Source organism: Aliiroseovarius zhejiangensis (assembly GCF_014656375.1).
GTDB lineage: Bacteria > Pseudomonadota > Alphaproteobacteria > Rhodobacterales > Rhodobacteraceae > Aliiroseovarius > Aliiroseovarius zhejiangensis.
This window is the reverse complement of record NZ_BNCH01000005.1, coordinates 1-57,671: the sequence shown is the minus strand read 5'-3', so window position 1 is coordinate 57,671 and position 57,671 is coordinate 1. Positions and strand designations below refer to the sequence as shown.

At 59.3% G+C, this 57,671-nt stretch carries 49 protein-coding genes, 1 tRNA gene, 1 pseudogene and 1 riboswitch (1 of these 52 running past the window's edge); of the genes and pseudogenes, 26 read left to right on the top strand and 25 right to left on the bottom strand.

Translation table 11 applies throughout. From position 1 onward, the window contains the following. The 6 genes in view from IE188_RS11865 to dxs are tightly spaced (at most 58 nt apart) and all read left to right on the top strand, a layout consistent with a single transcriptional unit that may run on beyond the window. Window positions 1-372: the 3' portion of a MarR family winged helix-turn-helix transcriptional regulator gene (locus IE188_RS11865; protein WP_191286722.1), read on the top strand. The gene continues 135 nt to the left of window position 1, outside the view; the window shows 372 of its 507 coding nt (coding positions 136-507); its start codon lies off the left edge, out of view; it ends in the stop codon at window positions 370-372. Beyond that, window positions 365-1,066 carry a response regulator gene (locus IE188_RS11860; RefSeq protein ID WP_191286721.1) on the top strand — a complete coding sequence of 234 codons (702 nt, stop codon included), beginning with the start codon at window positions 365-367 and terminating at the stop codon, window positions 1,064-1,066. Before IE188_RS11865 ends, IE188_RS11860 begins: the two co-directional genes overlap by 8 nt. 58 nt (window positions 1,067-1,124) lie before the next feature. Then, the gene (locus IE188_RS11855) at window positions 1,125-2,060 is read left to right on the top strand and encodes a histone deacetylase family protein (protein ID WP_191286720.1); all 936 of its coding nucleotides are present in this window, start codon (window positions 1,125-1,127) and stop codon (window positions 2,058-2,060) included. After that, window positions 2,057-2,299: an exodeoxyribonuclease VII small subunit gene (locus IE188_RS11850; RefSeq protein WP_191286719.1), complete on the top strand. Its 243-nt coding sequence runs from the start codon at window positions 2,057-2,059 to the stop codon at window positions 2,297-2,299. Before IE188_RS11855 ends, IE188_RS11850 begins: the two co-directional genes overlap by 4 nt. After that, window positions 2,300-3,154 (top strand): polyprenyl synthetase family protein, encoded by an 855-nt coding sequence (locus IE188_RS11845; RefSeq protein ID WP_191286718.1) that lies wholly within the window; start codon window positions 2,300-2,302, stop codon window positions 3,152-3,154. A 14-nt stretch (window positions 3,155-3,168) separates the two neighbouring features. Further along, window positions 3,169-5,097 (top strand): 1-deoxy-D-xylulose-5-phosphate synthase, encoded by a 1,929-nt coding sequence (gene dxs, locus IE188_RS11840; protein ID WP_191286717.1) that lies wholly within the window; start codon window positions 3,169-3,171, stop codon window positions 5,095-5,097. Here the strand turns inward: dxs and IE188_RS11835 are convergent. Next, entirely contained in the window at window positions 5,094-5,927 is an 834-nt protein-coding gene (locus IE188_RS11835) for an SDR family oxidoreductase (protein ID WP_191286716.1), read from the bottom strand. The two genes, dxs and IE188_RS11835, sit on opposite strands and share 4 nt — an antisense overlap. A gap of 95 nt (window positions 5,928-6,022) precedes the next feature. Here IE188_RS11835 and ade point away from each other — a divergent pair, with 95 nt between their 5' ends. From ade to IE188_RS11815, 4 genes are all read left to right on the top strand, one after another. Continuing rightward, window positions 6,023-7,828, top strand: a complete 1,806-nt coding sequence (gene ade, locus IE188_RS11830; protein ID WP_191286715.1) for an adenine deaminase — start codon at window positions 6,023-6,025, stop codon at window positions 7,826-7,828. Continuing rightward, complete coding sequence (locus tag IE188_RS11825) at window positions 7,828-9,312, top strand: AMP nucleosidase (protein WP_191286714.1); 1,485 nt, start codon at window positions 7,828-7,830, stop codon at window positions 9,310-9,312. The genes ade and IE188_RS11825 overlap by 1 nt, the downstream gene beginning before the upstream one ends. A 138-nt stretch (window positions 9,313-9,450) precedes the next feature. Continuing rightward, window positions 9,451-9,738 (top strand): HU family DNA-binding protein, encoded by a 288-nt coding sequence (locus IE188_RS11820; protein ID WP_191286713.1) that lies wholly within the window; start codon window positions 9,451-9,453, stop codon window positions 9,736-9,738. 84 nt (window positions 9,739-9,822) lie between these two features. After that, window positions 9,823-10,698, top strand: coding sequence for a DMT family transporter (locus tag IE188_RS11815; protein ID WP_191286712.1), 876 nt, complete (start codon window positions 9,823-9,825; stop codon window positions 10,696-10,698). A gap of 73 nt (window positions 10,699-10,771) precedes the next feature. Here the strand turns inward: IE188_RS11815 and aroC are convergent, their stop codons facing one another. Beyond that, the gene (gene aroC, locus IE188_RS11810; protein ID WP_191286711.1) at window positions 10,772-11,878 is read right to left on the bottom strand and encodes a chorismate synthase; all 1,107 of its coding nucleotides are present in this window, start codon (window positions 11,876-11,878) and stop codon (window positions 10,772-10,774) included. A gap of 63 nt (window positions 11,879-11,941) precedes the next feature. Further along, window positions 11,942-12,898, bottom strand: coding sequence for a DMT family transporter (locus tag IE188_RS11805; RefSeq protein WP_191286710.1), 957 nt, complete (start codon window positions 12,896-12,898; stop codon window positions 11,942-11,944). Window positions 12,899-12,995: 97 nt separating this feature from the next. Beyond that, window positions 12,996-13,101, top strand: a riboswitch (TPP riboswitch). Between the two features lie 36 nt (window positions 13,102-13,137). On the opposite strand from IE188_RS11805, the gene thiB reads away from it, so the two are divergent. From thiB to IE188_RS11790, 3 genes are read left to right on the top strand one after another with little or no spacing between them, the layout of a single operon-like run. Beyond that, a complete protein-coding gene (gene thiB, locus IE188_RS11800) occupies window positions 13,138-14,133 on the top strand; it encodes a thiamine ABC transporter substrate binding subunit (protein ID WP_191286709.1) in 996 nt (331 codons plus the stop codon). 3 nt (window positions 14,134-14,136) lie between these two features. After that, on the top strand, window positions 14,137-15,702 hold the full coding sequence (locus IE188_RS11795) for a thiamine/thiamine pyrophosphate ABC transporter permease ThiP (protein ID WP_191286708.1): 1,566 nt from the start codon (window positions 14,137-14,139) through the stop codon (window positions 15,700-15,702). Beyond that, window positions 15,689-16,381, top strand: coding sequence for a thiamine ABC transporter ATP-binding protein (locus tag IE188_RS11790; RefSeq protein ID WP_191286707.1), 693 nt, complete (start codon window positions 15,689-15,691; stop codon window positions 16,379-16,381). Before IE188_RS11795 ends, IE188_RS11790 begins: the two co-directional genes overlap by 14 nt. Before the next feature lie 67 nt (window positions 16,382-16,448). On the opposite strand, the gene IE188_RS11785 is transcribed toward IE188_RS11790, so the two are convergent. From IE188_RS11785 to dapF, 7 genes are all read right to left on the bottom strand, one after another. Further along, window positions 16,449-17,246, bottom strand: a complete 798-nt coding sequence (locus IE188_RS11785; protein ID WP_191286706.1) for a cytochrome c1 — start codon at window positions 17,244-17,246, stop codon at window positions 16,449-16,451. A gap of 17 nt (window positions 17,247-17,263) precedes the next feature. Further along, window positions 17,264-18,577, bottom strand: coding sequence for a cytochrome b (gene petB, locus IE188_RS11780; RefSeq protein ID WP_191286705.1), 1,314 nt, complete (start codon window positions 18,575-18,577; stop codon window positions 17,264-17,266). 11 nt (window positions 18,578-18,588) lie between these two features. Then, window positions 18,589-19,152, bottom strand: coding sequence for a ubiquinol-cytochrome c reductase iron-sulfur subunit (gene petA / locus IE188_RS11775; protein ID WP_191286704.1), 564 nt, complete (start codon window positions 19,150-19,152; stop codon window positions 18,589-18,591). 215 nt (window positions 19,153-19,367) lie between these two features. Continuing rightward, complete coding sequence (locus IE188_RS11770; RefSeq protein WP_191286703.1) at window positions 19,368-19,970, bottom strand: glutathione S-transferase; 603 nt, start codon at window positions 19,968-19,970, stop codon at window positions 19,368-19,370. A 3-nt stretch (window positions 19,971-19,973) separates the two neighbouring features. Further along, on the bottom strand, window positions 19,974-20,252 hold the full coding sequence (locus tag IE188_RS11765; RefSeq protein ID WP_191286702.1) for a hypothetical protein: 279 nt from the start codon (window positions 20,250-20,252) through the stop codon (window positions 19,974-19,976). Between the two features lie 85 nt (window positions 20,253-20,337). Further along, a complete protein-coding gene (mtaB, locus tag IE188_RS11760; RefSeq protein ID WP_191286701.1) occupies window positions 20,338-21,600 on the bottom strand; it encodes a tRNA (N(6)-L-threonylcarbamoyladenosine(37)-C(2))-methylthiotransferase MtaB in 1,263 nt (420 codons plus the stop codon). 1 nt (window position 21,601) lies between these two features. Then, on the bottom strand, window positions 21,602-22,438 hold the full coding sequence (gene dapF / locus IE188_RS11755; RefSeq protein WP_191286700.1) for a diaminopimelate epimerase: 837 nt from the start codon (window positions 22,436-22,438) through the stop codon (window positions 21,602-21,604). A 110-nt stretch (window positions 22,439-22,548) separates the two neighbouring features. On the opposite strand from dapF, the gene IE188_RS11750 reads away from it, so the two are divergent. Further along, a tRNA-Lys gene (locus IE188_RS11750) sits at window positions 22,549-22,624 on the top strand. Between the two features lie 447 nt (window positions 22,625-23,071). After that, window positions 23,072-23,353 (top strand): hypothetical protein, encoded by a 282-nt coding sequence (locus tag IE188_RS11745; RefSeq protein ID WP_191286699.1) that lies wholly within the window; start codon window positions 23,072-23,074, stop codon window positions 23,351-23,353. 1,061 nt (window positions 23,354-24,414) lie between these two features. Here the strand turns inward: IE188_RS11745 and IE188_RS11740 are convergent. From IE188_RS11740 to IE188_RS16895, 4 genes and pseudogenes are all read right to left on the bottom strand, one after another. Further along, a complete protein-coding gene (locus IE188_RS11740) occupies window positions 24,415-25,074 on the bottom strand; it encodes an arylamine N-acetyltransferase family protein (protein WP_191286698.1) in 660 nt (219 codons plus the stop codon). 95 nt (window positions 25,075-25,169) lie between these two features. Next, complete coding sequence (locus tag IE188_RS11735) at window positions 25,170-26,702, bottom strand: asparagine synthetase B family protein (protein WP_191286697.1); 1,533 nt, start codon at window positions 26,700-26,702, stop codon at window positions 25,170-25,172. A 1-nt stretch (window position 26,703) separates the two neighbouring features. Next, the gene (locus IE188_RS11730) at window positions 26,704-28,776 is read right to left on the bottom strand and encodes an NADAR domain-containing protein (RefSeq protein WP_229836769.1); all 2,073 of its coding nucleotides are present in this window, start codon (window positions 28,774-28,776) and stop codon (window positions 26,704-26,706) included. Between the two features lie 534 nt (window positions 28,777-29,310). Next, window positions 29,311-29,865: pseudogene (locus tag IE188_RS16895) on the bottom strand (glycosyltransferase family 2 protein); the annotation flags it as partial. 211 nt (window positions 29,866-30,076) lie between these two features. On the opposite strand from IE188_RS16895, the gene IE188_RS11725 reads away from it, so the two are divergent. Beyond that, a complete protein-coding gene (locus IE188_RS11725) occupies window positions 30,077-32,812 on the top strand; it encodes a glycosyltransferase (RefSeq protein ID WP_191286695.1) in 2,736 nt (911 codons plus the stop codon). 101 nt (window positions 32,813-32,913) lie between these two features. On the opposite strand, the gene IE188_RS11720 is transcribed toward IE188_RS11725, so the two are convergent. From IE188_RS11720 to IE188_RS11685, 8 genes are all read right to left on the bottom strand, one after another. Then, window positions 32,914-34,860: a toll/interleukin-1 receptor domain-containing protein gene (locus IE188_RS11720; protein ID WP_191286694.1), complete on the bottom strand. Its 1,947-nt coding sequence runs from the start codon at window positions 34,858-34,860 to the stop codon at window positions 32,914-32,916. A 288-nt stretch (window positions 34,861-35,148) separates the two neighbouring features. Then, entirely contained in the window at window positions 35,149-38,025 is a 2,877-nt protein-coding gene (locus tag IE188_RS11715; RefSeq protein ID WP_191286693.1) for a type I restriction endonuclease subunit R, read from the bottom strand. 20 nt (window positions 38,026-38,045) lie between these two features. Then, entirely contained in the window at window positions 38,046-39,209 is a 1,164-nt protein-coding gene (locus IE188_RS11710; RefSeq protein ID WP_191286692.1) for a restriction endonuclease subunit S, read from the bottom strand. Between the two features lie 8 nt (window positions 39,210-39,217). Next, window positions 39,218-40,792, bottom strand: coding sequence for a type I restriction-modification system subunit M (locus IE188_RS11705; protein WP_191286691.1), 1,575 nt, complete (start codon window positions 40,790-40,792; stop codon window positions 39,218-39,220). Next, window positions 40,764-40,937: a hypothetical protein gene (locus IE188_RS11700; RefSeq protein WP_191286690.1), complete on the bottom strand. Its 174-nt coding sequence runs from the start codon at window positions 40,935-40,937 to the stop codon at window positions 40,764-40,766. Before IE188_RS11700 ends, IE188_RS11705 begins: the two co-directional genes overlap by 29 nt. An 8-nt stretch (window positions 40,938-40,945) precedes the next feature. After that, window positions 40,946-41,749 carry a metallophosphoesterase gene (locus IE188_RS11695; protein ID WP_191286689.1) on the bottom strand — a complete coding sequence of 268 codons (804 nt, stop codon included), beginning with the start codon at window positions 41,747-41,749 and terminating at the stop codon, window positions 40,946-40,948. Between the two features lie 9 nt (window positions 41,750-41,758). After that, window positions 41,759-41,977, bottom strand: a complete 219-nt coding sequence (locus IE188_RS11690; RefSeq protein WP_191286688.1) for a hypothetical protein — start codon at window positions 41,975-41,977, stop codon at window positions 41,759-41,761. After that, the gene (locus IE188_RS11685; protein ID WP_191286687.1) at window positions 41,974-42,807 is read right to left on the bottom strand and encodes a hypothetical protein; all 834 of its coding nucleotides are present in this window, start codon (window positions 42,805-42,807) and stop codon (window positions 41,974-41,976) included. The genes IE188_RS11690 and IE188_RS11685 overlap by 4 nt, the downstream gene beginning before the upstream one ends. A gap of 55 nt (window positions 42,808-42,862) precedes the next feature. On the opposite strand from IE188_RS11685, the gene IE188_RS11680 reads away from it, so the two are divergent. Further along, the gene (locus tag IE188_RS11680; protein ID WP_229836765.1) at window positions 42,863-43,147 is read left to right on the top strand and encodes a helix-turn-helix domain-containing protein; all 285 of its coding nucleotides are present in this window, start codon (window positions 42,863-42,865) and stop codon (window positions 43,145-43,147) included. 149 nt (window positions 43,148-43,296) lie between these two features. On the opposite strand, the gene IE188_RS11675 is transcribed toward IE188_RS11680, so the two are convergent. Both IE188_RS11675 and IE188_RS11670 read right to left on the bottom strand, forming a co-directional pair. After that, window positions 43,297-44,439 (bottom strand): SAVED domain-containing protein, encoded by a 1,143-nt coding sequence (locus IE188_RS11675; protein WP_191286686.1) that lies wholly within the window; start codon window positions 44,437-44,439, stop codon window positions 43,297-43,299. A gap of 16 nt (window positions 44,440-44,455) precedes the next feature. Further along, window positions 44,456-45,997, bottom strand: coding sequence for a nucleotidyltransferase (locus tag IE188_RS11670; RefSeq protein ID WP_191286685.1), 1,542 nt, complete (start codon window positions 45,995-45,997; stop codon window positions 44,456-44,458). Between the two features lie 135 nt (window positions 45,998-46,132). On the opposite strand from IE188_RS11670, the gene IE188_RS11665 reads away from it, so the two are divergent. The 9 genes from IE188_RS11665 to IE188_RS11625 all read left to right on the top strand — a co-directional run bounded on the left by IE188_RS11665 (window position 46,133) and on the right by IE188_RS11625 (window position 56,864). Beyond that, window positions 46,133-47,233: a helix-turn-helix domain-containing protein gene (locus tag IE188_RS11665; RefSeq protein ID WP_191286684.1), complete on the top strand. Its 1,101-nt coding sequence runs from the start codon at window positions 46,133-46,135 to the stop codon at window positions 47,231-47,233. Next, complete coding sequence (locus tag IE188_RS11660) at window positions 47,214-47,732, top strand: PIN domain-containing protein (protein WP_191286683.1); 519 nt, start codon at window positions 47,214-47,216, stop codon at window positions 47,730-47,732. The genes IE188_RS11665 and IE188_RS11660 overlap by 20 nt, the downstream gene beginning before the upstream one ends. A 321-nt stretch (window positions 47,733-48,053) precedes the next feature. Continuing rightward, the gene (locus IE188_RS11655; protein WP_191286682.1) at window positions 48,054-49,268 is read left to right on the top strand and encodes an AAA family ATPase; all 1,215 of its coding nucleotides are present in this window, start codon (window positions 48,054-48,056) and stop codon (window positions 49,266-49,268) included. Window positions 49,269-49,602: 334 nt separating this feature from the next. Continuing rightward, window positions 49,603-49,851 carry a helix-turn-helix domain-containing protein gene (locus tag IE188_RS16890; protein ID WP_191286681.1) on the top strand — a complete coding sequence of 83 codons (249 nt, stop codon included), beginning with the start codon at window positions 49,603-49,605 and terminating at the stop codon, window positions 49,849-49,851. 177 nt (window positions 49,852-50,028) lie between these two features. Then, the gene (locus tag IE188_RS11645) at window positions 50,029-50,784 is read left to right on the top strand and encodes a TnsA endonuclease N-terminal domain-containing protein (protein WP_191286680.1); all 756 of its coding nucleotides are present in this window, start codon (window positions 50,029-50,031) and stop codon (window positions 50,782-50,784) included. Then, window positions 50,781-52,898: a Mu transposase C-terminal domain-containing protein gene (locus IE188_RS11640; protein WP_191286679.1), complete on the top strand. Its 2,118-nt coding sequence runs from the start codon at window positions 50,781-50,783 to the stop codon at window positions 52,896-52,898. The genes IE188_RS11645 and IE188_RS11640 overlap by 4 nt, the downstream gene beginning before the upstream one ends. Further along, on the top strand, window positions 52,895-53,896 hold the full coding sequence (locus IE188_RS11635; protein WP_229836764.1) for a TniB family NTP-binding protein: 1,002 nt from the start codon (window positions 52,895-52,897) through the stop codon (window positions 53,894-53,896). The genes IE188_RS11640 and IE188_RS11635 overlap by 4 nt, the downstream gene beginning before the upstream one ends. Further along, on the top strand, window positions 53,893-55,743 hold the full coding sequence (locus IE188_RS11630) for a TniQ family protein (protein ID WP_191286678.1): 1,851 nt from the start codon (window positions 53,893-53,895) through the stop codon (window positions 55,741-55,743). Before IE188_RS11635 ends, IE188_RS11630 begins: the two co-directional genes overlap by 4 nt. Window positions 55,744-55,847: 104 nt before the next feature. Continuing rightward, the gene (locus IE188_RS11625; protein WP_191286677.1) at window positions 55,848-56,864 is read left to right on the top strand and encodes a hypothetical protein; all 1,017 of its coding nucleotides are present in this window, start codon (window positions 55,848-55,850) and stop codon (window positions 56,862-56,864) included. Between the two features lie 179 nt (window positions 56,865-57,043). Here the strand turns inward: IE188_RS11625 and IE188_RS11620 are convergent, their stop codons facing one another. After that, entirely contained in the window at window positions 57,044-57,586 is a 543-nt protein-coding gene (locus IE188_RS11620) for a tyrosine-type recombinase/integrase (RefSeq protein WP_407648239.1), read from the bottom strand. Window positions 57,587-57,671: the final 85 nt, after the last annotated feature.

Sequence of the window (57,671 nt, the reverse complement as noted above, 5' to 3'; positions counted from 1 at the left end):
CGTCTGGGGCGGGCGCATCACCGGGCGTTGCATTTCATCAGCCGCGCGCCGGGCACCACCGTGAACAACCTGTTGTCCATTCTGGGCGTGACCAAGCAATCGCTGAACCGTGTGTTGCGCACCCTGATCGACGACGGGCTTGTCGAAAGCCGCGTGGGCACCCGCGACAAGCGCGAACGGCACTTGTTCCTGACCGAAAGCGGCGCGGCGCTGGAGCAAGAGCTGTCCACCGCGCAACGCGAGCGGATGCGGCAGGCCTATCGCGAAGCCGGACCAGAGGCCGTCCAGGGGTTTCGCACCGTGCTTGAGGCGATGATGGACCCGGAACTGCGCCATCATTTCAACAGAACCAGGGATGATGGCGATGAGTGATATGACCGAAGCCCATCTGCTGATCGTGGATGACGATGAACGCATTCGCCGTTTGTTGCAGAAATACCTGATCCGGCAGGGCTTCTGGGTCAGCGCCGCGCGGGACGCGAGCCACGCGAGACGCTTGCTGGAAGGGCTGGATTTCGACCTGATCGTGATGGATGTGATGATGCCGGGCGAAGACGGGATCAGCCTGACCCGATCCCTGCGCGAAAACCTGACGACGCCGATCCTGCTTCTGACCGCCAAGGGCGACACCGGGGACCGGATCAAGGGGTTGGAAGCCGGTGCGGATGATTATCTGGCGAAACCGTTCGAGCCGAAAGAGCTTTTGCTCAGGATCAATGCGATCCTGCGTCGCGTGCCGGTTGTCTCGGATGAGGTCATGCCAAAGGTTCTGAACCTGGGCGACAAGCATTATGACACCGAACGGGGCGAGCTTTGGTGCGGCGATGACCTTGTGCGCCTGACGGCGACCGAATCGCAGTTGATGCGCATCTTCTCGGCGACGCCCGGTGATGCGGTCAGCCGCGCGTCTCTTGTGGAGCAGCTTGGCCGCGATCAGGGGCAGGCACAGGAACGCGCTGTGGATGTGCAGATTACCAGGTTGCGGCGCAAGTTGGAGGTTGACCCCAAACAGCCCCGTTATCTGCAAACGGTGCGCGGTGCAGGGTATATGCTGGCACCGGATTGATTGTCGCGGCGGTGCGCATTGCCTTGTTGATCGGGGCGGATTGTCCTAGCGTCGCGCCATGACAACACTGCTTTACACGCACCCCGTGTGCCACGAACACGTGACGCCGCCGGGCCACCCTGAACAGGTCGCGCGGCTTGAGGCGATCGAACGGTCCCTGTCGTCGCCCGAATTTGCGGCGTTGGACCGTCGTCGTGCGCCGATGGGCACCCTGGATCATGTGCGCCTTGGGCATTCGCGGCGATATTTTGAGAAGCTCGATGATGCCGCACCGGTCGAAGGCTGGACGCAACTGGATGGTGACACGTTCATGGCACCCGGATCGCTGGAGGCTGCGTTTCGGGCAATCGGGGCGAATGTGGCTGCAATAGACACTGTTATGGCTGGCAAAGCGCAGAATGCTTTCGTCGCCTGTCGCCCGCCGGGGCACCATGCCGAAAAGGCAAACCCGATGGGGTTTTGCTTGTTTTCCACCGTCGCGATTGCCGCGCGCTATGCGGCAGAACATCATGGGCTTGACCGGATTGCGGTGCTTGATTTCGACGTGCATCACGGCAATGGCACGCAGGACGTGTTGTGGCATGAATCGCGGGTGCGGTTCGTGTCGTCGCACCAGATGCCGCTTTACCCCGGCTCGGGCGGCCTGCATCAGAAGGGGGCGTTCGGACAGATCATCAATATTCCGTTGGAAGAAGCAACGGGCGGTGAGGTGATGCAAGAAGCGTGGGAAAAGGTATTTTCCGGTGTGTTAGAGCCTTATGAACCGCAACTGGTGCTGGTGTCCGCGGGCTTCGACGCGCATCGGCGCGACCCGTTGGCGGGGCTGCAATGGGAAACCGAGGATTTTGCCTGGATGGCGCATCGGATCTGCGATCTGGCGGACAAATGCTGCGAAGGCCGGGTGGTATCGTCGCTTGAGGGCGGCTATGATCTTCAGGCCCTTGGCGACAGCGTCGGGGCCTATGTTAACGTGATGATGGAGCGAGGGGCATGAGCGACAAACCCGTAGGCGAAATGAGTTTCGAAGAGGCCATGCGCGCGCTGGAAGCCGTGGTCGGCCAGTTGGAGCGTGGCGATGTCGCGCTGGAAGACTCGATCAAGCTTTATGAACGCGGCGCCGAGCTGAAAGCACGGTGCGAGAAGAAGCTGAAGGAAGCCGAAGAAAAGGTGGCCGCTATCACGCTGGACCCCAACGGAACGCCGACGGGCGCAACGCCGGTCGAAGGTCTGTAAATGTTTCAGCAAAGGCTGACGGAAACCAGCGGACTGGCGCGGGCTTGTCTGCACGATGCGATTCGGAATGACGGCGTGTTGGCTGAGGCGATGCGCTATGCCACGGCTGGCGGCAAAGGGTTGCGCGGGTTTCTGGTGATGGAGAGCGCACGGCTGCACGGTGTGAGCGATCAAAGATCCGTCCGGCCCGCCGCCGCGATCGAGGCAGTTCACGCCTATTCGTTGGTGCATGATGATCTGCCGTGCATGGATGATGATGACCTGCGTCGCGGGCTGCCGACCGTTCACAGGAAATGGGACGAAGCAACAGCAGTGTTGGTCGGGGATGCTTTGCAGACCCTTGCGTTCGAGCTGCTGACACATGACGCCGTGGGCGATGCGCGAGTTGAATTGATTGCGACCCTTGCGCGCGCCGCCGGGCAGGCGGGAATGGTTCATGGTCAGGCGTTGGACATTGCTGCGGAAACCGCGCCGATACCGCTGAATATTGACGAAATCATCGCGTTGCAGGCCGGAAAAACCGGTGCGCTGATCCGCTGGTCGGCCGAAGCGGGGGCGCTGATGGCAAGTGCCGACCCCGCGCCAATGCGTGACTATGCCACCGCAATGGGTCTGGCCTTTCAGATCGCCGATGACATTCTGGATGTCGAAGGGAATGCCCAGACAGTTGGCAAGGCGGTTGGCAAAGATGCCGATGCCGGCAAGGCGACGTTCGTATCCTTGCTGGGGCTGAATGCGGCGAAAACCCGCGCAGCCGAACTTGTGGAACAAGCCTGTGACGCGTTGGCCCCCTATGGTCAGGATGCCGAAACCTTGCGGGAGGCCGCCCGTTTCGTTATCCAGCGCGACAGATAGGCAGCGGGGCGCAGATGGCCGACACACCCGAGACACCCATTCTTGATCGCATATCGGTTCCGGCCGACATGAAATCCCTGTCCGACCGCGAGCTTGTGGCGCTGGCCAAAGACGTGCGGGCCGAGACGATTTCGGCGGTCTCCGAGACCGGCGGGCATCTGGGCGCGGGGTTGGGCGTGGTTGAACTGACCGTCGCGCTGCACGCGGTCTTTGATACGCCGCGTGACCGGATCATCTGGGACGTGGGCCATCAATGCTATCCTCACAAGATCCTGACGGGTCGCCGCGACCGCATCCGCACCCTGCGGTGCGAGGGCGGGTTGTCCGGCTTCACCAAACGGTCGGAAAGCCCGTTTGATCCGTTCGGGGCGGGGCACAGCTCGACCTCGATCTCGGCGGCGCTGGGCTTTGCGGTGGCGCGTGATCTGGGCGGTGCGCCGGAGCACGGCATCGGCGACGCGATTGCCGTCATTGGCGACGGGTCTATGTCGGCAGGCATGGCGTTCGAGGCGATGAACAACGCGGGTCATCTGGGTCGCCGTCTGTTCGTGATTCTGAACGACAACGAAATGTCCATCGCACCGCCGGTGGGTGCGATGTCCAGTTACCTGAGCCGCCTCTATGCAGGCGAGCCGTTTCAGGAATTGAAAGCCGCCGCCAAGGGCGCCGTCAGCCTGTTGCCGGAACCCTTCCAAGAAGGTGCGCGCCGGGCCAAGGAAATGGTCAAGTCGATGACCGTCGGCGGCACGTTGTTCGAAGAGCTGGGATTTTCCTATGTCGGCCCGATTGATGGCCATGACATGGAAAGCCTGTTGTCGATCCTGCGCACGGTGCATGACCGCGCCACCGGTCCGATGCTGATCCATGTGATCACCAAGAAGGGCAAGGGATACGCCCCCGCCGAAGCCGCACGCGATCGTGGTCACGCGACGGCCAGGTTCGACGTGTCCAGCGGCAAGCAGCACAAGGCGCCGTCAAATGCGCCCAGCTATACCTCGGTCTTTGGCAAGACGCTGGTTGATCTGGCGGGCAAGGATGACAAGGTGTGCGCCGTAACGGCGGCGATGCCGGACGGCACCGGGCTGAACCTGATGGCCGAACGCTATCCGTCGCGGTGCTTTGACGTAGGGATTGCCGAACAGCATGGCGTGACCTTCTCAGCAGCATTGGCAGCAGGCGGGATGAAACCTTTCTGCGCGATGTATTCGACTTTCCTTCAGCGTGGCTATGATCAGGTTGTGCATGACGTGGCGGTGCAACGCCTTCCCGTGCGCTTTGCCATCGACCGCGCCGGGCTTGTGGGGGCGGATGGCGCCACCCATGCGGGTAGTTTTGACATCGCTTTCCTGTCCAACCTGCCCGGAATGGTGGTGATGGCAGCGGCAGACGAAGCAGAGTTGATGCACATGGTCGCAACCGCCCATGCGATCAACGACGGACCATGCGCCTTCCGTTATCCGCGCGGCGAAGGTGTGGGCGTTGACCTTCCCGAACAGGGCGAGGTGTTGGAGATCGGAAAGGGCCGCATGATCCGCGACGGGTCGCGCGTGGCGATCCTGTCCTTCGGCACGCGACTGGCCGAGGTCGAGAAAGCCGCCGAGGCCCTGACCGCCCGCGGGATCAGCCCGACGATCGCCGACGCGCGCTTTGCCAAGCCGCTGGATCGTGATCTGATCCTGAAGCTGGCCGCCGACCACGAGGCGCTAATCACCATCGAGGAAGGCGCGATTGGCGGGTTCGGCAGTCATGTTGCGCAGCTTTTGGCCGATGAGGGCGTGTTTGACACGGGTCTGAAATTCCGGTCGATGGTTCTGCCCGACACGTTCATCGACCACGCCTCGCCTGCGCGGATGTATGAAGAGGCCGGTCTGTCCGCCAAACACATCGAAGCCAAGGTGCTGGACGTGCTGGGCATCGCGCAAATCGGCGAAAAGCGGGCCTAAGCCTCGGCTTTCAGCAGCGCCGCCAATCCGTCCTGATAGGTCGGATAAAGCAGCTTCACCCCCAACTCGTCCTTGATCCGGTCATTTCGCACCCGCTTGCTTTCGGCATAGAAGCTGCGGGCCATGGGGGTCATTTCGGCCGTCTCAAAATCATCGGCAGGGGGGTGGGGCAGGCCCAACAGGTCGGCGGCGTGGGCCAGAACATCTTCGGGCGGGGCGGCATTGTCGTCACAGACATTGTAGATGCGACCGGGGTTCGGATGGGCAATGGACGCCGCCAGCACCTGCGCGATGTCATCGACATGAATGCGCGAAAACACCTGGTTCTTCTTGATGATCCGCCGCGCCGTGCCGCGCCGCACCTTGGCAAATGGGCCACGACCGGGGCCATAGATGCCAGCCAGCCGGAAGATATGCAGGGGCAATCCGGTCTCGGTGGCAAGCTCTTGCCATGCCGCTTCTGCTTCGACCCGCTGCTGACCGCGTTTTGTGGATGGAGCAAGGGGCGTTTCTTCGTCCACCCATCCCCCGTCATGGTCGCCATAAACGCCGGTGGTGGACAGATAGCCCGCCCACTGAAGCTGCGGTGCAGTGCGGGCAATATCGTCTCTAACCTGCCTTAAAACGGGGTCTCCGTCTGCGTCAGGTCCGGCAGAAATCAGAAGATGCGTGGCGCGTGACAACGGCCCGGTAATGTCGTGCCCCGGCCACTGGATCACGTCGGCGCCCGCCTCGCGCGAGGTGCCGATGATGGTGAATTCGTCTTGCAGCAACCGTGCCAGTGCGCGGGCGGAATAGCCGAACCCGAAGATGAAAAGTGTCTTGTCCATGCGCGCAGTATCGCCGTGCGGTCGGGATTGAAAAGCGCAAATGTCAAAGCGTTTTTGGGGGTTGCGCTAACATCGGAATTTAGAACAATGGCTCAATGGAAAACCCAAGTTTCAAATCATGGTCCGACAGTGCGCCTCGACTTGTTGCGGTGGCAGCAGGACGCGAACCCGCCGATCTGGTGATCCGGGGCGGGCGTGTGGTGAATGTGCACACGCGCGAGGTTCTGGATGGCTGGCAGGTTGCGATTGCCGATGGGCGCTTTGCCTATGTCGGCCCAGATGCCGCGCATTGCATCGGTGATGCGACCAAGGTGATCGAGGCGGATGGTCAATACCTGATCCCCGGCCTGTGTGACGCGCATATGCACATCGAAAGCGGCATGCTGACACCGGCCGAATTTGCCCGCGCCGTGATCCCGCATGGCACCACCACCATGTTCACGGATCCGCACGAGATCGCGAATGTGCTGGGGCTGGAAGGTGTGAAACTGATGCATGACGAGGCGCTGTTGCAGCCCGTCAATATCTTCACCCAAATGCCCTCCTGCGCGCCGTCTGCGCCTGGATTAGAGACGACCGGCTATGAAATCACGCCTGATGACGTGGCCGAAGCGATGGAGTGGCCGGGCATCATCGGGCTGGGCGAGATGATGAATTTCCCCGGCGTGGTAAATGGCGACGCCAAGATGCTGGCCGAGATTGCAGCGACACAAAAGGCGGGCAAAACCGTGGGCGGGCATTACGCCAGCCCCGACCTTGGCCCGGCTTTCCATGCCTATGCGGCGGGTGGCCCGGAGGATGATCACGAAGGCACGTGCGAGGCAGACGCCATTGCGCGTGTGCGGCAGGGGATGCGGTCGATGATGCGATTGGGCTCGGCCTGGTATGACGTTGAAACGCAGATCACGGCGGTCACGGAAAAGGGACTAGACCCGCGCAACTTCATCCTTTGCACCGATGATTGCCATTCCGGCACCCTGGTCAATGACGGCCATATGAACCGCGTGGTGCGCCATGCGATTTCCTGTGGATGCGACCCGCTGATCGCACTGCAAATGGCAACGATCAACACCGCGACCCATTTCGGGCTGGAGCGTGAATTAGGCTCTATTACACCCGGACGGCGGGCGGATGTGATCCTGACAGACAACCTGACCACTCTGCCGATCAACCGCGTGATCGCGCGCGGTGTGACGCTGGCCGAGGGCGGAGAGGTCACGGTCGATTGCCCGCATCTGGACTGGCCCGAATATGCGCGCAAGACCGTGCATCTGGGCCGTGTTCTGGACGCCGTGGATTTCGAGATCGCCGCCCCCGAAGGGGCAAATTCTGTCCGCGCCAAGGTGATTGGCGTGGTCGAGAACCAGGCCCCCACCAAAGCGCTGACCCGCGACCTTGGCGTGGTGGATGGCTTGGTGGAAATCGACGAAGCGCAGGATGTGTGCCAGATCGCGCTGGTCGAACGTCACCGCGCGACGGGTGAGGTTGTTAACGGGCTGGTGTCGGGCTTCGGGTATACCGGGCGGATGGCCATCGCCTCGACCGTGGCTCATGACAGTCACCACATGATCGTCGTCGGCACCAGCCGCGAGGATATGGCGCTGGCCGCCAATCGTCTGGGCGAGGTTGGTGGCGGTATCACCGTGTTCAAGGACGGTGAAGAACTGGCGCTGGTTGAGCTTCCGGTCGCGGGGCTGATGTCGGATGCCCCCGCGCGTGAAGTGGCTGCGAAGGCCGATGCCATGGTGGCCGCGATGGCACAATGTGGCTGCACCTTGAACAACGCCTATATGCAGCACTCGCTTCTGGCGCTTGTTGTCATTCCCGAGTTACGTATCTCTGATCTGGGACTTGTGGATGTCACCCAGTTTGAACTGACCAACCTGATCGAGGAGCCTTGATGCCTTCCAACGGAAACGCCATTCCCGTGATCACCCCGCCAGAGCAAGCGCATGAAACCTTCACCGACGCCAGGGCGACGGTGCAACGGTTGAAAGAGCTGTATGCTCAAGCCTGCGCCTTTTTGTGTGAAACATTCGAACAGTCGGTCTCCGGTGACCAGCCTGATATGCGGTATCGCGCCTTTTATCCCGAGATCAGTCTGACCACCACCAGCCATGCCCAGATCGACACACGGCTCAGTTTCGGCCATGTTCCCGCGCCGGGCACCTACAGCACAACGATCACGCGGCCGGATCTGTTCGAGAATTACCTGATCCAGCAGGTGTCTCTGCTTTTGGAGCATCACGGCGTGCCGGTTCAGGTCGGTTGGTCAAACACGCCGATACCGGTGCATTTCGCCGTCGCCAATGACCCGAACATCACTGTTCCGCAAGAAGGCGCGATGCGCTTTCCCCTGCGCGATGTCTTTGACGTGCCGGACCTGTCCAGCACCAATGACGACATCGTCAACGGTGTGGCCCAACCGGGCGAAGACAACGCATCCCCGCTGGCCCCGTTCACCGCGCAGAGGGTGGATTATTCGCTGGCACGCCTGTCGCATTACACGGCCACCAAACCCGAAGATTTCCAGAACCACGTGCTGTTCACCAACTATCAGTTCTACGTCGAGGAATTCGAAGCTTATGCCCGCCAGATGCTGGCCGATCCCGACAGCGGATACACCGCGTTTGTCGGGCCGGGCTATCACACGATAACCGCCCTCGATCAGGAACTGCCGGTTCCTGAAAAACTGCCGCAGATGCCGTCTTATCACCTGAAACGCGCCGATGGGGCGGGGATCACGCTGGTGAATATCGGGGTCGGGCCGTCCAACGCCAAAACCGCGACCGATCACATCGCCGTGCTGCGCCCTCATGCGTGGCTGATGGTGGGTCATTGCGCCGGACTGCGCAACAGCCAGCGTCTGGGGGATTTCGTGCTGGCCCATGCCTATCTGCGCGAGGACAAGGTGCTGGATGACGACCTGCCGATCTGGGTTCCGATCCCACCCCTTGCGGAAATCCAGATTGCACTGGAACAAGCCGTCGCACAGGTGACCGAGCTGGAAGGCTATGAGCTCAAACGCATCATGCGCACCGGCACGGTCGCCTCGCTTGACAACCGGAACTGGGAGTTGCGTGACCAATCCGGCCCGGTGCAGCGGCTCAGCCAGTCGCGCGCCATCGCTCTGGACATGGAAAGCGCCACCATCGCCGCCAACGGATTTCGGTTTCGCGTTCCCTATGGCACGCTTCTATGCGTGTCCGACAAACCCCTGCACGGAGAGCTGAAACTGCCCGGCATGGCGTCCGATTTCTATAAGTCACAGGTGGCACGACATCTGCTGATCGGTATCCAGGCGATGGAAACCCTGCGCGAGATGCCGATCGAACGAATCCACAGCCGGAAACTCAGAAGTTTCGAAGAGACGGCTTTCCTTTAGGGCAACTTGGGTAAAAACAGGGAAAAACCGCGTTTTATTGGGGAAATTGGCACAACAAATCGTTGTGTCCCCCCGCTACATACAGTTAAATGCGCCCGATGAAGCCCAATAAATGGGTAAATGTGAGGAGTGTATTATATGTCGAAACCTATGACGAAGACCCAGCTGGTCGCTGCACTGGCCGAAGAAATGGGCTCGGACAAGAAATCGGCGTCGAGCGCGCTGGACGGTATCATCAACATCATCACCAAGGAAGTGTCCAACGGCGGTGCCGTGACCCTGCCCGGTGTTGGTAAGATCTATTGCCGCGAACGTCCGGCCCGCATGGTGCGCAACCCCGCCACCGGCGAGCAGATCCACAAAGACGCGGACAAGGTCGTGAAAATGACCATCGCAAAGGCTCTGAAAGACAGCGTGAACGGCTGATTTGGCGCCTTCGGGGCTTGTCCCCGCACAGGAATTCGGAAAGGGTCGCCCAAGTGGCGGCCCTTTTCTATTGCCGGAGGTAACATGGATCTGCGCGCGATCTTTATGGGGCTGGCCTTTGCCCTGATGTGGAGCTCGGCTTTCACCTCCGCCCGTATCATCGTGGCGGACGCGCCGCCGCTCTATTCCCTGGCGCTCAGGTTTCTGATTTCCGGCCTGCTGGGCGTGTTCATTGCCCGTGTGCTGGGCCAAAGTTGGAAGCTCACCCGCAACCAATGGCGCGCGGTGATCATCTTCGGCGTTTGCCAAAACGCGCTGTATCTGGGTCTGAATTTCGTGGCGATGCAGTGGATCGAGGCCAGCCTGGCCTCGATCATCGCGTCGACCATGCCATTGATGGTTGCGTTGGCGGGCTGGCTGTTCATGGGCGACCGAATGCGCCCTTTGGCGCTGCTTGGCCTGCTGGCGGGCATCGTGGGGGTCGCGGTAATCATGGGGTCGCGGCTGTCGGGCGGTGTCGATGTGGTTGGCGTCATCCTGTGCTTTGTCGGAGCAGGTGCTTTGACGGCGGCAACCCTTGCTGTGCGCACGGCGTCCTCGGGTGGCAACCTGATGATGATCGTCGGGCTACAGATGTTTGTGGGTTCCGCCGTGTTGGCGGTGGTCGCCGTCTTTCTGGAAAGCCCCGGCTTTGAGCCCAGCCTGCGCCTTGGCCTTGCCTTCAGCTACACGGTGCTGGTGCCCGGCCTTTTGGCCACCTGGGTCTGGTTCGCGCTGGTCAGACGCATTGGCGCGGTCAAGGCGGCCACCTTCCACTTCCTCAACCCGTTCTTCGGCGTCGCCATCGCGTGGCTCTTACTGGGCGAGGCGCTGACGGTGATGGATTTCATCGGCGTCGCCATCATCACCTTCGGCATCCTTGCCGTGCAACTGTCCAAGCAAACGCCCACCCGGCCCTGAAAACCCCCGCTTCTTCTGGCCAGAAATATCCCCGCCGGAGGCCTCAAATCTGCCGGGCACCGCCCGGCGCCCTTCAACCGATCTTGCCGCGCACCCCTTCGCCCATCTGGGCGCGGTGCAGCATGACGTGATCAAGGATGACACAGGCCGCCATCGCCTCGCCCACGGGCACGGCGCGGATGCCCACACAGGGATCATGACGGCCCTTGGTGACCACCTCAATGGGGTCGCCCGATTTGGTGATCGACTGGCGCGGTGTCAGGATGGAACTTGTCGGCTTCACCGCGAAGCGCACAACAATGTCCTGCCCGCTGGAAATCCCACCCAGTATACCGCCCGCGTGGTTCGAAGCGAACACCGGGCCATCATCGCCCATCGAGATTTCATCCGCGTTCTCGGTGCCTTTCAGGCCTGCAGCCGCCATGCCTTCACCAATCTCGACGCCCTTCACGGCGTTGATCGACATCATCGCAGCGGCCAGGTCAGTGTCTAACTTGGCGTAAATCGGGGCGCCCAGACCGGCAGGCGCGCCGCGCACGACGACCTCGACCGCCGCGCCGACGCTGTCATGTTCCTTGGTGCGCAGATGATGCAGGTAATCTTCCCACTCCTTGACGGCGCTATTGTCCGGCAGCCAGAACGGGTTTTGGTCAATCGCGTTCCAGTCAAACTTGTCGCGGTCCAGATGAAGCGCGCCCATCTGGGTCATGTAACCCTTGATCTGAAGTCCCGGCAGCAGCGCCTTCAGCGCCTCGCGCGCCACGCCGCCAGCGGCCACCCGCGCCGCTGTTTCACGCGCCGACGATCGCCCCCCGCCGCGCGGATCGCGGATGCCATATTTCTGCCAATAGGTGATGTCGGCATGACCCGGGCGAAAGGTCTTTTCGATCTCACCGTAATCCTTCGACCGCTGATCGGTGTTTTCGATCATCAACTGGATCGGCGTGCCGGTCGTCTTGCCCTCATACACGCCAGACAGGATGCGGACCTGATCGGGTTCATTGCGCTGGGTGGTGTGCTTGTTCTGACCCGGGCGGCGCTTGTCCAGCCAGACCTGTATCATTTCAGGTTCCAGTGGCACACCGGGGGGGCAACCATCGACCGTTGCACCCAAGGCAGGCCCATGGCTTTCGCCCCATGTGGTGACGCGGAAAATATGGCCGAAACTGTTCATCGACATGCGCAAGCTCCTTCGTTGTCAGGGTGATAGCGAAGGCGCGGGCGAAAGGAAAGCGCGTCGATCTCACTCCGGGTCACGCCGGTGTTTTGGCTGCGGGCTGGGGCCGGTGTCGTAACGCGGGTTCGGATCGCGCAGAAGTGGGCGGCGGATCGAGACGGAGGGGCGGCTTTCGCGCCAGACGATGAAAATACCTGAGGCAATGATCACCGATGCCCCGACGCCGACCCAGGTGTCCGGCAGTTCTCCGAAGAACAGCACACCAAACAGGGTGGCCCAGAGGATCTGGCTGTATTGGCTGGGGGCCACGACTGCGGCGGGTGCGATGCGATAGGCAGCGATGATCATCACCTGTGCCAACACTGACAACACGCCCACGCTGGCAACCAACCCCAGCTCGGTCACGGCCATGGGTTGATAGACAAAGGGCAGCATCACGGCCATGAACAGAATCGAGGACAGCATCGGATAGAGGATCATCACCGCCGTGCGTTCTTCGCCGCCGATCTTGCGCATGATGACGGATCCAAGGCTGGAACCGAACGCCGCGATCAATCCGCAGACATGCCCGAACGAGATCGCGGTAACGCCGGGTCTGAGCACGATCAGAACGCCGATCAATCCGACGATCACCGCCGCCCATCGCTGGGCGCGCACAGGTTCGCCCAGCAGGATGGCCGACATGGCGGTGATCAGAAGGGGCGTCGCGAAAAGCAGTGCATAGACCTCGGCCAGCGGCAGCACGGTAAAGGCGTAAAAGGCGGTCGACATCGCGATGACCGACGTGGCGGATCTGAGCAGGATCAGCCACGGGTGATGCGGGCGGAAGTTGTCGACCTGGCGGTCGGCCAACATCAGCACCGACATCGGCACGAAGGCAAACAGCATCGCGAAGAAGATGATCTGGAACACAGAGAAGTTCACCCCCAGCGCCTTGATGATCGCATCATGGGTCGCAAAGATGGCAAAGGCTGCAAAGGCAAAACCCAGCCCCCTGACGGGCGATTGTGAGACGTCCGACATGTTCGGCTCCGATATGGTGGGTGTTAGCGGTCACATTGCCGATTGCCGCCCTTACGTCAAGGGGGGCTTGCCAAGTTGGGCCAAACCCGTCAGGTATGGCGTCACCTCGGGGGGCCGGAGCGAACCGGCTGAGATGCAGATCATGCGGACCCGTTGAACCTGAACCGGCTAGAACCGGCGGAGGGAAGGTAATTTGGATGCCCCAAATGCCACTCCGTCCGGCGCATTTGGAGGATGCCATGAAACAGACCCTTTCATTTGTCGCAGGACTTGCACTGACGGCCACGGCAGCGACCGTGGCGACGGCGGAAACGCCCGTGCTTCAAGTCTATGCCCCCGATTACTTCGCGTCCGAATGGGGCCCGGGCCCCGGGATCGAGCAGGGGTTTGAGGCGCAGTGCAGTTGCGACCTGCAATTCATCACCGGCGACGTGCTGCCGCGCATCCTGCTGGAGGGCGAGCGGACGGAAGCCGATGTGGTCATTGGCCTGAACACCGATGTCACCGCACGGGCGCGGGCGACCGGCCTGTTTGCGCCCCATGGGCAGGATGTCAGCGGTCTGACCATGCCCGTTGACTGGACCGATGATGTGTTCCTGCCGTTCAACTATGGCTACACCGCGTTCATCTATGACAACACCAAGATGGAAACCCCGCCCGCCAGTTTCGAGGCGCTGCTGGACATGCCGGATGATGTGAAAATCGTTCTGCAAGACCCGCGCAGTTCGATCTCCGGTCTGGCCCTGCTTCTGTGGGTCAAGGCGATCTATGGCGATGACGCGCCGCAGGCGTGGGAGCGGCTGGCCCCGAAGGTCCTGACCGTGACGCAAGGGTGGTCGGAAAGCTATGGCATGTTCACGGATGGCGAAGCGGACATGGTGCTGTCCTACACCACCTCGCCCGCCTATCACATCATCGCCGAAGACGACATGACCAAGTCGGCGGCGATCTTCGAGGAAGGTCATTACCTGTTCGTCGAACTGGCGGCGAAGCTGAAAACCACCGATCAGCCAGAGCTGGCAAGCGCCTTCATGGACTATGTGCTGAGCGAAGAGTTCCAGAAGGCGATCCCGACCGCGAACTGGTCTTACCCGTCGAAGCTGGATGAGTCGCTTCTGCCCGAGAAGTTCGAGCTGCTGGGTGTGCCCGGCAAGGCCATCTTTTTCCCCGAGGACGAAGCCGAAGCCCTGCGCAAGCCTGCGCTGGACGAATGGCTTGCGGCGTTCTCGAAATAAATGATGCGGTCGGGCCGGACAGATCGCCCCATCTGGGTGTCGCACTGGCCCGGCCTTCTGGCTGTCCTGTTGCTGGTCGTGCTGGTGTTCGGCACGCTTGTCGCCGTCATTCTCAGGGCCGATGGCGGGCGCGGTCTTGGTCCGTCGGATTGGGCCGCGATCCGGTTCACGTTGTGGCAGGCGGCGCTGTCGGCAGGGGTCAGTGTGGTGCTGGCCATACCCGTGGCGCGCGCCTTGGCCCGCCGCTCGTTTCCGGGGCGTCGATTGCTCGTTACCTTGCTGGGCGCCCCCTTCATTCTGCCGATCATCGTCGCCGTGCTGGGCCTGATTGCTGTCTTTGGACGCAACGGCATCATCAGCGCGGCGCTGGGCGTGATGGGGGGCGAGCCGATCTCGATTTACGGCTATCACGGGGTCATTCTGGCCCATGTGTTCTTCAACCTGCCGCTGGCAACGCGCCTGATCCTGCAAGGCTGGCTGTCGATCCCGGCCGAACGCTTCCGCCTGGCTGCATCGCTTGGCATGGGTCCCCGCGACATTGCGCGCACATTGGAGCGCCCGATGCTGCGCGAGGTGATCCCCGGCGCGTTTCTGGTGATTTTCCTGATCTGTCTGACCTCCTTCGCCGTGGCACTGGCGCTGGGTGGGGGGCCGCGGGCGACCACGGTCGAACTGGCCATCTATGAGGCATTCAAGTTCGATTTCGACCTTGGCCGCGCGGCGCTGCTGGCGTTGATACAGTTCGCGATGGGGGCGGGGGCAGCCCTGATCGCGTTCCGGGTCGCCATTCCGGGCGACATGGGGGCGGGTCTTGATCGCGCGGTGCAGCGGTGGGACGATACGCGGGCGCAGCGCGTCATGGATGTGGTGGCCGTGACCTTGGCCAGCCTTTTTCTGCTGCTGCCCCTGACCATGGTCATCGTCGATGGGGCGCCGGGGCTTCTGACCTTGCCCGCATCCGTATTTCAGGCGGCGGCTCGGTCCCTTATGGTGGCTTTCGGATCGGCCCTGCTGACCCTGGCACTTGCTTTGCCGATCGCGGCGCTCGTCGTGCAGCGCGGCGCGTGGCTGGTCGAAGGGTTGGGCTATCTGACCATTGCGGCCTCGCCTCTGGTGGTGGGAACGGGGCTGTTCCTGATCCTGTTTCCTTTCGTGAAACCATCGGATCTTGCTTTGCCGGTCACGGCGGTGGTGAACGCGGCGATGAGCCTGCCTTTCACCCTACGCGCGCTTGTGCCGGCGCTGAGGCAGATCGAAAAGGATTACGGCAGGCTGGCAGACGGGCTGGGCCTGCACGGGCTAACGCGGGTGCGATTGTTATGGTTGCCACGATTGCGACGCCCACTCGGGTTTGCGCTTGGGTTGGCGGCGGCGCTGTCGATGGGTGACCTTGGCGTCATCGCGATGTTCGCCGCGCCCGATGGGGTGACATTGCCCTTGCAGCTTTATCGCCTGATGGGGGCCTATCGGATGGATGACGCGGCAGCGGCGGCGGTGCTGCTGCTGGGCCTGTCGCTGTGCCTGTTCTGGATCTTTGACCGAGGGGGTCGCGTGAATGCTGACGATTGAAAACGCGCGCGTTGACATGGGGGATTTTACCCTGAGCGCCGATCTGCATGTGAACCGGGGCGAGCGGGTGGCGGTTCTGGGGCCATCCGGGGCGGGGAAGTCCACCTTGCTGGCCATGATCGCCGGCTTCCAGCCGCTGAGCGACGGGGTGATCCGTTGGCAAGGGACGGTGATGCCCAACGATCCCGCGGATCGACCCATCAGCATGGTGTTTCAGGACAACAACCTGTTTCCGCACCTGACCGTGGCGCAGAATGTCGGGTTGGGATTGCGGCCCGATTTGCGGCTGACGGCCGAGGATACCTCGCGGGTCGGGGCGGCCTTGGCGCGGGTCGGGCTTGGCGGGAAGGAAGGGCGCAAGCCCGCGCAACTGTCGGGTGGGCAGATTGCACGGGTCGCCTTGGCGCGGGTGCTTTTGCGGGATCGACCGTTGCTGCTTCTGGATGAACCGTTCGGGGCGCTTGGACCGGCCTTGCGCGCCGAGATGTTGGAACTCGTGGGCGAGTTGGCCGCCGAGACCAAGGCGACATTCTTGATGGTCAGCCACAACCCCGAAGATGCCCGGTTGATGTCGGACGAAGTTATTCTGGTCGAAGGGGGGACCGCCCACGCGCCGGTGCCGACACCGGAGATCTTCGCGAATCCGCCAGACGCTCTGCGGGATTATCTTGGCGGCTAGATGGGGCGGCCGAACTAAAGAAAAAGGGCGCCAAGGGGCGCCCTTTTCTGTTCATTGGTCGATCTGATTACAGATCAAGCTGCTTGCCCTTGTGCGGTGCCCAGAGCTTCTTGTTTGTCAGATACAGAAGCGAGGTCAGCAGCACCAGAAGCAGGACCGACACGAAGCCAGCCTGTTTGCGGGCCATCATCTTCGGTTCTGCGGTCCACATCAGGAAGGCGGCAACATCTTCGGCCATGTGATGGGCCGAGTTGTTGTGACCGTCATCATAGTCGACCAGACCGTCTTCCAACTGCGGAGGCATCGACACCCAGCCGCCCGGAAAGGCGGTGTTGCCATAAAGGACGCTGCCCGCAACCTCGTCTTCTTCACCATTGAAGCCCAGCAGGAAGCTGGCGATGTATTCCGCACCACCCATGCCGCGGAACAGCTGGTTCAGACCGGTGCCCGCAGGGCCATGAAACCCTGCGCGGGCCTTGGCCATCAGGGACAAGTCCGGCCCCATGCCTTCGCCCGATACGGTGGGGAAGAAATCCGACGGTTTGCGCGGGCGGTCATCCTCAAGCTCTTCATCATAAATGGTGAAGTTCTCGGCGGCATAGGCACGCACTTCGTCTTCGGTGTAGTGCGGACCGCCGGGGTCGGCCAGCGTGCGCAGCGGCACATATTTCAGGCCGTGGCAGGCCGCGCAGACCTCGGTATAGACCTTCAGGCCGCGGCGCAGCTGTTCCTGGTCATAGGTGCCAAACGGCCATTCGAACGAAAACGCGATGTCCTCGATATGGCCTTCATCGCCGGCTGCCGACGCGCCACCAGTGGTCAGCGCCAGCGCGACAAGGGCGGATGTTGCGAGTTTCTTGATCATTGATCCTCGATCCTTTCTCACTCGGCTGCGCCGGGATAGTGGGCTTTGAAGTCTTCCTCGATGGTGGCCGGGGGCGTGGTCGGTTTTTCGAACAGGCCCAGAAGCGGCAGGATCACCAGGAAGTAAGCGAACCAGTATGTGGCGCCGATCAGCGAAATCCAGTCATGCGGGAAGTTCGTGTCGCGTGCCCCGACCCACATCAGAACGATGAAGTCGATGACCAGCAGGCGGAACCACCACTTGAACGCCGGACGATACTGACCCGAGCGGACCGACGAGGTGTCGAGCCACGGGGCCAGCGCCATCACGAAGATCGCGCCGAACATCGCCAGCACGCCGAAGAACTTCGCATCGACAATGCCGCCGGTCAGGAAGCTGACCGCTTGCACGGCCCACACATCAGCGGTGAAGGCGCGCAGGATCGCGTAGAAGGGCAGGTAATACCATTCCGGCACGATATGCGCAGGCGTCGCCAGCGGGTTGGCTTCGATATAGTTGTCGGGGTGGCCCAGATAGTTGGGCATGAAGCCGACAATGGCGAAGAAGATGATCAACACGATGCCAAGGCCAACAAGGTCTTTGATGACGAAATAGGGCCAGAAGGGCAGGGTGTCTTTCTCGGCCTCTTCTTTCGAGCCACGACGCACTTCGACACCGGTCGGGTTGTTGTTGCCCGTGGTGTGGAAGGCCCAGATGTGAACGGCGACCAGAGCTGCGATCACGAAGGGCAGCAGATAGTGCAGCGAGAAGAAGCGGTTAAGCGTGGCGTTGTCCACAGCCGGTCCGCCCAGCAGCCAGGTTTGCAGGCCTTCACCGATGAACGGGATGGCGCCAAACAGGCCGGTGATGACGGTTGCACCCCAGAAGGACATTTGACCCCAGGGCAGAACATAGCCCAGGAAGCCGGTCGCCATCATCATCAGATAGATCAGCATGCCGATGATCCATGTGACTTCGCGCGGGGCTTTATAGGAACCATAGAACAGGCCGCGGAAGATGTGGATATAGACGGCCACGAAGAACAGCGAAGCGCCGTTGGCGTGGATATAGCGCAGCATATGCCCGCCATTCACGTCGCGCATGATGTGTTCGATGGACGCGAACGCCATGTCGACATGCGGCGTGTAGTGCATCACCAGAATGATGCCGGTCACGATTTGCATCACCAGACAGAAGGTCAGGACGATGCCCCAGATCCACCACCAGTTCAGGTTCTTGGGCGTGGGGATCATCAGGGTGTCATACAGCAGGCCAACAACGGGAAGCCGCTTGTTCAGCCATTTTTCGAACCCGGTCTTGGGCTCGTAGTGGTCATGAGGAATTCCGGACATGTAAGCCTCCCTTAGCCCAGCTTGATTGTCGTTTCGTCGACAAATTCGGCGACGGGAACGGGCAGGTTTTCAGGTGCCGGACCCCTGCGGATGCGGCCAGATGCGTCATAGTGCGAGCCGTGGCAGGGGCAATACCAACCGCCGAAATCGCCAGCACCGTCGCCCAGCGGCACACAGCCAAGGTGGGTACAGACGCCCATCATGACCAGCCATTCGCCTGCTTCGTCCATGGAGCGGTTTTCATCGGCAGCCGACAGGGATGCGTCGACATTGGCGTTGCGGGCCTTGTCGTCCGGCAGGGCGGCGTCATCATCGGCGCGGGCGGCGGCGATTTCCTCTTCGGTGCGGCGACGGATAAAGACCGGTTTGCCCAGCCATTTCACCGTGATCTGGCTGCCGACTTCGACACCCGAAATATCCACACGGATCGAGCTGAGCGCCTTCACGTCAGCCGAGGGGTTCATTTGATCAACGAGCGGCCAAACTGCGACGCCGGCCGTAACGGCTGCGGCACCACCGGTGGCGTAATAAAGGAAATCCCGGCGGGTTCCTTGGTGGTCGTCGGCTTGTGACAAGAGCGCATCTCCCTAGCTAGGTCGCAAAATTGCAACCGACACGACAAAAGACCGCCCAAGAAAGCAGTCCGTTTCGCGGCTGTTTATCCAAGGAATTGCGCCCAGTCCAGAAGTCATTAGGGCGCAGGGGCGGCTTTTCAAGGTTATGTTGCCGCAGTTAGCGCGCAAAGGCGGAAAAACTTCGTGAAATACCGGCGTGATCGGGGCCGGGCGACTCAGGCAGGTGTCGTGGCTTTGAAACTGTCGCGCGTGGAAAACACCGCGAACCAGTCGTCCAGCGCATCACGCCCCTTGCGCCATTCCCGGTCCGCATGGCGGAAATCCAGATAGCCCAGGGCACAGCCCACGGCGATTTGCCCCATATCCAGCGGACCGGACAAATGGCTCATCCAGCGGGTGTTCAGTGCGTCCAGCGCGCCTTCGATCTTGCCCCATTGGGCATCCATCCAGCCACCGAACTGCATGTCTTCGGGTCGGCAGCGGTTTTCGTAGACCATCAGGACGCCCGCATCCATGATCGCATCGCCTGTCGCTTCAAGGATCAGCACGTCCCATATCCGGCTTTCAGGATAAAGCGTGCCACCGGCGCGTGCGTCCAGATAACGCGTCACCACGCGGCTATCATAAAGGGTCGGCCCGTCGCTGCGGATCAGGGCGGGGATTTTCGACATCGGATTGGCTGCGGTCAGTTGCGGATTGGGCGCAGTGGGGGAGGAGATGACCTCAACCAACTCCACATTGTCCTGCTGACCCGTCTCGATGATCACCATACGGGCCTTGCGCGCAAAGGGGGACGCGGGCGAGGTAATAAGTTGCACGGGTCAGACCTTTCGAAATCGAATGCGGGTCAAGCTGACGGCGTCAATCTCGATCCCCGGTCCGGCGTCGCCAAACCGAATCACGCGCCGCATCCGTGCGGTTGCGTTCACCTGTTCATTGTCGCGCCGGGCAGTGACGCCTTCGGGCGCATCATCCAGCGCGTCCTCGTGACGCTGATCGCGCCGCCCCCGCTCGATCGAACGGGCGAAAGCATATGCGGCGACGGCAACAGAGCCATAGCGGATGGCAAAGGCCGCAATAGGGGCAAGTGGTAGGGGCATGTGATCCTCCTTCACATTAAATGTAGGGAGGCCGAGGCCATATGTCTATGATTCCACGATGCGCAGCGGATGGTCGCCGACCTGTTCAGGCCAGCAATTGGCCGCCCGTGATCCCCTTGGGTGTGACCGTGACGATCGCGCCCTCGATCTGCGGGGTCCGGAACACGACTTCTGCGAATTGTTCGGTGCGGCCCATGGTGGGGTTTTCCATCAAAACACGGTGCTGCTGCCCGACCTGGGCAGCCAGATGCCGTTTGGCCTGCGCATCACCCGCTGCGCGCAGGCGGGCGGCACGGTCCTTGATGATCGCGCCGTTGATTTGCGAGGGGATTTTCGCGGCTGGCGTGCCGTCGCGTTTGGAATAGGGAAAGACGTGCAGCCATGTCAGGTCGCAATCCGTGACCAGTTTCAGGCTGTTTTCAAAATGCGCCTCGGTTTCGGTCGGGAAGCCAGCGATGATATCCGCGCCGAACGTGATGTCGGGGCGCAGGCGGCGGGCTTCTTCGCAAAAGGCAATTGCGTCGTCGCGCAGGTGGCGGCGCTTCATCCGTTTCAGGATCAGGTCATCGCCATGTTGCAGGCTCAGGTGCAAATGCGGCATCAAGCGCGGCTCGGACGCGATGGCCAGCATCAGGTTGTCATCCGCCTCGATCGAGTCGATCGAGCTGATGCGCAAGCGCGGCAGGTCGGGCACAAGGCGCAGGATTCGCATGACCAGATCGCCCAGACGCGGTTCACCGGGCAGGTCGGCGCCCCAGCTTGTCAGGTCGACGCCGGTCAGGACGACCTCGTTGAACCCTTTATCCACAAGGCGCTTGATCTGGTCGACCACAACACCTGCGGGCACAGACCGAGAATTGCCCCGGCCATAGGGGATGATACAAAAGGTGCAGCGGTGATCGCAGCCGTTTTGCACCTGCACATAGGCACGAGACCGGGTGCCGAACCCGTCGATCAAATGACTGGCGGTTTCGGTCACGGACATGATGTCATTGACCTGCACCCGTTCGGTGTCGCCGATCAGATCGGGGGCAAGGCCTGCCCAGGTCGCAGGTTCCATCTTTTCGTGATTACCGATCACGGCATCCACCTCGTCCATTGCGGCGAAAGTTTCAGGTTCTGTCTGTGCGGCGCAGCCGGTGACGATGACCTTGGCGTCGGGGTTTTCGCGCCGCAGCTTGCGGATTTCCTGACGCGCCTTGCGCACGGCCTCGGCCGTCACGGCGCAGGTGTTGACCACGACCGCACCTTCAACGCCCGCCTCGTCCGCCAGACGCTTCATCGCCTCGGTCTCATAGGCGTTCAGGCGACAGCCCAGTGTCGCAAAGACGGGGGGTGTCGCACCCATCCTAGAGCCCTTTCAGAAATTCTTGCGTCAACTGGCCCTTGAACACAAAGGCCGTGGGGCCGGTCATCCAAACGCCATCTTCGCGCCAATCCAATGTCAGCCAGCCGCCATCCAGTTCCATCCGCACGCGCTTGTCGGTCAAGCCGCGTTGGTGCGCGGCAACGGCAGTCGCACAAGCCCCGGACCCGCAGGCCAGGGTGATCCCGGTACCACGCTCCCATACCCGCATCCTGATCTCGTCGCGTCCGCGCACCTCGGCGAACTCGACATTGGTGGCTTCGGGAAACAGCGGATCATGTTCGATGCGCGGCCCGATCGAGGCCACGTCAACGGCCTCGGCGTCATTGACGAAAAAGACGCAATGCGGGTTGCCCATGCCGACCGCTACCGGGTCGCCATCCAGCGGAAGATGGGCGGTGTCGACATCCGAAGCCAAGGGTACTTGATCCCAATCCATTTGCGGCTGCCCCATGTTGACGGCCACCTGATCGCCATCGGCGCGCGCCTGCAGAATGCCGCGCGCGGTACGAATGGTCAGGGCGTCTTTCCCTGTCGTGTCCATGACAAACTGCGCCACGCATCGGGTCGCGTTGCCGCACGCGCCCGCGCGGCTGCCATCGGCATTCCAGAAATCCAGGTCAATATCGGCCGCGTCCGAGCTTCTGATCTCGGCCAACTGGTCAAACCCGACTCCACGGTTGCGATCTCCCAGTTTCGCCGCCAACTCACGCGTGACAACAGCATCCCGCCCCCGTGAATCGATCATCACGAAGTCATTGCCCGCTCCATGCCATTTCATGAAGTCGAGCGGTTGGGATATAGAGTCGGCAGATGCCATAGCGCGCGATATACGCCTTTGAAAAAACTTTTGCCAGAGATCGCGCGGATTCCGTGGAAAATGGGGTTGACCTGCAAAGCCCACAGCTATAGTCACCGCGCTCACAGAGTGGGCCGTTAGCTCAGTTGGTAGAGCAACTGACTTTTAATCAGTGGGTCGAAGGTTCGAATCCTTCACGGCTCACCACTTCTCATAGATGTGACTAATCAGGATTAGTTTCCTTTTTAGCATGGTTTTCTTCCTTTTTCGTCAAAAGAGCTTTCCTCTGGGGGAGCCACGCCGAAAGAGAGGGGAAGACCGCGCGTCGCCAGATGCTGCCCTCTACTGCCGGGCGGTGCGCTTTGCGCAAATCTGACTGGGGAACCGCTATCCGAATCCAGAGCACTGGTTGTCGTCCGCAATGCGACAAGAGGTGACTGGACGGGCGCTCTTTGAATCAGCTCAAGTTCATCGCTGCCCAGGCCAACACATCAGGCTGACGTTTCGGGTGAGCCAGGAATCGTAGCCGCAATGTGTCCGCTGGCAATTTCAGCGGGTTGTGCTATCGGACCTTATGATTTGAACGTTTTCCCTTTTCGCGCACAGCACGGCCCCCGCCGTGCCCTTTGGCGTGCACAGACGAAAGGAAAACAGATGAAACCTCCCATCCTTCCGCCCATTCAGGGCAAACGTTTTGACATCGAGGTTCTCCCTCTTCAGGTGCTCAGTCTTGCGAAGAGCGCCAGCAAAGGGCCCACCTATCTCCGCAGCGGCGGTCGCATTTCCTGGGTGGTCATGACCGAGACCGTCTTTAATGAAGTCTGGCCGGATCCACGGCGCGCCTGGAGTACAGATGAGATGCCGTTTTGGGCTGAACGGCTGCTGCTTAAAGCTCTACAAACGGCGGCAGCCGACACATCAGGCGGGGAGGACTGACGGGACCGGTCGCCTCACCTAGGATGAGGGACTAAACTGGTGCGGCAGACAACCGGGAATTTCCGGCGGTTTGCCCTCCATGTTTCGCAGATCTCTCGCTGAAGCTACACCCAAACCTTCAGGTTCGGCTCCACCACCTCATCGCAGAACCGCCGGAAAGTCAGCACGTTCGCGTGCCCTGCATATCGTCAGAGAATTGACACCGGTTTCTCAATAACGCTGCCGTTCAACGTAACTGGTACTGCGCACTGACAGCGCCGGGAGAGGCAAGCCAGCCCCGGCCCGCTCTCCTCAAAAAAGGGCCGTAGGAACGGGGCTGGTGACGGTTGAACTTTAGTGCTTCCGGCCCTTACCGGCCATTCATCGTGTCAGACTGCGCCGCGGTGCAGCTTCACCGAACCGGACTTTCGCTGCGAGGGCGAACTCCGGCCGCAGACGAACTCACAATATGCGGGACTTAGCCGCTATTCGCTCTCAGTATCTGAGCGGGCGGTTCTCCCCCGTGCCGCTCGTCTGATAAGTGATATTGGCAAAACAATAACTGCGACGATTGCTACGAGGATGGCACCAAAGAAGTGATGTAACTTGCTGCCCGCACGCCAATATCCATGGGCTAACGTTGACGTGGCCAACAATATGCTCGCTATTCGGTTGTGCACGCAGCCTTCTCCCAGTCTCCCACTATTTAGAGAGATGGTAGCAGTACCGAAGCTACCCACAAAGGGCTCTCTGCCGACTTCGGATGCGGCGCGGCATCGCGCATGATCTGGGACGTCCGGAGATGCAAGGACGGCCCATAGCTGCCGTTCAAGTGCGACGTAATCGCTGCGATGCGGTGTTAGCAAAGCGGTCGCTCACCAGCGCCGGTATGCTCGCGTCCGTTGACTTCGAAAGCAGGCAGCTCAAACTAAACAAGGCAGGTTTCTGGGGGCACATCAATCTCCTTTGCGGATCAGCGGTGAGCGTGGCAGCGGCGCGCCCCCGCAGGATCAGGTCGACCTCCGGACTCGCTGAGCGGTAAATGTCCGATCTTGCCTTGTCGATAGAGCCTCTACCGCATTTTACCCGCGATATTCCTTCCAAAGGTCAGAGCACTCTGCGTTACCGCTGCAAAAACCGTCATCGCGCAGGACGTAGAATGCATCGCCATAGATACAGGAAAACCTTAGTTTTCCTTTGAAAGGTAGATCATTGCGCGGGTCGTAGCGATCCGCAATCGCAGCCACAACCTGCGCGCGCGGCTGTGGGGTCAGGTCGGCGCTCAGAAACGGGCGGAACTCCGGCTGCTCGGGGCGTTTCATCTCGACATGCAATTCCTTGCCTGTCGGGGCTGCCCGAAACGCGATCCCGAAGGCGGTAAATGCGCTTGGCTCGAAGCACGGGATCGGGTGCATGACGGGCCAGTTCGAGCCGACATCAATGAGGTAATCACCCGCCCCAAGGCTTATGAGAATGACGGTGTGGGTCTCACGGCCATTGATGCGGCACCGATGTAGGCGCGGCTTTAGCCTTGCGCCGAATTTATTTTCCAGACGGGCAAGAAACAGTACGGCACGGTCCGAGCAGGTGCCGCCATAGGCGGAATTCTGGATCGGCATCTGATAGTTAAGAAACAGGGTGTGAAACGGAACGCTGCGCCAGAAGGCGTCGATTTCTTGCTCAAGCGCTGCGAGCAAGGCCGCGTCATCAAGCTTGCCCCCCGCAGTGACGGGACGTGACATAACAAGGCACCCATGCGCGGTTTTGGCCTGCATACGCGCAAGGTCGTGCCAGTTTTCCACAAAGAAGTGCAGGAGAGATCGTAGGAGGTTCAGCATTACATTTTGCCGGTGTTTTCGGGCGGCAACGTATAGCGCCGGCCGCGGGTCTTGAGGAACATGTCGAAGGCAGGATAGCTGTGGAAATAGGGATCGGCATCGAGATGACCTAAGAGGTCCCTGAAATGGCTGTGCCAAACGGCGTGGAGATAGTCGGTTTCACTGTCTCCAGCGCGCGTGCAGCACAGGATCATTAGCCGTTGAATACCTGTGCCGCGATCAAAAGATTGCTTCGGTCTGGCGATGATTTCGGGCGGCAAATGCGCGGCAAATGCCTGACGCAGAACCCTCTTTCGGATCGGCTGCGGGCCATCGCCGTAAAAATCCGTTTCGGTGAAACCTTGCGCCAAATCTCGCAGGTCGTGGTCGAGGAAGGGGCAGCGGACCTCGATGCCATAGGCCATTGCGGCCCCATCAACGCGCCGAAGTTCAGTGCGCTGCAGGTCCGCCAGGAGGCGGGCACGCGAAGTGTCCCATGAGCGATCCGGCCCAAAATCCGGCGGATCGAAATAGCCACAGAACATTTCATCAGCGCCGTCCCCACCCAAGGCCACCTTGTGACCACCAGCCCGCGCACTCTGGGCAAGAAGATATGTGCCGATCCCATTGCTGATGATGGAAGGGTTATAGCTTTCGGTGGCCTCCACAACCCGCGAAATCAACTCCGGCATTTCGCTCATCATTGGGACCGAGACAGGGTGGATGCGGCTGGCCGGCACTCCGAGATCAGCTAGCAACAAGGCGGCATAGTGGGCATCCTCGCTCTCGGGATCATCGAAATAGTAGTAATGCGCACGGTCGCGGTCGGGGCCTTCATGCACAAGCGTCGCGATAATCGAACTGTCCAAACCGCCGCTTACAAAGACCGCGAAACTGGCAAGATCCGAACAGGCGGTCCGCTTGTTGATGCTGCGGCGCATGGTTGTGACCAAGGCCTGTGGCGTGGATTTTTTCGCGGACAGCGGAGTGGGACGTCGGGGCAGGGCCCTTTGTATAATCTGGCCGCTTTCCATGTCGATTTCGCAAAGCCCAAGCGGGATTTCCTCGAAACGCTCCACGCGCATGGCGGATTTCAGGGCGCTGGTCAGCATGAAAGTTCCGTCGGTGCTTACCAGAAACAACGGCTTTTTGCCGATCGCATCGCGCAATGTAAAAAGTCTGTTCGCCGCGCTGTCATAGACTACGCCAGAGAAAAACCCGTCCAGCCTGTCGAGAACCCCCTCTCCGAGCGTGGCGAAAAGCGGCAGCACCACGGCCATGTCAGACCCGCCGAGGCTCGTCAGACCGAACTCTTCACGCAAGGCGAGGTGGTTGTAAATTTCGCCATTGATCACCCCTGTCAGGGTCGTCTGGCTTAAAGGTTGCATACCCTCGTCGCCGATTGCATTGATCGCAAGCCGCGCAAAGCCGACGACCAGATCGCCAACGTCTCGAAGCGCCTGCGCATCTGGCCCGCGATGCGAGAGGCGGTCCAAAGCATGGCGGGTCCATACATGTCGTTCTTTCCCCCAGGCACAGACAATGCCGCACATGCTAGACGCTTTCCATAAGCTGTGTGTCCTGCACGGGCGTGTCCGGTCCCATTTCACGGCGCAAGAGCATTAGGATTTTGCCAAAGGAATTTTCACCGCACCCATTGGCCAGCTTGCCCCAGTAAGTGTCGGTTTTCGACCGCTCGATGATTTCGCGATGACCGGTCGACAGCAGGCTTTCCAGCACCTCGGGATGCTGTCGCAGCTTTAGCTTGACGGTCGAATGCATCACGCTCAGGCGCCTGCCGTCCCAATCCGGCACCATCTGGTCACGATGCGAATGGGCAATCGCTTTGGCATCTGCGGGCGTAGAGGCACGGCGAATACGCTCGCGCAGCACGGCCATGGAGAATTTACATGCTTGATAGAGATGCTCGGTGCTGCGCCAAATCAGCCCCTCTGCATAAATCGGATAAGGCGCGAAATTCGACAATTCACCAAAGGCCCCGCGCGTGCTGTCTATAATCACGGGGTTTGTTGCGTCGATGCCCTCCAAGGCTAGGCCATCTGACCTTAGAAGAAGGTCGCGATGGCCCTGCGCCGTCTTCGAGGAGAGGTAGTCGAAATTCTCGAACGAGACAGTGCCGCGCAGCCGTTTCTCGCTAACATCGAAACCATGCTCGCGCAAGGCGCTGGCCTTCGACGGATTGTTGCCAAGCAGGCAAAGCCGTGTGACCCCCAGTTCGCGCAAAAGCGTGGCTGCGTCATCAAAGCAGCGGATGTCATGCGCAAGCCCAAGGGCATCGCAGGCCTCATAGGTGGTTTCCTGCGCCGCGTGCATCCGGTCGACGATCCGGATCTTGTCTCGCAAGCCGTGCCCACGCCCTTCCTGCATCAGATAAAGGACCGCGCCGCAGCCCCTTGCCTCGATTTCGCTGAGGGCCGCATCCAATTGTTCGGCGCAATCACAATCGGTCGCGCCGAACACTTCGGAGAACTGGCAGGAGGAATGCAGACGGATTAAAGGTCTCTCTGCGCTGGCAAGATCGCCAAGCAGAAGCAGTTGGATCGTGTCGCCAAAATGGCTCGTCAGGGTCATGCGCGAGCGGGGGCGGATCAGATGGCAGCTGGGTTCCAAGGCGGCGCTTTGTTGGGTATGGGCGTCGAACTGGGATGCGATGCGGGACGCTGTTTCGGGCTGTGCCAAGGTCTCGAGCCCTTTCATGAGTTCTGTTCTGAAGCTGTCGTCCAAAATCCCGCGCAGGCTTTGTGTCAGCTGTGAGACCTCACGGATATCAAGGCTGTCGAGAGCGGCCAAGGCTTTGTCGATCTCTTGGAAATACTGCGCAAGCCGCAGGATTATGGCCGAAGCGCGCGCGTGAAGGGAGGCGGCAAAATCCGGCGCGTCCTCGGCGCCGAAGCACTGTCGCAGACTGTTAAAAACGCAACTACCGATCAACTCGTCCAATGTCTTGCGAAGGCCGAGTTCAGGGCTGGTCCCCTGCATGCGGCGATGGAGCGTTTCGAGATTGCTGCGGCGAATTTTGAAGCCGAACTGCCGCGTCGCCAAAAGCGCCCACATCATGTCAGAGCGCCGAACCGAACCGTCCGGCCCGTCGATGATCGGGAACGGCACGGACAGCATTGCGGGGTTAAAGATGACAATGGTGCCGCCGCGATGCAGGCTAGGCGGGCCCAATTCCAGAGTGCTCGGGTCGCCAAAACCGCGCAGGTCTCGAAACAAGCTCTTGCCTTGCTTGAGGCCGTCGAGCTTACCCAAAAGCCATGCGCGGACCTGTTGAACACTCTCCACTCCGGCGCGGGGTTCCGCCCAAGCGATCCGGTCAGGGCGTCCCTCGAGGCTCAGCGCATAGTGATATGTGTCAGCGAACTCCGCCATCCACGCGCGGTTTTCGGCCCGCCGGTCGGACAGGGGGGCATGGTCAGGTAATCCGTCCAGCCGGTCCAAATTCGCCTTCAAATCCTGTAATTCGAACAAAAGGCCGCTGAGCGCGGCATTGGGGCTGTCACCGACATATTGCCCCAAAATGGCATCTGCATCGCGGTTAGGATTGCAAACTGCCTGAGCGAGTTTGGTGATGGCGAGATCATCGACGGTAAAATCGTCGTCCAAAAACCAGACCGGGGGCGGTGCGATGCGGCTTTCGACATAGGCGCGGACGCGGTCTTGCAGAAAATTGCGCGCCTCGGCAATCTTCAGGATCCCGCGGGCTTCGGACGGGCTGAAATAGCGGATCTTGAGGCCATGCGCTTGCGACAAGGACCAGTCCGCATCAGGGTTGTTGCGCAAGGCAATGACCGTCACGTCAAAGCGCGCTGTCGCATGGCGATCGAGTGATGCAAGCAACCTCTCCAGCAGTGCGGGATTGACCGACATCGTCGCAATCACGAGCGGTTCTTTGTTTGTCTCTTGTGTCAGCCCTGGGTCGTAGTCGAAAAGCGCGAAGGCACGCGCACGTGAAGCCCTCAGCACCTCTGGCGACATTGCCTCTCGCCACTGATCGAAAAACACCTCTAGGCCGTCAAACTTGGCCGCGCAACCGCGGTCGGTCAAGCGCGGGCTTTGGTGTGTACGATCAATGAAGGCGGTCGCGCCCAAGGCCACACGGTAACGCGCACCGGCCCTGCACAGCCTGAGACAGGCATCGCGATCGGTGCAAGACGACAGCGCAGCATTCCAGCCGCCGATCTGGCGCAGCACGCCAAAGGAGATCGCCATTGTAGAGTTCGAAATACCGGGGTTGCCGATAAGAAACTGGTCCGGCGTGATCACCTCGGGGGGCTGTCGCACTGGACGCTGCGGATGGTCCTCATTCGCATATCGGTAGGGGGACGCGACAAAATCCGCGCCTGCGTCAAATTGCGCCTCAACGGCTGCGAGGTAATTCGGGGACCAGTAATCATCGTCATCGAGGAGTGCGATGATCGCGTCACTGCACAGATCTGCTTCCAAAGAACGAAAGGCGGCGTTGAGCGTATTGCTCAGCCCCTGCGCATCGGGGTTTGCGATAAGGCGAAGTGCCCCATCAAAATCCGGCCATGCCCCCGCAAAATCAACGGCGAGAGCGTCTTGATCTTGCGCATCACATGCGATCACGACCAGATCAGCGGCGCGACTTTGACGCGCGACGTGATCCAATGCGCGTTGAAGCAGTTTGGGGCGGCGAAGGGAGGTTGGAATAACGACGGCCAGTTTACGCATGACGAATTAAATACGATAAGTGGTTTCTATTGCAGAGCTTTAATCAAAGAACACGATAGACTCCAACCTCGCACTTGAGCCGTCATGCAAATTGCCGCCCCGCCTCGTCGGGTGTCATTGAGTGTGCAGTTGATCATTGCAATTGCCGGATTGTGGTTTGCGGTCTGTCGTGGTCTTGTCCCGCGGAGGGCGGGCTGGCAGGCGGAGGAACATGGCGAAGTCCGACATTCATGCGGAGCAGCGCGCGATGGTTGCTACAGAGGCCGTTCGTGCGGCGATCGGGGCAACAAACGCGCTGACAGTCCTTGGGCAGGGCGACGAAGGAGTGGTGGCCACCGATGGCACACGCATCTGGAAGCTCTTTGATCGTTGGAGCGCAGAGAAAGCCGAAGGTGCCGTGCCGGTGCTCCAGCGATTGATCGCGCAAGGGGATGCTGGCGCGGCGCTCAAAGCGCCGTTGTCATTGCGCCAGACCTATGCGGGCTGGTTGTTGGAACTGCCCTATGAGATTTCCCAACCGTGGTCCGGCGGCCATGGGCCGGGGCTTGTCGAATTGCTCGCCGATCTGCACCGCGTGGGGCTTGCCTTTCGAAACCTGCATCCAAAGAACCTGCGTGTGATCGGCCAGACGGTGCGGCTGATCGACTTTGGTGCGGATCTGGTCTTTGTCGATGATCCGCGCGCGCAGGGGCTGGATTTCTTGCAAATGTGCCGTAGGGCCTGGTTATGCTGGCGCTGGTTCTGGCGCGAGGATCTGCCGGCGTTGATGCGCCGCTCGCTCACCGCCGATGATCTCCCCGAACTTGCAGGGCATGAGGCCTTAATTCAAGCTGTCCGGATGCGCCTTGGACTGTGCCAAGCCGATGATCCGCTCTGGGCTCGTGCGCGGGCATTGCACCCAGAACGCCTTATCATGTTCGGAGGGGACGAAGGCTTTGACGAGATCGCGGGGTCCAGCTCGGGTTCTCATCTGCATGTCCACGAACCACATCCGACCAACGGGCTTTCCACGGCTACCCTCGCTGCCGCCCCATTTGACCTGACGGTTTGGCGTGCGGACCCAAATCTCACAGATATCGCCGCCTTCGACCGCCTGCTTGAGGATCTGCGCAGTGTCACCGCGCTGCGGGGGCGGATTTTGCTGGAGCTTTCTCACCCCGCCTATGCGCGTCGCCTGCGCTTTGCGGGACCGCAAACGAGCAGTGAGCTCAGCCGTGAGGCAAAGCGGGTACAAGGTTTGAGCGAACGCCATCTGCGTAGGCGTTTGGGGCGTGCAGGGCTACGCCTTATCGCGCGCCATGAACGCAAGGCCATTGAAATGGAGCGTTTCGAACCGGCTGCCGATCGGCTTGTTTGGGAACTGGACATCGTGCCGGTGTCGCAAACCGCCTTGCTTATCAAGGCCTGCGCCATGGATGCGGAGGCCCTATCGGCCCATGTGCATGATTTTAACGACGCCCTCGCAATCGGGACAATGCCGCGCGAGACGGTGCTGGCACTTGATACGCGCCAATCTGGTTTTGTGCGGGCTCACACGGAGGGGGATCTGGCCGCACTTCGCGCCTCTGCCGAACAGCTGCTGGCAACGGGTGAAATTGATCGGATTGTGGAGACACCCGAAGATCCAGAAGCGCTACGCGCGTTGAACCGGCGCTTGTTCGGGCTTGATCTCGCAGCAACCCATAGTGCTGGCGGGGCAGCTCATGCGGCCTTGCTTACCGGCTTTGAGGCATGCGACGCCGCGCGTGTTCTTCACGCCGATCTCGACATGATGATCGGTCCGGACAGTGGGGGGCGGGATACGCTGGCTCAAATGGAGGCCGCCCTTGATGCCGATCCCGTTGCCGTCTCCGCCAGCTTTCCCATTGCCCGCGCAGCGCCCGCCACATGGTCGGCAGCCGGTCAGGGGAAGCCTTGGCGGGTCGAAAGCCGCCTTGGTTTGGTCGATATGGCGCGCATGCGCCGCCTGTTGCCGCTGCCAAACTCCGAAGACGCCGGTGCGCCACAATTGTCTTGGCATCGTGCGCTCGATCGCGCGGTGGCGTCTGGCGCAGCGCATTCCCTGCGTGGCGGTGGCGGTGCGTTTTGCATCCATCCGCCCAATAGCCGCAAGGGCGCACTCGTCGATTGGGAGGCGTGCCGTATCGCGGTCGCGCGCGGGAAGGTGCCTTCGGTGCAAAAAGGCCAAGTCGAATGGACGGGCGACCCCGAGGACTGGCGTCTGCCCGAGCGGACGGAACGGTTTGTCTTCGTGCTCTGCGGCCGCAACGTGATGCCCGAACGGTTTCGCCGGTGCTGGGAGTCGGTGCTGCGCCAGTCCCGCGATGATTGGGGGGCAATCGTGGTCGATGATGCTTCCGAGCCTTGGATCGGCGACGAGATTGCGCAGATTCTCGCGCCCCAATGTGAGCGGGTGAGCTTCTTGCGGCGGCGGCGGCGGGGCGGCAGTCTGGCGGGCTTGGTCCATGCCGTCCGCGACATCTGCGCCAACGGCGACCAGATGATCATCACGCTCGATTCCGACGACCATCTCATCGGCGAAGGGGTTCTTGATCGGCTCGACCGCGCCTGTCGGGCGGGGGCCGATCTGATGGTCGGCTCGATGCTGCGAACCGACAAGGTTGCGTCCTACCCGGTGCAGTTCCATGACCTGGCGTCAGCGCGAGGCGGGAATGTGTGGCAACATCTGCGCTGTTTTCGCAAAGCGTTGTTCGATGCGGTGCCCGACGAATTTCTGAAGCTGGACAACGACTATGTCGATCTGGCAACCGATTGGGCCGTTATGCTACCTATCGCGACAAGCGCCCAGAACCCGGTTTGGATCCGAGATATTCTCTATCTGCATGAACCCGGCGTCACACGGTCTCCCGCCCGCGCCCGCGCTCGCGAAGCGATCATAGGGCGTCTGATGGCTCGTCTATCGCTGCTGGAGGTTATGTCATGTTGATGTTTTCAGCCCTAAGGGAAGGGGCGAGCTGACAAACGCACTCGGCCCTAAGCGGTCGTTGGTGCGAAATGTGTCTAATGACCGCTCCAAGCCCGAAGCGGTCACTTGATTTCGTAGTCACCCAACTCAAAATCTAACAAATCGTTGCCTAACTGACCGCGAAGTTTTTTCGCGCCCTCGGGTATGACTATGATGAATTTTTGCGTACTTGCAGCAAGGCCGAGAAGCGTAGAAGCCGCGGACTGACTGTGCTTGTTCTTTTTTGTACGCTCACCTATTGCGACACTTCCAACGAACCGCCCTCGGTACTCGACAATGTAGGTCTTAGTCGTGGGCGGACTGGACGTGCCGGCCAGTGCATTGACAAGCGAGGGTTCGCGTTTCTGAAATGTTCCTGTTGCGACGAAGCTCCCACCTTCTATCCTGAGATCCAATTCACAGTCTGGGTCAATCAGTGTCTTAAGAACATCGCCGGGCGCGGGCTGCCAAAGATATTCTCCCACATGGCTAAGGAAGTCACTCTTCGAACTAACCCCTTTCAACTTGTCTTTGTGGTCTTTAGTTTCCTCTTCCGGAAGTTCCCTCAACCGGACAAGCGCCGCCGCCACGTTGTCGTGGTAGTTCGAATGCTTCTGGGCTTCCTTGAGCAATTCCTCAGCTTCAGAAAAGAATCCTGACCCCATGAATTCGTATGAAAGGTTGCTCATCGCAAGTGTTTCATCTTTTTTGGCAGCTTTCCGGTATGCATCAATTGATTTCCCGCGCAACGAGAAATGTCGATATGCGACCCCCAAGTTGTTCCAGACCGTTCCATTCCTCTGGTTGGCAGGAATTTTTTCATAGTGGAACATAGAAAGAGCTTCATTGCCGGTCTGTGAATGGAGATAGGCTAGGTCAAACCGCTTTGATGTATCAGTTGGATCGATAGAAAGCTCTCTTTCCAACATCGCAGCCTTTAGCACATCGTCTTGGTACCAATCAGAAAGATCTGCAAGGTTGGCCAACAGAAGCTCTTCAGTTTCTGGACTGTCTACAAGATCGCGCATCTCTGCGATAATCTCAGACATCTCTTCTCTGTTACCTTGCTTCTGCGAGATCCTCGCAAGCTCTCCCAGGAATCCAAGCTTTCGGTCACGGTCATCGGTACACTTAATTGCTGCACGAAAATGTGCTCGAGCCCTACTATAATCTTCGAATTGCAGATAGCCTTGCGCCACGCGTTGACGTACTAGGGGGTTTTCTCCGTACTCATTGATTAGTGCGGCGAGGCTGGCCAAATTCCCATGCTCGGACCAGCTCAGCTTGAAAAACTCGCAAAACGATTTCCACTCGCCAATCGCATCGAGATCTTCGGAGCTGAGCGTCGCAAGGTAGGTTTCTGAGACCTTGCTTGAGTGTTCCGCATCTTCGCGCGCCAACCCCATGAGGAACTGATGCTCAAAATCACTCAAACCCGCCGAAGGGTCTGGTATGTAGAGTTCAGTGTTTGACGAATCTCTACTCTCACTCGGCTTTTGCACAGATGCGGCTTGTTCCCCTCGCGTCTCGGCTTCAACGCCATCTTGGGGATTCGGTGAACCAACTTTTTCAAGAAATTCTCGACGCTTTTGATTTATCACTACTTGTTTGGTTGTGATCTCAAAGTTTGCGCGCAGAGCCTCAATGAATTCTGTAACTCGATCTTCATCATTGATGAAAAAGCCAATCTCGCGAGGATCTAAAGCTCCATCTCTGAACCTTACATCGTTTAGGTCGAAATCTGGCGTAAAGATTGCCGCATGCTGGTTTTCTACGATCCAAGCCGCCCCCATCTCGTTGAGGCAAGCAATGCTTGAATAATAATCGGCAGACAGCAAGAAGATAACGAATGGTTGGTCGGATATTTGATTCTTTAGCCATTCAAAAATATTGTTGCCGACTGGAATTCCGTATGAGGTGTTGCTTGTAAACACAATGCTCTCGTGGGCGACACCCACTCCAGTCAGCAGGTCTATTAACGCCTGCCCATAAACTGCGTTTCTAGATGAGTGCGAAATGAAAATCTTCATCTTTACCGAGCCTTGGTTTCTGAGGTCAAACCCACAATTGATTTGATCGGATCTCCCAAAGAATGGTGCTCTAACCAGAAGTCTTGTTCAACCCTCGAAGCTTCGAGTATGTTTGCTTGCTGAAGCGGCACTGTGATCCAGTAGCTTTTAGTTGGTCGCTTCTGATCCACCACGGACATGCCGCCAAGCTTTGCAATGCCAGCTTCCCCGCGCATAGCGGACATCGGTGCAAGGTGCAGCGAAATTCCGGTCTCCGCCCGTTGTGGTCGAGTTAAGATACTCCACGCCCTAAATATCACCCATCCCCTCATCGAAGGTTTCGACCAAGTCGACCATCCGCGTGACGACACGCTCGGCCGAGGGTTTGCGCTGAAGAATGCCGGGAGCTTCGGTCATGATCGCAATCACCTCATCGGTCAGCGGGCGCTTGCCGGAGAACTGATATGCTTCCAGCAATCCGTTAAAACCGTTTCGATCCAGCTTCTCTTCTGTGCAAATCGTTTGGAACGCCGCTTCGCGCTTCTCTGCCCAGAATTCTTCGAACGTCGCATTCGTTTTTTCGGCGCTTTTCATTGTCGGCAGATAGGCCGTAATGAATTCTTCGATCAATTCGCGCTTGCTGCGCAGGCGGGGCTCTGACCCGAGCAGATCGAGAATAGTCTTGGTCTTGCCCGCAGTATCCAGCGCGTCCTCGGCTTGCTGTTGCTCCGCGACGACGGAGGCCAGCAGGGCCAGGATATAGGCGACGTTGATGTTGTCGCGCCGGATCAGCTCAAGCTCGAAGTCGACCTCATTGAGAATAGAGGCCCGCTGATCGTCATCCCGATCCGATTTCATGCGGTCATGGATATCCAGATACTTGCTCTTGAAATCCTCGAAGCGCTGCGCGCCCAGTGAGAGGTCATCGTCACTGAATTCAGTGAAGCTGGTCAGCACGTTGCGGATTCGGATTAGCTCGCGGAAGGCGCGCACGAACGCGAGAATGTCGTCTTCTGAAACCAGCTTGTCCACGGCCGACGGCGTCGGAGCAATCTTTAGCAATTCCATCACCGCCTCGTTGAGGCGGTCAACGTACTCTTGGTAGGGCGCGATCAGGATCGTCTCGTCAGCATCCTTGTTCGAGAACAGAGCGATGGCCTCGTCCACCTTGGCCTTGAGGTTGCGGAAGCAGACAATATTGCCTTGGGATTTCTTCTGACCGAGGATCCGGTTCGTGCGGGAAAATGCCTGAATCAGCCCATGATATCGCAGGTTCTTGTCGACATAGAGCGTGTTGCAGGTCTTGGCATCAAAGCCGGTGAGGAACATGTTGACCACCAGCAGGATGTCGATGCCCTGGCCTTCAATGAAATCCTTCCGGTCGCGCCATTTCATGCGCTTCGCCAGAGCTTTGTAATAGACGTAGAAGGCCTTTCCGTCCCTCACGCTGTTGTTGGTGCCGAACATGGCGTTGTAGTCGGCCACATAGCCAGCCAGCTTGTCGCGGCTGTGCTGGGTGGCCGCACTGACGGGGCCGCCCGTTACATCCGGTTCGCCGATCAGGCCATTCGCGTCTTCATCTTCTTCGTTGGCCGCGAAGGTGAAGATCGTGGCGACCTTCAGGTCATGCTTGCCCTCGGCCTTCTTGCGCTGAAATGCCTCGTAGGTCTTGGTCAGCGCATCGACGGAACCGACACACATGATGGCCGAGAAATCGCGGCTATGCGTCTTACGGTCGTGGTTCTCGATGATCCAGTCGATCACACCGTCGATCCGTTTGTCGCTCTCGAAAAACTCCTTCAGATCGAGACCAGAAACCTCTTCGTCCCCGATGAACGTCCCGTCCTTGCGTCGCAGCTTGCCCCAATACTCGACCGAAAAGCGCAGCACGTTCTCATCTCGGATGGCGTCCGTGATTACATAGCGGTGCAGACATTCCTCGAACAGGTTCGCGGTCGTCCGCTTTCCAATAGCGTTTTCCTTCAGGATCGGCGTGCCGGTGAACCCGAACATCTGCGCCTTGGAGAAAAACGCCACGATATTCTTGTGAGTGTCTCCGAACTGGCTGCGGTGGCATTCGTCGAACACGAATACGATCCGCTCATCCTTCAGCGCTTCCATCGCTGCAGCGTGGCGTTCCCGCGTGATGGCCGTGTTCAGCTTCTGGATCGTGGTCACGACCAGCTTGGTGTCGGGATCGGCCATCTGATCCACCAGCGCCGTGGTGTTGTCAGTGCCGTCGACCGAGCCGGGCGAGAAATAGTTGAACTCCTTCGTCGTCTGGTAATCCAGATCGGCCCTGTCCACGACAAAAACGACCTTGGCGACCTTCGGGTTCTCGACGATTACCTGACTGGCCTTGAAGCTGGTCAGCGTCTTGCCCGAACCCGTCGTGTGCCAGATATAGCCGTTCTTGCGCCCCTTCATCACGCGGTCGAGGATCCGTTCGACGGCGTAGTACTGATAGGGCCGCAGCACCATCAGCACCTGGTCGCTTTCGTGCAGGACCACGTATTTCGCGATCATCTTGGACACGAAGCACTTCTCAAGGAAGGCGTCGGAAAAGGCCTCCAGCCGTGTGATCGGCGTGTTGTCCTCATCAGCCCAGAAGAACGTCTGCTTGAAATCCTGATGCCGGTTGTTGGCGTAATACTTCGTGTTCACCCCGTTCGAGATCACGAAAAGCTGCACATATTGGAACAGCGCATTGCCCGCGCCAAAGCTGTGGCGGTGATAGCGGTTGATCTGGTTGAAAGCCTCTTTCAACTCGATCCCGCGTCGCTTCAGCTCGATCTGGATCAGCGGCAGCCCGTTCACCAGAAGCGTCACGTCATAGCGGGTCTTGTAATGCCCCTCCTGCGTGATCTGATGCGTCACCTGATAACGGTTGCGGCACCATTCGCGCCCATTGAAGAACTGCACATAGGCAGTGGTGCCATCGTCGCGTTGCAGCGCCATGCGGTCGCGCAGAGTCTTGGCCTTTTCAAAGGTCGAGCCCTTGCCCAGATGGTTCAGGATGGTGCGGAATTCCCCGTCCGAGAATTGCAGCCCGTTATGCGCCTCAAGCTGCGCACGCAGGTTGGCCTCAAGCGCTGCATTGTCGGGAATGGCGACCGAGGCCCAGCCCAGATCGTTCAGACGCTGGATCAGGGCGGTTTCGAGCTGGGCTTCGGACTGGGTATTCATGACAACCTCTGGGGCAAACCTTAAACGAATAGCTTTTGCAGAAGGCCTTTCTTGAAGGCCTCCATTTCAGAAATCTTTTGCGACAGGGCGTCGATTTTCGCGTCGAGGGCAGAGAGGGCGGCGGCGATTTTGTGCTGCTCGTCGGGGTGGGGGAAAGGCATTGAAATTGCTTTTACAATCGTACCCGAAAAGTTCCCTTGGCCTCCCTGTAAGTATCTGGCGCGAAGCGCGTTCTTCTTCCAGCCAAGGAAGTGAAATGAAAAGCTGAGATCAAGCTCCGAGCGAACACAGAGCACCGCTTGGTTTATTGCTCCATCAAGCTTCGAAAAAGCAACTTCACCAGCATTCGCGCCATAAAGAGCGACAAGTAGATCACCCTTTTCGATTAGTCGTGCGGCAGACTTTTTTAGCCCCAATTCAGATAGATACTCCGAAGTTGTATCACGGCTAATCTCGGCAGATTTTATGAATGGAATTTTTCCACCATAGTATGCCTCTCGGCCGACAGTTGGAGTTCCGCCAGAAAATGCAGTTACAAACTCGCCCAGTTTCCGCTCCTCCCAATCCGGGAAAGGGCTACCGTCATCGCGGGTAAAGCGCAGCTCGCGCGAAAACAGCCGCTGCATCAACCCGCGCTTATAGTCCTCCAACGTGGTTTTCTTGTCGGTCAGAAGGGTGATCTTACGGGAAGTGGCGTCGAGTACTGCCGCAATCTTTTCCTGTTCGGGCTGATCCGGCAGAGCGAGCGGAATCTTGGCGAAGTCCTGATAATAGAGGCGCAAGCGGTCACTGGTCAGCCCGTGCGAATAGGCCCAAAGCTGGTGCAGCATGTGCCGGTTCTGAAACCAGTAGTCGAAGAATTTCGAGGACACGCCTTTCTTGGGCGACAGAACGACATAGGCCGGGCTAACCATGCATTCCTCGGACGCCATGCCGACCGCACCCTGCCACATCCGCATCATGTTGTAGACGAGATCGCCCGGCTGGGCGCGCAGGTTGGTTTCGTCCGCCGCGTCTGCGCCCATGTGCCGTTCAAGGCTATCGCGGCGGACGAGGCCACGGTCCTGCGTTACGGAATAGATCGGCAGCCCGGCCTCGCCCTTCGCCTTGCTTTTGCGAAAGGCATCGCCCGCCCGTGCAGGCTTCCATGGCCCCTTGAACTCCGGGAAGCGAAGTTCCGGCACAAGTGGTCTCATAGCGGAGCTTCCAGACCAAGCTCGGCGCAGAATCCTCGCAGTTCTTCGTCCACGTCGCGCATATTCAGGTTGATCTGTTCGACGCGGCGCGTCACTTCCTCCAGATCGACGGGCGGTTCCGGCACGAAGGTGTCGACATAGCGTGGGATGTTGAGGTTGAAATCGTTTTCTTCGATCTCGGCCAAAAGCGCCCGATGCGTAAACCGTTCTTCCTCGGCGCGGGTCCGATAGGCCTCAACGATGCGGTTCACGTTGTCTTCGCCAAGCCAGTTTTGGTTTTTCCCGCGCTGGAAACAGGTTGATGCATCGACGAACAGGACGTCCTCGGTTTCCTTGCATTTCTTCAACACCAGAATGCAGGTGGGAATGGCTGTGCCATAGAAGATGTTCTCTGGCAGGCCAATCACCGCATCCAGCCAGTTGCGACGGATCAGGAATTCGCGGATCGCTCCTTCGGCCCCGCCCCGGAACAGCACCCCATGCGGCAGGATCACGGCCATGGTGCCGTCTTCGTCCAGATGATGAAGCATATGCTGGACAAAGGCAAAATCGGCCTTGGACGCGGGCGCGAGGCGACCGTATTCGGCGAAGCGGTCGTCGCTCTCGAAGATCTTGTTGGCCGACCATTTGGCCGAAAACGGCGGGTTGGCGACGATGGCCTCGAATGTCTGGCCCATATGCTGGGGATGTTCCAGCGTGTCTTCTTGCTGGATATCGAAATCGAGGTAATGCACCCCATGCAGGATCATGTTCATCCGCGCGAGGTTGTAGGTGGTGCGGTTCAGTTCCTGCCCGACAAACTCGCCCACGGATTTGTTGGACTTCTTGTAGCCCAGTTCCCGGGCCACGCGCAGCAACAGCGAGGCCGACCCACACGTTGGGTCATAGACCGACCGCAGGCGCGCCTTGCCGGTGGTCACGATCTTGGCAAGCACGGTCGAGACCTGTTGCGGGGTGTAGAATTCGCCCGCTTTCTTGCCCGCGCCGGATGCGAATTTGCCGATCAAATATTCATAGGCATCGCCCAGAACGTCCGAATTCGAGTTGGTCAGTTCGAAGTCGATGGAGTCCAGATGGGCCAGCACCTTGGAGATCAGCGTGTTGCGCGCCTCGTTGCTGCGGCCCAGCTTACTGGAGTTCAGGTCGAGATCTTCGAACAGGTTGACGAAATCCTCCTCGGACTCGTTGCCCATGGTGGATTTCTGGATGTTGTTGAGCGTGTCGGACAGCTCGGCAAGGATGAAGCTACCGGGCTCCGCACCGCGCGTGGCGACCTCCGAGAACAGCTCGCGCGGACGCAGATAGTAGCCGAGGCTGTCGATACAGTTTTCCTGCACCGCCCCAAGAATGCCTTTGTGGACTGGGTCGGTTTCATCGAGCGAAGCGAAGGCAAGGCCTTCGGATTTGAGAAGCTCCTGATCGACGTAGATGTGCAGGCGTTCGGACAGGTATTTGTAGAAAATGAACCCGAGGATGTAGTCGCGGAACTCGTCGGCATCCATTCGACCCCGCAGTTCATTCGCGATATCCCATAGCTTTTGTTCAAGCTTCTTCTTCTGTTCCTCGGTCATTTGCCTGCCCCTTGATTTTTCTGTCCGCGACCGTGGCAGCGCCGCAGTTCAAGGTTTGTTTACCCGCAAAAATGCCCAAACATAAAGGGTTTTTACCGGGGCGACTGGGGGCAGCCAGGCTTTCTCTTTCGGTTGCTTTGGTCAACTTTGGGGTCAAATCTCCAGCACACAGGCCGGGTCGAACTCAGCCCCTTCGCCCGGATACCCTCGCTGGTTCGTGACGAAACGGATCGGGCCGTGCTCGCCTTCGAGCGTTTGGCTCTCGCCCTCGTGGCTATGCCCCCATATCCATGTGTCGATGTTGAAACCCCGGATCTCGTCCCAAAGGTCGCTGGCAAAGCCGTTGTTCATCGCGCGCTTCTCGTGGCCGCCGATGGTGCGCCACGGGGCGATCAACTCGCGCAGCGGCAGGTGATGGGTCATGACCACGGTTGGGCCGTCAAATGGGACGCGCAGGGCGGCGAGGATCGCAGCCTTGTCCTGTGCATGGCGGTCCAGCATGTCATCGACGGTAAAGCGGGTATCGAGCGCGGTGCGAATGGCGCGGTAGTCCTGCATGTAGGCCGAGACCATGAGCCGCGCGAGTTGGTCGAACTCTGGATAGAGCCGCAGATCCGTCCAGAGCGTTGCGCCGATGATGCGCACGCCCGCGATCTCGGTCATTGCCCCGCGCAGAACGCGGATGTCGAGACCTTCGGCGCGCAGTTCGGTAAGCTGGCGATCTTCGTCGGCCAACAGTTCTGACCAGACCGAGCCATAGGGTTCATGATTGCCCCAGATCACCACGACCGGACAGCCATATTTGCGCGCCGCCCGCGCCGGAATCTCCAAGTGCCGCCCTCGCGTGTGCGTATCGCCCGCGATCAGAACTCCGTCCACCGGCGCGGACAGGTCGGGCAGATCGAAGCCGCCCCAGAATTCGTCATGCAGGTCGCTCCAGACCAGAAACCGCGCCATCGCACCTGTTCACGCCACATATTCCCTGGCGATACCGTAATCGGCCAGCGCGAAGAGCACCACATCGAGGTTCGTTACGCCCAGTTCCGTGGCCTTGCGCATGATCTCGACATGCACACTCGTCGGAACGCGAAGCTCCATCACGGTGTCAGGGTCAAGCTCGGGGTTCTCGCGCAGAAAATCCAGCCACGCTGTCATGTTCTGCACTTTTTCGGCGGTCGTGGTCATAGCTTCATATCCGCAGGTTGGGTTGCCGTGTTCAGGGTTCCGTCGATCTGCGGACGAGCGGCAGTGCGATCCTGAACCATCAGATTGTAGTCGATCAGCCGGAAGGTCATGGTGATCGTCTCCGTGCCTTTCGTCCGGTATTCCGCGACATAGCTCATCCCGCATTTGCGTCCCTCGCCGAGAACCGGAGCAATGCGGTAATCGAACCGACCCTCGGTCGGCAGGCCGTGGGCGCAGGCTTCGTAGGAATACATGTCGTAGGGTTCAGGCATCGGGATCGGCTCGTAAGCGCGATCCAGAGCCCACCGCCACATCCTGTCACCCCTGTCCGGCAGGTCAGACGGCTTGCCGTAGAGCCCTTCCAGCTGCGCCAACAACGCTGCTTTATCCGGCCCATCCCCTGCGGCAACACGCACCTCGCGGCGGATCGCGGTCACGACCGAGCCGATGGCCGGGCTGGAGACATCGATCTGGATGCTGTCATACGGCTTGTTGCTCTGATTGCGCAGGAAGAAGTCGATCCCCGGCGTGACATAGCCGACCCGCAGCTTCGTGCGAAACACCTTGCCCGCCGGATTTTCCACCTGAAGCGTACCTTCGACCGGCGAAAGCTCCTGCCCGAGATGCGCCTCAATCAGCGCAACCGCCTCGTCGATCGGCATGCCGGGTTTCACCCCGAGAATGGCGAAGTCGTAGGGGCGCACGGAGGCAGGCTGGGTCTCGCTCAGTGTGTCGTAGCCCTCCGGCTGCGGAAGGGATTGGGCGAAGGTTCGTGACGGAGCTGAGCCCGCCAACGCTACGGCAAGCAGAATAATCGGCAATCGGAACATCAGGCGAAATCCCCGGATTATGACTATTGTTATTAATAATGACTATAGTCATTAGATGCGCGGTGCAAGCTTCTCCATTAACTTGGGGATGGAGCGTAGCAACCCGGAACTCTTGAAAGCCTTCGCAACCGTGCTTCGGCAGCGGCGAAAGGAGGCCGGGCTATCGCAGGAAGAGCTCGCGTTCCGGTGCGATCTTTCGATGAGCTATATTTCACTTCTGGAGACGCAGAACCGGCAGCCGACGCTGACGGCATTGCATGCAATTTCGCTTCAACTGGGAACCTCCGCCTCGGCACTTCTGGCAGAAGTGGAAAAGACGCTTGAGACCGGCGGTCGCTGAACACCGCGCGCAGTTTCGTGCGGTCGGCGTGGAGACAGGCGAATGTCGGGAATGCCTGCCAGGGTCGATCCCTGAAGCGTGGCACCTGACCCTCTCACAGGCTCCGGAAATGCGCCCCGTTTTCCCTTCCCGTGCAGAGACGGCCGCGCTCAGGCGGCTGCCGGAGGGGATGGCGCCGCGACACTTCTGACAATCTGCGCAGCGCTCCACCCGTGGGTGGGCATCTGAACCGCCCAAGGAAACGGTGGCGACGCCGAACGCTCGTACTGGTAGACCAGCACCTCGGGATGCAGTCTGTCATCGAGGTGCCGGCCCAGAGTGAATACAACGCTGTTGGGGGCTGCGATGAACAGGTGAACGCGTTTGACCCCTTTCGCCATGAGGTCTCCCAGAAGATCCGTGAAGTCTTTCGCCATGGCAGATTGCTTGTCGGCAGACCAGTGCGCCGTCGTGCTCAGAGTTGGCAAAGCGAGGCGGATCAGAGGCATATCACCGAGAGTCGCCCTGATACCGTCTGCGTCCGACGGGTAAGAAACAGCGACGGCCAAAGCTACCACCGGAACATCGTCCTTCAGACCTTCGACTCCGAAAACGCCGAACCGGTCTCCGTCATCTTCGCCGTCAGGTTCGCGCCATTTTTCCGCGAAACGATCCCAGTCCATCACTGTAAGACCAGCTTCATTCCCGACCATCATGCCGGTCAGGAACGTCAGCGGTACAGGGGCCATGCCACCGTAGACCAGCCTGACGTTGCCAGGACCCGCCGCATCACGCTTCTGACGAAGCTGTTGCCGCAATCCGGCAATCTGTGAGAGTGCATCTTCGGGACTGCTGATCTGACTCGTCGAGGTCGACTGCCGGTGGTCGACCGGCAGGACATCGATACGGCCTTTCAGGCGCTTCGGCACGGCAGAGGCAAGGGGAGTATCAACGGTCTGGTGCAGCCCGCGGTGCTCCAGCACAACCACGCTCTGCTTCCTGAGCTGCCGCCGGTCGGCGATGTGATCGATCACACCAAGGACACCCCCCGCAGCGAGGAGCAGAATGCCGAGGAAGACGGCGATCTGGGACCAGTAGACCGATAGCCCGCCACCATCCGCCTGCGCGGCCAGCCGCAGTACGCGGTCCGCATCGATCCAGGAAAGATCGCCGGCCAGCCCGCCGACGCCCAACCCGGCGACGATCAATGTGACACCGGCACGCAGCAACCTCGACGGCCAGGACGGGATCCGGAAGACATAGGTGATCAATCCATCGAAAAACCGGTCACCATGTTTGCGCCAGAAAGACATGTCTTCAGCCTCCGGATCAGCCAATATTCACGATGAACTGACCGCTGCGCGCGGCCAGTTTGCCATTCTTCACAATGAAACACTCGATGCTGTGCTGGCCCCGATAGAGGGTGCTCTCAGAATGGGACAGACCACCCCGGACCGCCGCGTCCGGGCTGAAGCCTCCACGCAGACAATCCGCATCCTCGGCTTCCCGCCCGGTGTTCACGACCTGCCAGTAGACCTTGAAACGCCCGGTCACCGTCGTGTCCGCCTCAAAACGCAGACTGCAATTTCTGGGAAGCGGCGCGCCATTGCTCACGAAGTTCTGCGGCCTGAAACCCTGCTGCGTAAAGGTCGCCGCACGAATAGTCACGCGGCCTTCCGCAGCCTGCGGCCATCGCGGCTTTCGCATGTAGGCTGGCGCAAGGACGAGATTGACCGCACGGACCAGGCGCGCGGGAACACCCGGCCTTCTGGCCGGATTGCGACGCCCCAGTGCGCGTTCGACCAAACCCTGCCCCATGCGTTCGCTGAGGACGGCGCCGACACCGTCTGCAGTGAGCGCCTGATGTGCCGATGCGAAATCGCTGCGGGCCTGCTGAAGCCACTCATGGAATGCATCCCGACGCTCAGAGTGCTCTTCCCACTTGTCAGCAAAATTTTCCTCGGGGTCGGCCGGGTTTTCGACCCAGTCCACGCCATTGCGGCGGGTAATGTACCGGTCCATTCCCTGAAGGATCGAGAACAGCGCATCGGATAGGCGTTCTTCCTGATTATAGGCATGCGCAGCAAGGGTCGTGATCAGGATGGAGATCGGCTTGTCTTCCGGCCGGTCGCTGAACATGAGATCGCGATGGCGTTTTAGGATCTGGATAGCGCCCTGCAGCGGGGTACGCACCCGCCATGCCGGAACATCCTCAACGCTGGCCTGCATCCTGCGTGCCTCGTTGAGAGCACGACTTCTGAACGCCTGGCCCATCCGATCGCGAAACCAGAGCGCATAGCCTTTGGGATTGCTGTGCGGCCAGCGGCCGCCAGCCTGCCGGAAGCCGTCGTGTTCCTTGTCTGTGATCGCGAGCGCAGTTGCCCCCAGTCGGGCAAGCGCGGGGCCCGCTTCACTCAGATAGCGCCGCTTCTCGAAGTCAGGCACCGCAGGCAGGACATCCATGTGAAACTGTGCGCCATCTGCGTAGACCAGGGTCCAGCAGCGGCGTCCGTCTTCGGGTTTGCTCATGCCGTAACGCCGGGCATAGGCTTTGACCTCGACACCGACGCGACGTTTCAGCTCTGCCTGGGTCAGTGCCGACTTCTCGTATTCGAGACGGCAGACCATATCGATGTCATAGTCTTCTTCATCTGATGCGGGCCTGATCGCCGTTCCCAGCCTGAAAGAACCCTGCACATACACATCGGGGCTGTCGTTGCGTACAGTTGAATCCGGCCGGTGCAGCCACTCGCCGAGCGACTTGTAGCTGCGCTCAGCCTGTTCGTACCGGCCGGGCGGGACCTGAAGTTCCTCAACGAGATCTTCCAATAACTGATCGACAGGTCTGGTATTCGGCAATGGGAGCGCCATCACTTATGTCCCTTAAACAGAAATCATGAACCTGCATAAAGCACACCGATCGGCGGTCTTGCTCCGGATACAGACTTGGTTTACATATTTGGTATCAACTTCAAAAGTGTCAACCTTTGTGGTGGAGGATAAATCATGAACGGGCGGCGCCTCGAACTGGCCCGGAAGCGCGCCGGATATTCATTGCGCGGGCTTTCTGATGCGCTCGGCGGACAGCCAAGCCACCAGGCCATCCGAAAATATGAGAAGGGCGAAATGACCCCGGGCAGCAGCGTTCTGGTGGCGCTTGCCAAAGCGCTCGGCGTTTCGATCGATTTCCTGATGAGCGATCAGGTCCAGGCGCTCGAAGGGGTCGAGTTTCGCAAACTGTCCTCGACTTCGGCGAAGGATCGGTCCCGGGTCGAGGCTGAGGTCATGGATCAGGTTGACCGTTATCTGACCGTAGAAGAACTTCTCGAACTCGACACCGCACACTGGACCCCGCCGATCCGGCCAGTACGGCTGAATGACGAGGGCGGAGCGGAGGAAATCGCCGATCAGGTCCGTGATGCCTGGGATCTAGGTGACGATCCTATCCCGAACCTCACCGAACTTCTGGAAGAGCGCGGCCTCAAGGTCTTCCTGATTGAGCTCCCACAATCGGTCTCGGGACTGACCTGCTGGGTTACCCGCCCAGGCGATGGCAGACAAATGCCCGTCATCGTCGTCAATCGGAACCATGGCCTCGAACGCCGTCGCTTCACTCTTGCCCATGAACTTGCGCACAGGGTTCTGAACTCCGACGCGCCGGTCAATATCGAACGGGCAGCAAACCGGTTCGCCGGAGCGTTCCTCGTCCCAGCAAGCCATCTGCGTCATCGGGTCAGTTCAGCGCAGCATCCCGGTCGGCGGCAGATCAGCTACGGCGAGATCGTTCGCCTGAAACGTTTCTACCGCGTCAGCGCTGCAGCACTTCTGATGCGCCTCGGACAGATCGACGTTTTGTCCGGGTCAGCTGTACAGTACGCGTTCCAGACCGTCGCAAGCACCTGGCGTAAGAATGAGCCCGAACCGCTTGAGGAGAGTGCCGGGTGCATCTTCGAGGAGCCCCGCCGCTTCGAACGCCTCTGTTACTGGGCACTGGCCGAGCACCTTATTGCCCCCACCCGTGCCGCACAGTTGCTGCAGGTTCCCATGACCACTATTGAGGCGGCGCTGCGTGGGCCGGTAAAGGCCAATGCGGATCGTCATCAGTGATACCAGTTGCCTGATCGACCTGAGAAAAGGCGGACTGCTTTCCGGGCTGCTTGCCTTGCCGTACCAGTTCGCCATCCCTCTGCCGCTCTTCGAGGATGAACTCCTCGACATGTCCGGACGTGAGAAGCAAATGCTGATTGACAGCGGGCTGGAGGTCTGGGACCTGAGTGGCGAACAGGTGAAACGCTCAGGCGATGTTCAGCGGGGAAACCGGGCCCTCACGATCAATGATTGTTTCGCGTTCATTGCGGCTGCGGACACGTCGGACGCGATCCTGCTGACGGGAGACGGACCGCTGAGGCGGTTTGCATCGGCGCAGGCAGTCGAGGTGCATGGCGTCCTCTGGGCGGTCGACGAGATGCACGCCGCATCCGTCATGCCCCCTCAGGTCCTCTATCGCGCGCTGGTCATCTTTGAAGAAGATCCGACGGTCTGGCTGCCGGTCGCCGAGCACACCCGTCGATTGCAGAAGTTCAGAAAGCTGAGCCAGGCACGTTGACGACCGGCTGACGGGAATCGGGCGACGCTGGATCAGGAAATGCAAAATCCGCGTAGTTGAGCAAGTATAGTCTTTCTAGGAGTGTTCGGCCAGCTGAGCCGAGTTCTGTCACTCGTGACGTCCTGCCAGAATGGCGAAAATGCGGACTTTTCTGTCAGTGGCCGCCCCTTACATCAACGACCGTTTTCCGGGCAAGACGAATTGATTGGCTCTTCTGAGGGCAGTAAAGTTGACAAAATCCCGGTCCGAACAAGAGCAGTAGTTCCTATTAGGTGAAACTTGGCAACAAACAGTCGAAAAGCAACAATCCTCAGCAGAGCTATGGATACCTACCTGCAATCCGGCGACTTTAATGGGATGGGCGTGGCGCAGTTAACGCACATTGGGGATACGGAACTGATCAAAGAACTGATCGCGGATGGCCGGTTGGACCTTGTTCGCGGTGATGGGCACCCAAACCCACATATCAAAGCATTCCACGCAGAACCGATCGACGTTCAGCTTAGAAAAATTGATGAAGCTGGACTCGCTGGATGCCTATACCCCACACCGCAGCTACTTGCCGAAATTGATGCCGGGGCCAATGAAGCCGCGCCGTATACCAGGGCGCTAAAGGAAGGCGCGCCTCAGTTGAGCTATCGCGCCTTCGATTTACGGGCGCTCGAATGGTACCGTAACGATCCACGCTTCAGTTTTGACGTTGATGACATTCACGGACGGATACTACAAAAAGACGGAACGCGAATTGCGGATCGAGCGGTTGTCCGTGACGGTCTCGAGTTCTTTGAGTTTGGCTTCGCCTACGATGACGACATGCATCGCGCCATTGCAGCCTTCATTCGGTATTTGCATGATCTCCCGGAAGCTCTTCAAATTGAAATGGAAAAACACGAGCTACACGGGTCGTATAAGCTTCATCCCGACTTCTTTCGCACCCAAATTGTTGGCGATTTTCCAGAGAATATGTCGATCTACGACGCCTTCCTTCAAGAAAAGATGCAGATAAACCGCTTTTGCAAGCAAATGGGCAAACCGCCGCTGTTTCGATCTGAGTTTGATGATCTCAGGCGCCCGAACGGTTTTGGCATTTTGCTCAGACCGACGAAAAAGGAGTTTCGGGACTTTGCGCTGTTGTTAGACCAGCTCTTGAGTGACGATTTGAATCGTGAATTTTTCAAAGACGATGTTGAGCTAAACCGGTACCTGACCGACGAGGATGGGAATCGTGTTACACAGTCAAAAGGTACAATCCAACTCTTAGAAGAGTGGATCGGGATAAAGTTCCGGCCTGGCGATCCGAAGCCGATGCAGGAAATGTTCGCCAATTTTCGGGCGGTCCGAAAAGAGCGGCAAAAACCAGCGCACAAGGTGGAAGACAATGAGTTTGACCAGAAGTACATCGTGGGACAGCGCGAGCTAATCCGTAGTGCCTTTGGCGCAGTGCACACTTTGAGAATGGTGCTGGAAAATCACCCGAATGTACGGAAACACGAAGTGCCTGACTATCTGCGGGAGGCAAAGGTCTGGACAATGTGAAAGCCGGTGACGCAGTCCCGAAGAATTCGGGCGGTGTTCGGTGCCCTGTACTGCCAAAGAGAAATGGCAGAACTTTTTTCTGCCGGCACCTTCGGGCTTCCTTCTGCCTGTGCCTCTGAATGCGCTCGCGGAACAACGCACTGAGATCATTCAGGAAAGCTTTCCGGGGGCGTTTCACAATCAATCTAAAAACAAATTGTTATTTGTTTTCCGATAGATACTCATATCCCGGTCAAGCTTCTCACCCCCTTCTCAACCGAATCAGACTGTGCAATTACTCGGGTGATTCGCCTCCGTTTTCAGGAGGCCTGCCTAGGACGTATTGATCTAACAGATGAAAAATAAAGGCGCGAAAATCGTAGATCTCGACCTGCACGCTTCGATCAAAGCGCGCCTGCGGGATGCTGGCTCCGGCATCAACGCCCTCGCCCGCGAGCTAGGGGTCACCCCCAGTACAATTACCACGGTCTCGCAGGGCTACCACAGATCACAGAGAATCCAGGAGGCCATAGCCCGCAAGCTTTCCACTACCCCAGAGACCATTTGGCCGGATCGGTACGAGGAGGACGACGATGTAAGCTGATCTCACTACCCAATAAAGCGAAAGCCTGGAAGCTGCAACCTCCCAGGCCTCCAAAGGGGGATCAAGAAACCCACCAAGTTCAGGTCTCTTGATCCTCCGTTTCGCACAAGAAGTCAAGAATAACACGGGCAGTTCTCTGGCCGTGCCCTGATGTTCATTGCTGAAAGGAGGACAGCCATGGCTGCTCCCGACAAACCCGTGCGTGCCGAAGGGCCGCTCGCCACTCACTCACGCGCATCGCTCCTTGCCCCCGCGGCACGAACCCGACACCGCCTGCCAGCCGAAAGCCGGGCATTCCGTAAAATCAGTTTTCGCTCCAGAACCAGCGTCAGAGGCATGATCCCTGTCTGGATACCCACGCAGGGCCTGCACCGGCGCGTCTGTTTTGAGAGCAAGCTGGAGCTGATCTTTATCACCCTCGCGGTGACCTCGGGCAAAGTCGCCGATCTGCTGGAGCAGCCCCCGGCCGTAAATTATTGCGATGCCAGCGGTAAAGAACGTTCCCACACATTTGATTTCCTCATCACCATGCACGACGGGCAGCGGCACGCCGTGGCTGTGCGCCCGGAAGAACGCGCGATCGCGAAACGCTTCGATGCAGATCTCGCTTTGATAGGCAGTCAGCTCCCCCCGGATTTTGCGGAGAACGTCATTCTGTTCACAGACAGTTGCGTCTCAACTGCCGATGCCATCAATGCCATGCGGTACTTTGAGCTCCTGAAACACGCGGATCCCGAGGCCGACACGACCATTCAGGAGGCTATCCGGTCCCTGTACCGGCCGGTTTCAATGTCAGATCTCTGTGCTGCGACGGGTCTTGCCGGTCGCGCCTATCGGGCGGCCTTTCGTGCGGTCATGAGCGGGTTGCTCAGGCAGGTATCGCCGGGGCTTATCGATCTGAACACCATGGTGGCGAAGGGAGGTGCGGCATGACACGGCTTAGTTTCTCCGGAACCGACCGGATCACCATCGGCAGCCAGACCTATCGACCGCTGAAATCCGACAAGACCCACCAGTATCTTGCCCGATGCGAGGCGCCGGACTGCATTGAGGCGTTTTCTCATGACCAGATGAGCGAACTGGCCACCGCGCCGGGGTGGCGCCATGAACGGGACTATTTCGCAGGTCAAAACGTCCGTAATAAAGCAAGCTCCCGCGCCCCGACTTTGGACGGGCTCGATGAGGAAACGCGCGGAAAAACCATCTGGCTCTACCTCGTCTGCATGGCAATGTACCGCCTGCATGAAGCGGGGGAACTGAAACTCACAGAGGCTGGCATCCGTCAGCACAGACAGCGGCTGGAGCAGATGGTTGCGGATCAGGAACTGGCCCGGCACTTTCTCGGGCGGCGGATCAGGGCCTCTGAGCGCCTGCCCCTGCGCCAGCTGCCCTCCGGGAGAACGTTGCTGGATCATCTGCGCACGCTGCGCAACAGCGGCTTCGACCCGATGACGCTCGCACCCCGCAAAACCGGATCGGGCTGGATATCCGGCTATTTCACTCACGACGTCGAAGCCCTGCTGCAGGACTGCGTGCTGACGTATGCCAGCGTGAACCGGCCAACGATGGAAGAAGTCATCGAACACACAAGACGCCGCTTCAAAGAAGAGAACGCGAACCGCGCGGCCGCGAACCTGAAGCCACTGCACACTCCCAGCCCTGCCACGATCCGGCGGCGCATCAATGCACTCGATCCTTTCGAGACGGATTGCGCGCGCCTCGGCCCGGACGCTGCGCGCAAAAAATATGCGATGTGGTCAGGTGGGCTCGACGTGCAGTTTCCGATGGAGAGGATCGAAGTCGACGAGTGGAATGTCGACCTGGTTACATATTTCACCAACCTGGGCCTTTATCAGATCATGACCGATGAACAGCGGCGTACCCTGCCAAAAGGGCGTCGCTGGATCTATGCTGCCATTGACTGTGCAAGCCGCTGCATTCTGGGGCTGCTGATTGTCGAAAACCCGTCGGCCGAGGCCGCTGTGCGGCTCCTGAAGATGATCGTGACGGACAAGAGCGATCTGGCCCGGGCCCTTGGCGCACAGTCGCCGTGGAACCAGCACGGTGGCATTTCCAGTGTGGCATGTGACACCGGCACGGCTTTCTTTGCCGATGCTTTCGTGGCCGCAGTCAACGGCCTTGGCGGTATCATGCAATTCGCGCCGGTCAAAATCCCCGAACTGCGCGGTCGGATTGAGCGCCCCTTCGGAACTCTTACAACAGGGCTCATGCCGCGTCTTTCCGGAAGGACCTTTTCCAATCCGCTCGAACGCGGGGACTATGACAGCGAAGGAACCGCCGCGCTCGATGACGACGATCTGGCGCGCATACTTACGTATTTCATCGTCGACTATTATCATAACAAGCCACATGGCGGTCTTGGAGGTCAGACCCCGGCCAATCGCTGGAAAGAACTCGTCCGTGATCGCGGGATCTCCGCCCCTCCGGACCGACATGTCCGCCGCACAGTTCTAGGTCACGAGTTCGAGCGCATCCTGTCGAAACGCGGCATCCGTTTCTTTGGCAACTTCTACAGCTGTCCGGAGCTGCGCGAAAAATTCAAGCGATCCAGAAACCGCAAATTCACCATCAGAATCGACCCTGAAGATATCGGGGAAATTTCCATCAGGATCGGGAATGAGTGGCACAGCGCCTCCCCTGTGAAAGGCAACTTCGATGGCATCTCACTGGCGGACTGGATTGCGGAAAACCGCGTCCTGCGGCAGCGCTATGCCAGTGAAGCGGAACTGACAGAAGACGTGCGGGACCGCGCGATCGCGAACATCCGGGCGATCGATAAGGCGGCACAGTTGCGCGCCGGGATCACACCTCAGAATCCGGGGAAGGCCCAACTCGCGCAGATCGAGCGCTCCCTGTTTCAGGCGCAGCAGATACTGGCCGAACCCGCACCAGCGGCCGCCCCGCAGCGGGAAGCTCCGTTCGGCCGTTTCATCGAACCCGCGCCATCCCGGAGGAAGAAGGTCGGCGAAACGCGAGGCCACACCTCTCTTCGTCAGTCTGACAGCTGGTCTCTGGAGGACGAATGATGACGCCCGCACAACAGAAAGCATTCGACATCGGACAAAAGATAATGGCCCTGCAACGACGCTTTGTCACGCATGCACGTTACCGCGAACTGGAAGCAAAATTCGATGCGCTGCTCTATCACCGGCGTGCCGGTATCGAGCTCGGGCAACATCATGAAGCGCATGGAATAGCGGTCATCGGCCGCTCCGGATCGGGAAAATCCACAGCGATCCGGCGTCTCTTCAGCAGGCACAGCGATCTGCAGCTGCTGGCCGACGGCGTAGTGCGCGCCGATGTCGTGAGCCTGACGGTGCCATCACCCGCTACGCTCAAACATGTCGGCCACTCCTGCCTTCAGGCGTTAGGCTACCCGATCCGCCGCGACCGGACTTCCGGCATCATCTGGGAACTCGTGCAGAACCACCTGCGCCAACGGCAAACTATGTTCCTGCATCTCGACGAAGCCCAGGATTTCTATTCCAGCCGCTTTCGTTCCGAGATGCAGGATGTGGTCAATACCCTCAAGTCAATCATGCAGAACAGGATCTGGCCGGTCGGGATTATTCTCAGCGGCATGCCCGGCCTCATGGATCTCTTCGATCTCGACACCCAGCTCGCAAGGCGCATCGAACCGATCCATTTCGCCCCTGTAAGTTATACTTCAGACGGCAAGAGCATCAGATCTGTCGTCGAGCAATACGCTCACGCTGGTTGCCTTGGGGTTGAGGCCATCATTCTTCAGGCCGAAACCGTCCGCAGGTTGATACATGCCGCTTCCGACGAGTTTGGTCTGGTCATCGAGATCATCATCGGTGCGATCGAAGAAGCGCTTGTAGCTGAGCGTAAAACTCTGGGCCTGCGGGACTTTGCATCAGCGTTTCGACGTCGCACGGGATGCATCGACGGGCTCAACCCCTTTCTCAGCGAAGATTTCCTGGCAATCAATGCTGGGAAGCTCCTGTCCTCGCTTGAGCGGGAGGATAGAAACTGGCGCCGGAAACGGGAAGAGCCGGCATGACCAGACTGGCCCTTACCGTTGCGCTCATGCCCTTTGAACCGGCAACCTCTTTTGTGTCCCGCCTGGCGTCACTGAACGGTTCGCCCTATGTGCAGGACTTCTGCTCGGACGTGGGACTGAACTGGAAGCGCCTCGTGGGTGGTGAGGCGCAAGCGCTGGCAGAGCTTTCAGAGCTGGCCGGTGTCGAAGCCGATGCGCTGGCAAGGTTTACCGTGAGACTTGTCGACAGCAGGCATTATGAACTGAACGGCGAGACCCTGACTGCAAGGTGTTTTACCCGCAGCCGCCAACTGGTCTGCCCGGAATGCCTGCGTGAGGATGTCAGAACCGCAGGCCCATATGCACCTCACTGCAGGATGCGCTGGCAGGTCGCACAGCTGCGACACTGCCCTGATCACGATGTTGAACTGACCGCTCTGCCGGAGGCCGACTATCCTCGACATGCCAGCGACTTTGCGGCACGGGTGCGGGACAGCCTCGCCGGACTGAGGGCTCCGGCACACGGGAAATGCACCCGCTTTGAAACTTGGCTTGCTCGACGATTGGGAGGCTGTTCTGACGGGACGTGGCTCAACCGGATCGACTTCGATGTCGTCACCTGTTTCTGCGAAAGTCTTGGTGTTCTGATGGTGCATGGAGCCGGGATGCGCCGCGAAAACCTGTCGGGCGCGCAGCTGTCTTACGCCGCCGATCAGGGCTTTCAGGCCTGCCTGTCCGGCGCAGAGGGGATCAGCAACGCGCTCTCCGATATTCAGAAAAACTCCGGGAGTGAGAGACCCGGATATTACACTGATTTTGGTCCCTTTGCCCGCTGGATGACACATAAGCGGAACTGCCCGAGGCACGCGCCCCTTATCGACATCGTGCGCAACTACATCTGGTCGCACTATCCAATCGACAAAGGTGAAGTCGTACTGGGGCAGCCTTGTCCGAAGAGGCAGTTACACAGTGCCCCCTCGGCATCTCAGGAATACGGCATCATGGGCGGCAGGATATATGCGATCCAGAGAGCCTTCGCGGCCCGTGCGGGCATCCCGTCTGAACACAGCAATCGCTTCTACTTTGATGTCGACAAGCACTCGGATTTCCTGCGCGATATCGCACGAGGCCTGCGCCGGAAGAAGGCCGGTGAATACCTTGGATGCCCGCCCTGTACCTTCGACAAGATTGCAGCTTCGGATCTCATCACTCCGACCTTCAAACTTGACGGATTCACTGAGAGCTATCCGCGCGAAGAACTTCAGAGGCTGCTCGACAGCTGTCTGCACGCGCCGGCCGGAGAAGGGTGCGACCGATCCGACTACGCCACCATTCGTGACAGCATCAGGATGACCAAGCTGAGCTATATCGAGACCATCAGACTGCTTCAGACCGGAAGCGCCCGGCACATTGCGCCCGTACGAGGCAGGGCGCATTTCGGGTCGTTTCTGGTCAACTGGCGGGATTTGAAGGCACTGGCCGGGCGTGACTGGCCCGAAGGCTACAGCAAGCGCGATCTGAAGCGCCTCCTCAGGGTCAACGATCCCACGATCGCCATGTTGACCCGTGAGGGGATTTTGCTGGGAGAAACGGTACGCTGCGCGCGCAATGGCCTGAGGATGACAACGTTTTCGCAGCGCTCCTTCAATCGTTTCCTGGACAGCTATGTGACCCTCGGCTGCCTTGCACATCAAATCGGAACCCAGGCAAAGCATGTCAGCAGCAAGCTCGAGAGGCTTGGGATCGATCCGATGCCGTTTCCGGCGCGCTACAGCAAGATCTACCCACGCGCCGTTATTGAAGATGCGTATTGTGAGTGTGCAGAGAACGACCGGTTGAAGTTGCTCTCGGTGGTCAGCGGTCGTTAGGTGCAGCGCAATTGACAATTGCATCTTATTGATGCAATTAGAGTCACCTAAATAATTCGATAAGAATCATGTGCGCTCTCAATACAGTTAACAGGAGTTTTACGATGAAAACGATGCTGGGTGATTTGCTGCGACGTGCGGTTTCAAGACCTGTTTCCATGCCCCAAAAAGCCGAGATGGAGGCCATTGATGCCAAAGCATTTACGGTCCGGCCAACCGCCGAGCTACGTGTTTATCTGGAAAAACGCGCCGAGCAACTGGGCGACCTGCCACTTAGCAATCTGGTGATGATGATCTTGTCTGCATTTAAGGACGCTGAAACCCAGGGCGAATATAGTGATTACGGTCACTATGACGACACGGCGAGGCGGACTGCCGAACGTATTCGGCATCTCTACAGCGCTTATGGCTACACCTTGATGGATGCCGTGCGAACACTTGAGGAGTACGGCATTACACCCGCCATCTTCCTCGACGACACCCTGCTGGTGGATAAGCTGAACGGCACCGCATATGCTGAGTTATCAGAAGCATTCTGTGTGCGCGAAGAGTGGCTGACCAACCCTCTCTATGACAATCAGATGAGCGAACGCCCAACCAGCAGACACAATTCCTATGCAATTCTCGCCGAAATCCTCAAACATGAGAACGATGGTATCCTGGAGAGGGTTATCCCAATCTGCAATTCTCGCGATGTTGTCGGAAACCAGCTGAATTACTCCGGCGAACATGACAAGGTTAATATCTCCATCGCGATCAAGCTAAAGCCACACCCCAAATACAAGCACGCGAGGGTCAAGGCTTGGAGTGAAATCCCCTTCGATTATGTAGATGCTCGTATTGAGTTCAAAGCTCTGCTCCTTCGTCTATATGAACAATATGCAGATAGCGCCATCTTCCAAGGGCAAGCGCTTGACCCCAAAACATACGAAAGGGTTTTGGCAGGAAGGGATGTTGTTCCCGCAAAAGTAGTGGATGGGTTGCGGACGCCTTGGGACGCAGAGTTCTATGTCGGAGCGACATGGGGTGACCATCCTCCGCTCGATCAAGAAGAGTTACCAAGCGTTCGAGAATTCGCTGACCAGCACCTGAAGCTGAGCAAGACGCAAACTTCAGCCTAGATCGCCTCTCGAGCACATTCCGATCAGTCACTGAGAAGGTCGCCACTTTGCTTGGCGGCCTTTTTTGATGTTGCGAAAGACAATCTGATTCCAGTGGCACATTCTTTGATTCCGAGCATCAGCCACTTCAATGATTTCAGGCAGTTAAGCATGGCCAGCCCGCATGAAATCTTGATTCGTCACAATAGATTATCCTTTCCCTGCTTGGGGTTGGTATCTGATTTGACGAACCTCTTGGGAAGGTTCGCCAAATCGCGCTCGCCGTTGGGGCGGGCGATCAGTTTCTCAATCGCGGAATCGGCCATGCCTTCGCGGCCTGCGGCCTCGGTGTAGCGTTGCACAAGTGCCAGCGTTTTGTGCCCGGTTACCGCGCCGATCTCGTGCGCGGTGGCCCCAGCCTCGGCGAGACGGCGCGCGCAGGCCTTGCGGAGGCCGTGCGCGGAACACTGGGGCAGTTTGGCGTCCTCGGTCCATCGCTGCATGAGATTGCCCAAGCCGCCTGCCGACCGCATAGTGCCCTTCTGTGTGGCCAGGAAGGGCCGGTCCTTCGGCAACCTGTCCAGTACTTCGGCCAGGTCTGGGTGGATCGGCACCGAAACCAACACACCACCTGACCGTTGCGTCTTCTGTCGCCGGTACTCGATCTTGCCGTTACGGACGTTCTTCGGCCCCAGCTTCACCGCGTCCACCCGCGCCGCGCCGGTGTAGAGCATCAAGCTCACCGCCGTATGTGCCAGGGTGCCCGGTGTCTGACGTCAGCGCCAATGGGACAGATTAGGCTGAATTGATAAGAGAGGGTTTCTGGCT

Coding starts and splice junctions, on each gene's coding strand:
- IE188_RS11740 (WP_191286698.1), bottom strand. CDS start 25,074: ATGTCACGTCCCGTCACTGCGGGGGGCAAGCTTGATGACGCGGCCTTG.
- IE188_RS11745 (WP_191286699.1), top strand. CDS start 23,072: ATGAAACCTCCCATCCTTCCGCCCATTCAGGGCAAACGTTTTGACATC.
- IE188_RS11630 (WP_191286678.1), top strand. CDS start 53,893: ATGACCAGACTGGCCCTTACCGTTGCGCTCATGCCCTTTGAACCGGCA.
- IE188_RS11680 (WP_229836765.1), top strand. CDS start 42,863: ATGCGCGGTGCAAGCTTCTCCATTAACTTGGGGATGGAGCGTAGCAAC.
- thiB (WP_191286709.1), top strand. CDS start 13,138: ATGAAACAGACCCTTTCATTTGTCGCAGGACTTGCACTGACGGCCACG.
- IE188_RS11660 (WP_191286683.1), top strand. CDS start 47,214: ATGCGGATCGTCATCAGTGATACCAGTTGCCTGATCGACCTGAGAAAA.
- IE188_RS11825 (WP_191286714.1), top strand. CDS start 7,828: ATGCCTTCCAACGGAAACGCCATTCCCGTGATCACCCCGCCAGAGCAA.
- IE188_RS11705 (WP_191286691.1), bottom strand. CDS start 40,792: ATGACCGAGGAACAGAAGAAGAAGCTTGAACAAAAGCTATGGGATATC.
- IE188_RS11695 (WP_191286689.1), bottom strand. CDS start 41,749: ATGGCGCGGTTTCTGGTCTGGAGCGACCTGCATGACGAATTCTGGGGC.
- IE188_RS11765 (WP_191286702.1), bottom strand. CDS start 20,252: ATGCCCCTACCACTTGCCCCTATTGCGGCCTTTGCCATCCGCTATGGC.
- IE188_RS11850 (WP_191286719.1), top strand. CDS start 2,057: ATGAGCGACAAACCCGTAGGCGAAATGAGTTTCGAAGAGGCCATGCGC.
- IE188_RS11790 (WP_191286707.1), top strand. CDS start 15,689: ATGCTGACGATTGAAAACGCGCGCGTTGACATGGGGGATTTTACCCTG.
- IE188_RS11665 (WP_191286684.1), top strand. CDS start 46,133: ATGAACGGGCGGCGCCTCGAACTGGCCCGGAAGCGCGCCGGATATTCA.
- IE188_RS11820 (WP_191286713.1), top strand. CDS start 9,451: ATGTCGAAACCTATGACGAAGACCCAGCTGGTCGCTGCACTGGCCGAA.
- IE188_RS11690 (WP_191286688.1), bottom strand. CDS start 41,977: ATGACCACGACCGCCGAAAAAGTGCAGAACATGACAGCGTGGCTGGAT.
- IE188_RS11685 (WP_191286687.1), bottom strand. CDS start 42,807: ATGTTCCGATTGCCGATTATTCTGCTTGCCGTAGCGTTGGCGGGCTCA.
- IE188_RS11735 (WP_191286697.1), bottom strand. CDS start 26,702: ATGTGCGGCATTGTCTGTGCCTGGGGGAAAGAACGACATGTATGGACC.
- IE188_RS11625 (WP_191286677.1), top strand. CDS start 55,848: ATGAAAACGATGCTGGGTGATTTGCTGCGACGTGCGGTTTCAAGACCT.
- IE188_RS11805 (WP_191286710.1), bottom strand. CDS start 12,898: ATGTCGGACGTCTCACAATCGCCCGTCAGGGGGCTGGGTTTTGCCTTT.
- petB (WP_191286705.1), bottom strand. CDS start 18,577: ATGTCCGGAATTCCTCATGACCACTACGAGCCCAAGACCGGGTTCGAA.
- IE188_RS11815 (WP_191286712.1), top strand. CDS start 9,823: ATGGATCTGCGCGCGATCTTTATGGGGCTGGCCTTTGCCCTGATGTGG.
- IE188_RS11785 (WP_191286706.1), bottom strand. CDS start 17,246: ATGATCAAGAAACTCGCAACATCCGCCCTTGTCGCGCTGGCGCTGACC.
- dxs (WP_191286717.1), top strand. CDS start 3,169: ATGGCCGACACACCCGAGACACCCATTCTTGATCGCATATCGGTTCCG.
- IE188_RS11640 (WP_191286679.1), top strand. CDS start 50,781: ATGACACGGCTTAGTTTCTCCGGAACCGACCGGATCACCATCGGCAGC.
- dapF (WP_191286700.1), bottom strand. CDS start 22,438: ATGGCATCTGCCGACTCTATATCCCAACCGCTCGACTTCATGAAATGG.
- IE188_RS11720 (WP_191286694.1), bottom strand. CDS start 34,860: ATGAAGATTTTCATTTCGCACTCATCTAGAAACGCAGTTTATGGGCAG.
- IE188_RS11860 (WP_191286721.1), top strand. CDS start 365: ATGAGTGATATGACCGAAGCCCATCTGCTGATCGTGGATGACGATGAA.
- aroC (WP_191286711.1), bottom strand. CDS start 11,878: ATGTCGATGAACAGTTTCGGCCATATTTTCCGCGTCACCACATGGGGC.
- IE188_RS11675 (WP_191286686.1), bottom strand. CDS start 44,439: ATGTCTTTCTGGCGCAAACATGGTGACCGGTTTTTCGATGGATTGATC.
- IE188_RS11725 (WP_191286695.1), top strand. CDS start 30,077: ATGGCGAAGTCCGACATTCATGCGGAGCAGCGCGCGATGGTTGCTACA.
- IE188_RS11795 (WP_191286708.1), top strand. CDS start 14,137: ATGCGGTCGGGCCGGACAGATCGCCCCATCTGGGTGTCGCACTGGCCC.
- IE188_RS11670 (WP_191286685.1), bottom strand. CDS start 45,997: ATGGCGCTCCCATTGCCGAATACCAGACCTGTCGATCAGTTATTGGAA.
- mtaB (WP_191286701.1), bottom strand. CDS start 21,600: ATGGGTGCGACACCCCCCGTCTTTGCGACACTGGGCTGTCGCCTGAAC.
- ade (WP_191286715.1), top strand. CDS start 6,023: ATGGAAAACCCAAGTTTCAAATCATGGTCCGACAGTGCGCCTCGACTT.
- IE188_RS11635 (WP_229836764.1), top strand. CDS start 52,895: ATGATGACGCCCGCACAACAGAAAGCATTCGACATCGGACAAAAGATA.
- IE188_RS11715 (WP_191286693.1), bottom strand. CDS start 38,025: ATGAATACCCAGTCCGAAGCCCAGCTCGAAACCGCCCTGATCCAGCGT.
- IE188_RS16890 (WP_191286681.1), top strand. CDS start 49,603: ATGAAAAATAAAGGCGCGAAAATCGTAGATCTCGACCTGCACGCTTCG.
- IE188_RS11855 (WP_191286720.1), top strand. CDS start 1,125: ATGACAACACTGCTTTACACGCACCCCGTGTGCCACGAACACGTGACG.
- IE188_RS11835 (WP_191286716.1), bottom strand. CDS start 5,927: ATGGACAAGACACTTTTCATCTTCGGGTTCGGCTATTCCGCCCGCGCA.
- IE188_RS11645 (WP_191286680.1), top strand. CDS start 50,029: ATGGCTGCTCCCGACAAACCCGTGCGTGCCGAAGGGCCGCTCGCCACT.
- IE188_RS11845 (WP_191286718.1), top strand. CDS start 2,300: ATGTTTCAGCAAAGGCTGACGGAAACCAGCGGACTGGCGCGGGCTTGT.
- IE188_RS11655 (WP_191286682.1), top strand. CDS start 48,054: ATGGATACCTACCTGCAATCCGGCGACTTTAATGGGATGGGCGTGGCG.